General features: G+C 44.0%; 38 protein-coding genes and 4 pseudogenes. 26 read left to right on the top strand and 16 right to left on the bottom strand.

From position 1 onward, the window contains the following. Nucleotides 1-593: 593 nt before the first annotated feature. Nucleotides 594-732: pseudogene (locus AK966_RS18740) on the bottom strand (IS110 family transposase); the annotation flags it as partial. 164 nt (nt 733-896) lie between these two features. Further along, nucleotides 897-1,985 carry a glycosyltransferase family 9 protein gene (locus AK966_RS18735; protein ID WP_182852753.1) on the bottom strand — a complete coding sequence of 363 codons (1,089 nt, stop codon included), beginning with the start codon at nt 1,983-1,985 and terminating at the stop codon, nt 897-899. 198 nt (nt 1,986-2,183) lie between these two features. Here AK966_RS18735 and AK966_RS20365 point away from each other — a divergent pair. The 6 genes and pseudogenes from AK966_RS20365 to AK966_RS18705 form a co-directional block, all read left to right on the top strand. Continuing rightward, nucleotides 2,184-2,446: pseudogene (locus AK966_RS20365) on the top strand (dihydroorotate dehydrogenase); the annotation flags it as partial. Between the two features lie 138 nt (nt 2,447-2,584). Further along, nucleotides 2,585-2,827 (top strand): annotated as a pseudogene (locus tag AK966_RS18725) (response regulator); the annotation flags it as partial. 613 nt (nt 2,828-3,440) lie between these two features. After that, nucleotides 3,441-4,652 (top strand): HD-GYP domain-containing protein, encoded by a 1,212-nt coding sequence (locus AK966_RS18720; RefSeq protein ID WP_119464692.1) that lies wholly within the window; start codon nt 3,441-3,443, stop codon nt 4,650-4,652. Between the two features lie 221 nt (nt 4,653-4,873). After that, entirely contained in the window at nt 4,874-5,500 is a 627-nt protein-coding gene (locus tag AK966_RS18715; RefSeq protein WP_099078146.1) for a LysE family translocator, read from the top strand. A 190-nt stretch (nt 5,501-5,690) separates the two neighbouring features. Beyond that, on the top strand, nt 5,691-7,235 hold the full coding sequence (locus tag AK966_RS18710; RefSeq protein ID WP_099078134.1) for a YjjI family glycine radical enzyme: 1,545 nt from the start codon (nt 5,691-5,693) through the stop codon (nt 7,233-7,235). 21 nt (nt 7,236-7,256) lie between these two features. After that, nucleotides 7,257-8,162, top strand: coding sequence for a YjjW family glycine radical enzyme activase (locus tag AK966_RS18705; RefSeq protein ID WP_119464691.1), 906 nt, complete (start codon nt 7,257-7,259; stop codon nt 8,160-8,162). A 3-nt stretch (nt 8,163-8,165) separates the two neighbouring features. Here AK966_RS18705 and AK966_RS18700 read toward each other — a convergent pair whose 3' ends face one another. Then, nucleotides 8,166-9,116 (bottom strand): LysR family transcriptional regulator, encoded by a 951-nt coding sequence (locus tag AK966_RS18700; RefSeq protein ID WP_119464690.1) that lies wholly within the window; start codon nt 9,114-9,116, stop codon nt 8,166-8,168. A gap of 156 nt (nt 9,117-9,272) precedes the next feature. Between AK966_RS18700 and AK966_RS18695 the strand changes: the two are divergent. The 4 genes and pseudogenes from AK966_RS18695 to AK966_RS18680 form a co-directional block, all read left to right on the top strand. Further along, a pseudogene (locus AK966_RS18695) lies at nt 9,273-9,557 on the top strand (iron-containing alcohol dehydrogenase); the annotation flags it as partial. Nucleotides 9,558-9,786: 229 nt separating this feature from the next. After that, the gene (locus AK966_RS18690) at nt 9,787-10,992 is read left to right on the top strand and encodes an aromatic amino acid transport family protein (protein ID WP_119464689.1); all 1,206 of its coding nucleotides are present in this window, start codon (nt 9,787-9,789) and stop codon (nt 10,990-10,992) included. 240 nt (nt 10,993-11,232) lie between these two features. Beyond that, nucleotides 11,233-12,357, top strand: coding sequence for an HD-GYP domain-containing protein (locus AK966_RS18685; RefSeq protein WP_099078130.1), 1,125 nt, complete (start codon nt 11,233-11,235; stop codon nt 12,355-12,357). 88 nt (nt 12,358-12,445) lie between these two features. Next, nucleotides 12,446-12,655: a hypothetical protein gene (locus AK966_RS18680; protein ID WP_119464688.1), complete on the top strand. Its 210-nt coding sequence runs from the start codon at nt 12,446-12,448 to the stop codon at nt 12,653-12,655. A gap of 97 nt (nt 12,656-12,752) precedes the next feature. Here AK966_RS18680 and AK966_RS18675 read toward each other — a convergent pair whose 3' ends face one another. The 4 genes from AK966_RS18675 to AK966_RS18660 all read right to left on the bottom strand — a co-directional run bounded on the left by AK966_RS18675 (nt 12,753) and on the right by AK966_RS18660 (nt 18,044). Next, complete coding sequence (locus tag AK966_RS18675; RefSeq protein ID WP_099078128.1) at nt 12,753-13,301, bottom strand: hypothetical protein; 549 nt, start codon at nt 13,299-13,301, stop codon at nt 12,753-12,755. 246 nt (nt 13,302-13,547) lie between these two features. Beyond that, the gene (locus tag AK966_RS18670) at nt 13,548-15,326 is read right to left on the bottom strand and encodes an ABC transporter transmembrane domain-containing protein (RefSeq protein ID WP_119464687.1); all 1,779 of its coding nucleotides are present in this window, start codon (nt 15,324-15,326) and stop codon (nt 13,548-13,550) included. Nucleotides 15,327-15,329: 3 nt separating this feature from the next. Continuing rightward, a complete protein-coding gene (locus AK966_RS18665; RefSeq protein ID WP_119464686.1) occupies nt 15,330-17,069 on the bottom strand; it encodes an ABC transporter transmembrane domain-containing protein in 1,740 nt (579 codons plus the stop codon). Between the two features lie 288 nt (nt 17,070-17,357). Next, the gene (locus tag AK966_RS18660; protein ID WP_119464685.1) at nt 17,358-18,044 is read right to left on the bottom strand and encodes a DNA-3-methyladenine glycosylase I; all 687 of its coding nucleotides are present in this window, start codon (nt 18,042-18,044) and stop codon (nt 17,358-17,360) included. A gap of 79 nt (nt 18,045-18,123) precedes the next feature. Between AK966_RS18660 and AK966_RS18655 the strand changes: the two genes are divergently transcribed. Then, nucleotides 18,124-18,318 (top strand): hypothetical protein, encoded by a 195-nt coding sequence (locus AK966_RS18655; RefSeq protein ID WP_172438045.1) that lies wholly within the window; start codon nt 18,124-18,126, stop codon nt 18,316-18,318. Nucleotides 18,319-18,391: 73 nt separating this feature from the next. Here the strand turns inward: AK966_RS18655 and AK966_RS18650 are convergent, their stop codons facing one another. Genes AK966_RS18650 through AK966_RS18640 form a run of 3 tightly spaced genes read right to left on the bottom strand, consistent with a single transcriptional unit; the run spans nt 18,392 to nt 23,857 of the window. Then, on the bottom strand, nt 18,392-21,202 hold the full coding sequence (locus tag AK966_RS18650; protein ID WP_119464684.1) for an Hsp70 family protein: 2,811 nt from the start codon (nt 21,200-21,202) through the stop codon (nt 18,392-18,394). 55 nt (nt 21,203-21,257) lie between these two features. Then, nucleotides 21,258-23,225, bottom strand: coding sequence for an Hsp70 family protein (locus tag AK966_RS18645; RefSeq protein ID WP_172438044.1), 1,968 nt, complete (start codon nt 23,223-23,225; stop codon nt 21,258-21,260). Then, nucleotides 23,225-23,857: a DUF2760 domain-containing protein gene (locus tag AK966_RS18640; RefSeq protein WP_099078122.1), complete on the bottom strand. Its 633-nt coding sequence runs from the start codon at nt 23,855-23,857 to the stop codon at nt 23,225-23,227. Before AK966_RS18640 ends, AK966_RS18645 begins: the two co-directional genes overlap by 1 nt. Nucleotides 23,858-24,377: 520 nt before the next feature. Between AK966_RS18640 and AK966_RS18635 the strand changes: the two genes are divergently transcribed. Together AK966_RS18635 and ihfA are read left to right on the top strand one after the other, a co-directional pair. Then, nucleotides 24,378-24,908, top strand: coding sequence for a 3'-5' exonuclease (locus AK966_RS18635; protein WP_119464683.1), 531 nt, complete (start codon nt 24,378-24,380; stop codon nt 24,906-24,908). A 414-nt stretch (nt 24,909-25,322) separates the two neighbouring features. After that, nucleotides 25,323-25,619, top strand: a complete 297-nt coding sequence (gene ihfA / locus AK966_RS18630; protein ID WP_099078120.1) for an integration host factor subunit alpha — start codon at nt 25,323-25,325, stop codon at nt 25,617-25,619. A 91-nt stretch (nt 25,620-25,710) separates the two neighbouring features. Here ihfA and AK966_RS18625 read toward each other — a convergent pair whose 3' ends face one another. Further along, nucleotides 25,711-26,484 carry a phosphoribosylglycinamide formyltransferase gene (locus AK966_RS18625; protein ID WP_099078119.1) on the bottom strand — a complete coding sequence of 258 codons (774 nt, stop codon included), beginning with the start codon at nt 26,482-26,484 and terminating at the stop codon, nt 25,711-25,713. Nucleotides 26,485-26,827: 343 nt separating this feature from the next. On the opposite strand from AK966_RS18625, the gene AK966_RS18620 reads away from it, so the two are divergent. Further along, a complete protein-coding gene (locus AK966_RS18620) occupies nt 26,828-27,478 on the top strand; it encodes a thiopurine S-methyltransferase (protein ID WP_099078118.1) in 651 nt (216 codons plus the stop codon). Nucleotides 27,479-27,553: 75 nt separating this feature from the next. Here the strand turns inward: AK966_RS18620 and purT are convergent, their stop codons facing one another. The 5 genes from purT to sbcB all read right to left on the bottom strand — a co-directional run bounded on the left by purT (nt 27,554) and on the right by sbcB (nt 32,544). Further along, nucleotides 27,554-28,729: a formate-dependent phosphoribosylglycinamide formyltransferase gene (gene purT / locus AK966_RS18615; RefSeq protein WP_119464682.1), complete on the bottom strand. Its 1,176-nt coding sequence runs from the start codon at nt 28,727-28,729 to the stop codon at nt 27,554-27,556. Between the two features lie 145 nt (nt 28,730-28,874). Continuing rightward, the gene (cdd, locus tag AK966_RS18610; protein WP_099078116.1) at nt 28,875-29,762 is read right to left on the bottom strand and encodes a cytidine deaminase; all 888 of its coding nucleotides are present in this window, start codon (nt 29,760-29,762) and stop codon (nt 28,875-28,877) included. Nucleotides 29,763-30,010: 248 nt separating this feature from the next. Next, the gene (locus AK966_RS18605) at nt 30,011-30,688 is read right to left on the bottom strand and encodes an LrgB family protein (RefSeq protein WP_099078115.1); all 678 of its coding nucleotides are present in this window, start codon (nt 30,686-30,688) and stop codon (nt 30,011-30,013) included. 1 nt (nt 30,689) lies between these two features. After that, nucleotides 30,690-31,064 (bottom strand): CidA/LrgA family protein, encoded by a 375-nt coding sequence (locus AK966_RS18600; protein WP_099078114.1) that lies wholly within the window; start codon nt 31,062-31,064, stop codon nt 30,690-30,692. A gap of 58 nt (nt 31,065-31,122) precedes the next feature. Beyond that, nucleotides 31,123-32,544, bottom strand: a complete 1,422-nt coding sequence (gene sbcB / locus AK966_RS18595; RefSeq protein ID WP_099078113.1) for an exodeoxyribonuclease I — start codon at nt 32,542-32,544, stop codon at nt 31,123-31,125. Between the two features lie 179 nt (nt 32,545-32,723). On the opposite strand from sbcB, the gene AK966_RS20240 reads away from it, so the two are divergent. From AK966_RS20240 to AK966_RS18535, 12 genes are all read left to right on the top strand, one after another. Then, on the top strand, nt 32,724-32,936 hold the full coding sequence (locus tag AK966_RS20240; protein ID WP_253252649.1) for a hypothetical protein: 213 nt from the start codon (nt 32,724-32,726) through the stop codon (nt 32,934-32,936). 947 nt (nt 32,937-33,883) lie between these two features. Further along, nucleotides 33,884-34,885, top strand: a complete 1,002-nt coding sequence (gene yiaK, locus AK966_RS18585) for a 3-dehydro-L-gulonate 2-dehydrogenase (protein ID WP_099078112.1) — start codon at nt 33,884-33,886, stop codon at nt 34,883-34,885. A 24-nt stretch (nt 34,886-34,909) separates the two neighbouring features. Then, complete coding sequence (locus AK966_RS18580) at nt 34,910-35,398, top strand: TRAP transporter small permease (RefSeq protein WP_099078111.1); 489 nt, start codon at nt 34,910-34,912, stop codon at nt 35,396-35,398. Beyond that, nucleotides 35,398-36,678, top strand: coding sequence for a TRAP transporter large permease subunit (locus tag AK966_RS18575; protein WP_119464681.1), 1,281 nt, complete (start codon nt 35,398-35,400; stop codon nt 36,676-36,678). The genes AK966_RS18580 and AK966_RS18575 overlap by 1 nt, the downstream gene beginning before the upstream one ends. A gap of 21 nt (nt 36,679-36,699) precedes the next feature. After that, the gene (locus tag AK966_RS18570) at nt 36,700-37,674 is read left to right on the top strand and encodes a DctP family TRAP transporter solute-binding subunit (protein WP_099078109.1); all 975 of its coding nucleotides are present in this window, start codon (nt 36,700-36,702) and stop codon (nt 37,672-37,674) included. 91 nt (nt 37,675-37,765) lie between these two features. Then, nucleotides 37,766-38,458, top strand: coding sequence for an L-ribulose-5-phosphate 4-epimerase (locus AK966_RS18565; RefSeq protein WP_099078108.1), 693 nt, complete (start codon nt 37,766-37,768; stop codon nt 38,456-38,458). Between the two features lie 11 nt (nt 38,459-38,469). Next, nucleotides 38,470-39,285 (top strand): Cof-type HAD-IIB family hydrolase, encoded by an 816-nt coding sequence (locus AK966_RS18560; RefSeq protein WP_099078107.1) that lies wholly within the window; start codon nt 38,470-38,472, stop codon nt 39,283-39,285. 23 nt (nt 39,286-39,308) lie between these two features. Beyond that, nucleotides 39,309-39,797: a YhcH/YjgK/YiaL family protein gene (locus AK966_RS18555; protein ID WP_119464680.1), complete on the top strand. Its 489-nt coding sequence runs from the start codon at nt 39,309-39,311 to the stop codon at nt 39,795-39,797. Next, nucleotides 39,797-41,290 (top strand): FGGY-family carbohydrate kinase, encoded by a 1,494-nt coding sequence (locus AK966_RS18550; RefSeq protein WP_119464679.1) that lies wholly within the window; start codon nt 39,797-39,799, stop codon nt 41,288-41,290. The genes AK966_RS18555 and AK966_RS18550 overlap by 1 nt, the downstream gene beginning before the upstream one ends. Further along, nucleotides 41,283-41,927 carry a 3-keto-L-gulonate-6-phosphate decarboxylase UlaD gene (locus AK966_RS18545; protein ID WP_119464678.1) on the top strand — a complete coding sequence of 215 codons (645 nt, stop codon included), beginning with the start codon at nt 41,283-41,285 and terminating at the stop codon, nt 41,925-41,927. The genes AK966_RS18550 and AK966_RS18545 overlap by 8 nt, the downstream gene beginning before the upstream one ends. A 7-nt stretch (nt 41,928-41,934) precedes the next feature. Then, nucleotides 41,935-42,693 (top strand): IclR family transcriptional regulator, encoded by a 759-nt coding sequence (locus AK966_RS18540; RefSeq protein ID WP_099078103.1) that lies wholly within the window; start codon nt 41,935-41,937, stop codon nt 42,691-42,693. 9 nt (nt 42,694-42,702) lie between these two features. Further along, nucleotides 42,703-43,572: an L-ribulose-5-phosphate 3-epimerase gene (locus AK966_RS18535; protein ID WP_099078102.1), complete on the top strand. Its 870-nt coding sequence runs from the start codon at nt 42,703-42,705 to the stop codon at nt 43,570-43,572. Nucleotides 43,573-44,417: the final 845 nt, after the last annotated feature.

The raw sequence follows: 44,417 nt of genomic DNA, 5'->3' as shown, positions 1-44,417 counted from the left end.
CCAGCGTTTAAACGAACTACTACATGGAAAGCTTTAGTTGCAGCTAAAGCCTGGGTCTCACATTACCCGAAACTGGTCGATTTAGAGGGATAATTTCCCATACAAGCATTTAAGAGTGACTCTCAATGCTTGGCGTTTTCGGCTTATTTTAAGTTAAATATTTATGTAACAATGACTTAGATAGGATGATTGGCGTTGCTCACTACTTAACAAGGCGTTATTACGATATTGGAAAAGTGAACTACATATAGAGTATTTGGACGATTGGTTTGGCTTAGGGAAGGGAATATGTATGAATGATAAGTATTTTACGTACTGGAGCAAGGTTAGAAAACAGGGCTTTCTCGTCTGGGCTATAAAAAGTACTGCGGTAATGGCAGTTGCCTTTATAGTGTTTAACATCTTGATTAACTACCCGTCATCAGATGTAGAAAGCGTGTTAATGTACGTAAAAGCTAATGTCGTACAATACTCGCTCTTTCCTTGTTTAATGTTTTTCGTTAACTGGGGTATTTGGTTACATAGAGAAAGCAAGTTTAAGGCTGAGTTACAGCGAAGGAATGTCGAATAACAAGAGACTATGGCGTCAATAGTTAATTTTTGGCGCTATCTTTATCCCACATTACACCGTCTCTTAACATTGAATTTAGTATCACAACCATCTTTCTCATGCAGGCAACGATAGCCACTTTTTAGGTTTCCTACCGCAAGTAATCGTTCATATGTGGCTTTGATTGCTAGAAGAAATGATCTTGTGAAGTTTAAGGTGCTAGAGAGTTTGAATCAGCCTCAAAATGAGGCTGAAAACTGTCAAGGATATTGGGGGCAGTCCACTTAGAACTTGAATCCAAGATGGCTAATTGTCCAGGCCCAAGTGCGCACAAGGTAGCATTACGTTATATTCTCACATCGCTGGCTATATAATCATCGTTCGTCATACCTAACGCTTGTGTTACATCAAATCCGTCGATGTCAGTTATGCAAACACTCTGCTTATTTAATAAGCCAAATGTTATCGTATCCGTTTTATTATAAAGTCCAATGCACCGAGCATTAGCTGCATCAGCAAGATGAAGCGGCCCTGTATCACAGCAAATAAAGGCATCCACATTAGTTAAAAAACTAGCAAGATGTCGTATATTAGGTGAATAAAACGTATTTACCTTGTTAATTAAAGGCTCTGGTATGTCTGGACTTAAAACTTCCACCCATTCAATGCTTTCAACAACCTCAGATTCAATACGTTCAATTAACTTACGCCAGTAAGATTCAGGGAGTAATTTATCTCCTCTAGCCCCACGAAAATAAGCGATATGTACAGTTTTTTCTGAAGACTTAATTTGATTAAACTCATTCTTACCAGCGATCAGTTCTTCTGAACTCAACTCAATAGTATGATTAACAGGATGCAATGCAAAACCAGCTTTTGGTAACAAGTAGAGGCTCGTTAGGGCAGAATGTTTCTTTTCATCTGAACCCTCAAATGTATGAGTAAAAGCATTGCTTTTCGTTTTACTTGCCCTACCAATTTTGTTGATAGCTGGAACTATAGCGCAAATGGCAGCATCTTCTGACGAACTATACGGGGAAAAAATAATATCAAACGTTGTTTTTTTTAACTTTCGAATCAAACTGAGGCTTTGGATACTATGCTTAAAACTCAATCGGCTATAACAAATCTCATCAACATCTAAGTTGGTGAATATCTGCCCTAAGAATTCATTGTGTAGCATTAATGTAATATGTGCATCAGGAAAGATTTCTCTTACTTGGCGAACAAAAGGGACTAGAAATAATGCATTACCAATTCGAGTGTTATTGCGCAAAATCAAAATACGTTTGACTTCTGATACTGGTAATAGCTCAGACTGACAATAGCGGTTATTTCTAATAAGCTTATGAAAGAACCCCTCCAGCTTTTCCATTTTTGATTTGCGGTATTTATCAAATCTTCGTAAAAAATTTTTTATAGTAACGCCCTTCACAAGCAACTCCATTTACCATTTAAAAATAATCAGATGATACAATGCTGATCTAAACCTTCAAAGACTTTCTCAAAAAAAATGGCGTTCATTAATCCCTTTATGGTCAATCAGTCAGTTAGCTATCAAAATAAACAGCACAAACAGCACAAAAAAACCATCAAAGGATCATGGTCGTTATTTGAACACTTGTCTAAGCTTAACCCAAAATACGTCATGTTAGGCTTAATGCTGATCACTGCGATTTTCTCGATGTTCATGTCTTACATGGCAACAATAGCGATGATGCGTTCGATCTTAACGCCTATTATCGCGGTTTTTGGCGTGCCATTTGTGGTCGTGATCATAACATTAATTTGGTTATTAATCGGCTCGCTTTACAAAGCAGAACAAACCAAAGTTGATCCACATTAAGATTAAATTACTGAAAAAACAAAGAAATCATTGTGAATATTACGTTTGCTGATGGCTAATGTTATGTCTCAGACTGCGACAGCAAACTTGCTGATGCCAATCATGGCGGCACTGGGTACGTCAATGGCACACTGTCTCTTTTGGGCTAGGGCTGTCAATAGTGAAGCGGATTGCTGAACGAGATATCCCAAGACAGCCGCTTTCTACGTACTAGCAAAGTTCTGTTCACTGGACAGGCCATTCATACTGATATCATAAATCCTATCGACTTAGCGGGCATTGATCGATATGTTGAAAAGCCTTGGCAGGCTGGCCAATTAGTAGAGTGGGTGCGGAATTTGGTGACGAAATACATATTTGAGATGGGGTTGGATTACACTCAATATCATGCTCACCTCGAGCAAAATGTCGTGTTTGATCATCTTCGCTAATGTGCGCTTCCTTGGCAACGGTTCGTAATATGCCTTTTGCCGAGGGAGATGTTGATTGAACAGCTTAATGTATAACAACTGGCACTTATCATTGAACGTGATTTAGAGAACCGAGTTTAGCCATTGTTTTAGGTTTACTTCGAGAACCGGAAGAGACTCATGATTATACTCGGAGACAGCTACATTCACCTTGATGGTCTAGATATTTCTCCACATCGTAATCTCCTTGAGGAACGAATAACATAATCGATCCAAGCGTAAATGACATATTTATACAGTGTGCCATTGGGTACGGTCTATTATGAGATTCACGTTTTCAAGTGTTATAAATAGTTGTTATAGCGCAATGGATTTGATTTTCTGCGTTTTTAAGTGCATTCAGCATTAGATACTATTTATTCAAAGTTGTTGTTGATTTGTGCCACAAAATTTTGAAAATTCATGCGGGTTAATGTGTGCTGAGTCTAAGTCCTTAAGAATAAAAGGGACAAGTGGTACGTAATTTGCCCAATATTTGATTGAAGGCGCATAAATTTCAAATTTTTGTAACAGTGAATAGTCTTATCTCTTATAATCCATTTTTATTATTTTAGCGTTTAATGAAAATGCCGGCATGCAGTACAAAACAGAAGAATCGATAAAAATAGCGATCGCAGATTTGAGTATTGGCATGTTCGTCACCTCGATCCAACAGAGCAAGCGAGTCAACTTAGCGAATGCTGGCCGCGTCTCCTCATTACAAGGTATTCAAAAGTTAAAATCGGGCGGCATTAAGTACGTTTGGGTTGATCAAAAACTCTCTGCCCAAGGGTGCGTGTTTAAACCCGTCGAAGAAGAGCACGATGTGATACTGGGTGCATCAGAAGTCATCGCCACCTCAAAAATTAAGCGTGCGTTTCGTTCTCGTGAAGCTCAGCATAAGCGTGCCAAAAAACTCATTGCAGAGGCTAAGGGGTTAGCACAAAAACTGCTCAATCAGACGTTTGAAGGCAAGCTTATTGAAGTCGATGAGATTGAATCGTGGGCTGACGACATGATTGACAGCGTGTTTATCGATTCGGATGCACTTCAATGTGTTTCCGCACTGCGCAAAAAAGATTCTTACTTGCTTGAGCACTCAGTGAATGTGGCTTGTCTGCTGGTTACATTTGGTAAGCATCTAGGATTGGATAAAGATACCTTAAAACAGCTGGCCGTTGGTGGGATTATTCATGATATCGGCAAGATAAAAATTGATGATGAGATTTTGCATAAACCTGCTCGGTTAACGCCAGAAGAATTTGAGCACATGAAGCTGCACCAGGTGTATGCGAGAAAAATAATACTTGGGGTTAAAGGGGTGAGCGAAATCAGTCGTGATGTTTGCTTAATGCACCATGAAAAACTGGATGGCAAAGGTTATCCACGTGGCCTAGCTGGTGAGCAAATCCCTGTTCATGGGCGAATGAGTTGTATTGTCGATATTTACGATGCATTAACAGCGGAGCGAGTTTACAAGAAAGGGATGAGTTCTGCGGAAGCGTTCAAAATCCTGTTAAGTCTTACGCCATTTCATCTCGATGCGGATCTTGTCTATAAGTTTATTAATTGTATTGGTATGTATCCCGTCGGCTCCATTGTCCAACTTAACGATGGTCGAGTGGGTATCGTCTGGACGTCAAATTCATTACAGCCACTAAAGCCAATTATTAAGTGTTTCTATTCTCGCAAGTTTAACCGTTATATTGATGTTGCGATGGTGGATTTGAAAAACAGTGCCTATGCGATCGAAAAAGCAATCGCCCCATCCACGTTAGAAGTTGATCCCCAACCTTTTTATGATTGAGTTATGAAGGGCTAACTTATCTCTTTACATGGTTGCATAATGTCAGTATTTTTAGTGCATAACTAATCGCATTGTAACTGCACTGGTTAGGCGCGATTACTCCAGATTACTAGCGTTAAGTTTGTTGATTGCTCTGCGTTTAAGGACAGAAAAATGGTCGTACTTAGAGGTTAGTAACCGTAACTTGAGTACAGTACATAACGGATTGGAAGGGAATGCCAATGCAACTGGATACATGGATTTATTACACGCTAGCCATATTGGTTCTTACTGCCTCTCCGGGTCCTAGTTCACTACTTTGTCTGAGCAAAGGGGTCAGTAGCGGATTTCGCTATGCTTTTGCGACCGCTCTTGGCAGTTTGATCGCAATTACTATCATCCTTACCTTATCTTTTACTGGCCTCGGCGTCGTAATCGCTTCTTCGGAGTTGGCCTTTAACATCATCAAATGGTGTGGCGCTGCGTATCTTATTTGGCTTGGTATCCAAGCACTGCGCTCAAAACAAACTGACTTCTCGCAAGCGCAACCTGAGCGATCTTCTTCAAATTACTTAAGCGCGTTTACCAGTGGTTTTATTGTTGGTTCGAGTAACCCAAAAGCCATCGTTTTTTTCACTGCGCTGTTTCCTCAGTTCATCGACCCTTCTGCATCGTTAATCACACAGTACATTGTCTTTGCCAGTACCTTTGTAGTGTTCGAACTGAGTTGGTTGACCTTCTATGGTTTGCTAGGGGTGAGAACATCGGATTGGCTATTTGCGAAAGGACGAGCGAAGTTATTCAATCGCCTGACGGGGGGTGTCTTCATCAGTGCGGGCGTGATGCTGTCGACAGCGCATCGAAGCTAAAAGAAGTATAATTTAGCTAACGCATTCAGTCTTAGCCAAATTAGGAAGTTGTTATTTCCAAAATGGAAATTACCCGTTTTGTTTTTTTCATTAGTGGCAAAGACTTCTCAAGCGTAGAATACAAGTCACTCTTTCGAGGTATAGACTTGAAAGGGGGGCATTCGTTGTATTTTCTCCAGGAACATCTTAGATGACTCAAAGCCTTTCCGATCTTCAGCAGCGTTTCCTAGCTATCGCGACAGATAGCAACTTATCTCCAAAACAGAAATCGAACTTTCTTGCTTTGGAAGCTGAAGCGACTATTCCATATATGACTGTCTCTGACGAGGTAAGCCAAGCAATGCAGCAAGGCGTCATATGTGACATGTTTGAAGGTCATGCGCCGTTTAAGCCGCGTTATGTTTTGCCAGATTACGCAAAATTTCTTTCTCAAGGCTCTGAATACTTGGAGTTAGATCCAGCAGAAGATTTTGATGATGCAATCAACATGTTGACCATCATTTACCATCATGTGCCTTCGGTAACTAACATCCCAGTGTACCTTGGTCAACTTGATGATGTGCTTATGCCTTACGTCGGTGGCCTTACTGACGAGCAAGTCTACAAAAAGCTAAAACACTTTTGGGTCATGCTTGATCGCACATTGCCCGATGCGTTTATGCACGTGAACATTGGTCCGACGGACAACATTATTTGTCGTACGATTTTGAAAGTAGACGCTGAGCTAAAACAGATCGCGCCAAACTTAACGTTCATGTACGACGAAGGAGTAACACCAGACGATCTGCTAAAACAAGCAACACAAAACATTTGTGAGTGCAGCAAGCCACACATCGCGAATTACCCAATGCATGCAAACGCGTACGAAGGTGGTCGCTTTGGTATCGTGAGCTGCTACAACTCTCTGCCATTGGCTGGTGGTTCAAACACACTTGTGCGTATGAATCTTAAAGAAGCGGCGAATCGTTCAGACAACTGTGACGATTTCTTCAACAACGTGCTGCCGGAATACCACGGTTTGATGGTTGAGCTCATGGATGCCCGTGCTTCACACCTGCATGAGAAATCTGAGTTCTTTAAAGGCTTCCTAACACAAGAAGGTTTGATTGAAGAGTCTCGTTTTGCGCCAATGTATGGTATTTACGGCATGGCAGAAGCGGTAAACGTATTGCTACAGAAAGAGGGCAATACGAGCCGTTACGGTCAAGATGCAACAGCGAACGAATTGGGCCACGCAATCTCAGCTAAATTGTCGGAGCTAGTAGAAAGTACGCCTGTGAAGTTTGGTTTAGACGGCAAAGCGCTACTGCATGCACAGGGCGGCATTAGCCTTGATTTGGATGTTACTCCGGGCGTTCGTATTCCTTACGGCAACGAGCCGGATCCTGTCTCTTACGTGCAAGCAACGGCAGGGCATCACCAGTACTACCGTTCTGGCATCAGCGACATTTTGACCATCGACGAAACGGTGAAATCAAACCCGGAAGCGATGTTCAACCTTTGTAAAGGCGCGCTCAACGCAGGTTACCGTGAGTTCACGGCAAACGTTGCGTCAAATGACTTGGTTCGCGTAACAGGTTACATGGTGAAGTTGTCTGATATCGCCAAATACGATGCACAAGGTTCACGTACCAATACCACATTCCTAGGTGCAGAAGCGGCGAAGAATACGGGTATTTTAGAACGTTCACCACGTGTGGTGAGCCATGAAATGTCACCGCCTTACGTTAAGTAACGAGTGACAAACAAGAATAAGATGACTAGACGATCGGTAAATCCCTTGGCTAAGGTCACTCGAATCCTTCCGTTTTCTTGTGTTGATGGACCGGGAAACCGTCTAGTCATCTTTCTACAGGGTTGTAACTATCAGTGCATCAACTGCCACAATCCGCACACCATCAATCACTGTGATCATTGTGGTGATTGTGTAAGCGTGTGTCCGGTTGGCGCGCTGAAGTTCGACGAAAGCAACAACGTTGTTTGGCTTAAAGAGGAGTGCACCCACTGCGATCGTTGCACAGAGATATGTCAGCACCAATCAAATCCAAAAATTACTGACTACTCTGTGGAGGCAATGCTCGATTTGATACGCAAACAGCGCTTTTTTATTAGCGGTGTTACTGTATCCGGTGGGGAATCTACCTTACAGCTTCCTTTCATTATTGCGCTGTTTAAAGGGATCAAGCAGGATCCTGAATTGCAGCATCTTACTTGCTTCATCGATAGCAATGGGTCTTTATCAACCTCAGGTTGGGAAAGAGTGTTGCCGTATATGGATGGCGCAATGATTGATCTTAAATCGTGGCAAAGTGAAACGCATCACTGGCTTGTCGGGCGAGATAACCACCGCGTATTCCAGACGATTCAGTATTTAGCAAACGCTGACATGCTGTATGAAGTGCGCTTGCTTCATATACCGGGTAAAAGTGATCTAGATACAGAAATAGCCACTGTTGGGCACTATCTGCAATCGTTGCCGAAATCAGTCAACATTCGTTTGAACGCGTTTCAACATCATGGTGTGACAGGCGAAGCGCTAGAATGGGAGAAATGCTCTAAGGATGAAATGGAACGCTTTCACGCTCAATTAAGTCAGTTTGTCAGCAGACCAATGACTATGCCATCGGTCTACGTGTATCGCAGTAAAGGCAAACAAGTTTAGAACTTAATTCACTCTCGGTTTGCTGCATCCTCCCAAGGTTTCACACGCTTTAAGCACTTGCTGTTGTAGCCACCTCAAAGCGGGATCGTTCAGACTCGCTTTATTCCACACCAAACTGTACGCCACTTGCCCGTACTCGAATGGCAAAGGTCTTTCTACCAAGCTATTCGCTTGCAGTGCCATTTGCGCCCAAAGTTTTGAACAAGTGAATAGATAATCGGAGTGGTGACACATCACTGCTGCGGATCCAAAGTCTGCCACGTGCATCGCGACACTGCGTTTGGCATAGCACTGGGTTAAGTTCTGTTCAAAGTAGGGCTGGGATAAGTCTTTATCGTGAATGCCTATGTGTCTTGCACACAGATAGTTTTCTATCGAAAGCTCTTCTTTTGTCAACGGGTTATTTCTGCCCATCAAACAGATCATTTCATCCTCTAGAATCGTCTGCCATACCAAGTCTTTGCTGTGGGTTGGCGGCTGGCTGATGTCATGCGGCAGAATCAAAAAGTCGACCTGTCCGCGGATCAGAGAATCGAAACTCATTTGCTCTTTCGCATAGACGTTCAATTGCGCTCGGCTGCCCATCTGTTTAGATAGGTTCTGTAGCATAGGCGCGAAGATCTCAAAGGTGCTTTCACGCATTGCCAATGAGAATCGACCTTCATAATAGGTGGGATTAAACGAACCTTGGTAAAGCAAACCGTTCATGCTGGAAAGAATGCCGTGCACCGAAGGGCCTATATTCAAAGCAAACGGAGTCGGGACTAAACGAGTGCCATCGCGGTAAAAAAGGTCGTCTTTCAGAATGTCACGCAATTGACTGAGCGTTTTACTCACGCTAGAAGGGGTCACGCAAAGTTGTTCCGCCGCTTGAGTCACGCTGTGTGTCATGAGTAGCATGTGCAGTACCGTTAGGTGTTTAAGGCTAATGCGTGAGAGTGTTATGTAATCCATTCGCAAGACTAATTCGTGTGATTTTGTTCAGTATATCAGTATGTAATATTTTTTTACTAATCCAGCAGCACGGAAAATCAGGTGTTTCTTTTCGTGTTCTATCTAAAGGTTTGGCTCAACTCGACATACCAACGGATTGAAAGTTGCTGCGTCGGTGGTACCTTTTCCGAAGTAACCATTGCAGCAGTCGTGTCTGACCCTATTACACATCTGAAAACACCCTTAATTGATCCCAAGCTCGTACCTAAGATGGCGGCATTGGATGCAAATCTTCTCATTAGTTTACCGGCTAAGGTCACCGCCGATACTGGTATCGATGCTTTAACTCATGCCTTAGAAGCCTATATTTCACGTAATGCAACGCAAGAAACCCAAGCCTATTCTATCGCTGCTATTAAGCTAATTTTTAAGTACCTGCCATTAGCTGTTGTATCAAGCAGTTGGTATTGAGCAAACAACCGATGCGCTTAATTACTTGCCCAAATCCGGACTTAAAGTAGAGGTGTAAAATTAAATGTACACCACTGCATCTTAATCCTTACACTTTACTTGATCTTATTTGAGAGATCCGACAGAATCAAACTGTATTCCAATAGTGGTATTGGGTTTGGTAGACGGTTTCCTGACCTCATGCTGATTAATCTTATTAGGCTGTAAAGATAAATATACAATGAGTCAATCTAAAGTGTTTGGTAGTGCCCTGATTATTGCTGGGACTACAATTGGTGCTGGAATGCTAGCGCTACCTCTTGCCTCTGCAGGCATTGGTTTTTCCACCTCCCTTATTATTATGTTGAGTTTGTGGGCATTGATGGCGTTTACTGCGCTACTCATGTTGGAATTGCACCAATATGCTGATAGCAATGCGACGTTGCACACGCTGGCAAGAAAAATTCTTGGACAGAAAGGCAAGTGGATTGCGAGTTTCTCGATGTTGTTTTTGTTCTATTCACTGTGCGCCGCTTACATTGCTGGTGGTGGGGCTCAGTTTGGTGACCGACTCACTGATTGGTTTGACTTAGAACTTTCTGGCTCGGCATCAACCATTATTTTTACGCTTATCGTGACGCTTGTAGTGACGGTTGGAACGAGCACGGTTGATAAGGTAAACCGCGTGTTGTTTGGTTTGAAGATGGTAGCCATGATCGCCGTATTGTTTTTCCTTGCCCCAAACGTTACTCAATCGTACCTGCTCAGTATGCCAGTTGAACAAGGTCTTATTGTTGCCGCTATTCCGGTTATCTTTACTTCATTTGGTTTTCACGGAAGTATTCCTGCGATTGTAAATTACCTTGATGGGGATACATCATCACTGCGTAAAGCAATCATGGTTGGTTCAACGATTCCGTTAGTGATTTACATTTTCTGGCAGATTGTGACGCTTGGTGTCGTTAGCCAAAACACGTTGATTGACAATGGTGGATTAAGTGCGCTTATCGGCCAACTATCGCAAACCGTACAACAATCAAATCTAGGCAATGTCGTCGGTGTATTCGCAGACCTTGCATTGTTAACGTCTTTCCTCGGTGTAAGCTTAGGACTGTTTGAGTTCTTGGGGGATACCATTAAAGGCAATAACGAAAAACCTAACCGATTGTTAGCGGCCCTAGTAACATTTACCCCACCACTTGGTTTTGCATTGTTTTATCCGCAAGGCTTCATTATGGCGTTGGGTTACGCTGCAATTGCACTCGCTATCTTAGCGATTTTCTTACCACTAGTGATGGTGATAAAAGTGCGTCGCTCAGATGAATTTAAGGGTGAATACCGCGTTGCGGGTGGCCAAGGAACCTTGGTTGTGACGGGGATTGCAGGTACGGCGATTGTTCTGGCACAAGTTCTTATTACGGTTGGCGTGCTTCCTGCTCTAGGTTAATCATTGGTTGTGATACAAAGTGACGGTCAGTGGGTGAAGGCGCACTGGCCTTTTTAATCTTGATCAAATTATCGTTGAATATTCGGTGAAATAATTGGCGGTGACCTGTTTCTATTTCGTACACTTAAGTTGTGGTATGTCGATAATTTAGGTGGAGAAAAGTCGCTTTAATTACATTTAATCTTCTGAGTTTCATTAGGCTTTTCTTCTAGTTTCTATGCTTGGGTGTGGAGGTGAAGTATGGCACACCGGAGTTTTTACCCGTTTGCAAAACCGCTTAATGAGCAAATGCAAACGTTGAAGATTAGGATGCAGGCACACTTATCCTCTGTTGATAGAGTGTCGTTTGTCAAATACTATCCGCAACACGGTATACTCAAGTCTTTCGCTGAAAGTGAATTCGGCACTTGGCGTTTAGCGCATCATGAAGCGCCACTACGCAAACTTCATCACCTCAGCATTGCTGCTAGTAGCGCGACTCCACGTATTGTCGATGATCTTCATGACATTAACCATTGTCAACGTATTCAAACGCTTCTAAAACGAGGCTATCAATCGTCAGTGGCGATCCCTTGCTATGACCATCAAACTTTTACGGGTTTTGTCTTTCTTAACTCCGTTAAAACCCATGCATTCAGTTTGAATGCGCTCAATAGCCTTAAACCATATTTTGAAATGATTCAGTTTGCGGTGGGATCGGAAGATCATGTGGTGAACAGTATTGAACTTATGGCCGAGCGAATGCAGTGCTTAATGCCCGGTTATTCGCGTGAAGTGTATTCTCATAGTAAGAGGGTGGGCATTTACAGTCAGTTAATTGCCAAATACTTAGCTGATGCCCATGAGTTCAGCGATGAGTTGGTGGAGCAAATCAGCGTATTTGCCCGCTACCATAATTTGAGTGCGATACCGCTTTCTGCTGAAATTGATCATGACCGTTGCCACTTTTCGGATGAACAAGAAGCTTTGTTGCTTGAGCATATTGATCAGTGTATCAAATCTGCAGACAACATCGTTGCACGTATCGGTAATCCTGTTCACCCCGGTGTGAATGTCTTTCGCCAAATAATCACTTATCAATATGAGAACTTAAATGGGTCTGGCTACCCATTTGGGTTGAAAGGTTCAAGCATTCCAATCGCTGCACAAATAGTGGCGGTCGCTAATGCGTTTGATGTGATGACTACCCACCATCCGTATCGGCAAGCTTGGTCAGTGACTTATGCGCTGCTAGAGTTAGAGAAGCAAGTTTATCAGGGCCTATTCTCGAGAGAGTGCGTAAATGCTTTAAGAGAGCATCAAAACTACATAAAACAAGTCATCAACAAATACCCGGAGCATTGTACGGGGATAGGTTTGATGTAAAAGCAACGATTAGACGTTAAACCTTGACGTGGAGGAAATGATAAATAATACTGTTTTTATATACAGTAATTAGGTTTGGAGGTGAAGTATGCTGTGGGAAACCCTTGAACGAGTAAACCGCCTGCGCCAACAAGCATTGGCAAACTCTGATTTCGTCGAGTCTGCAAAGGAGCACGAAGAAGCTTTGCATGACCAAGAGTATCATTATCAGCCGAAGAAAAAGCGTTCAGTTAAAGGCAAGCAGTCGTTAGCTGATATCTATAAAGAAGTCGATTTTAGTGGAGATGCGCGTCATTAAGCCTTCGAATTCGCTGCGGCTAGTTTATTCTTTAATGCCACAGCTTCACTTATTTATACCCAAGCATCTTGAGGTTACTTGGGTATAAGATGCAATATCAGAAGTTCGCTTTTCGAACATAGTGCGGATTTTTGTATTTCTTTTCTGGACCAAAGGCAGAGATAACGAGTTTGTTCCAGAGTGCCTTATCGAATTTTCCTTTTTCTATCGAAGGGTAAAGCGTTTCTTCTTCTTCCCTTGCTAAGCTCATGTACTGTTTTTTCTTGATTTGATTATATTTTTTTGCGATTTGATTGTGTTTGCGTAACCACTCAAGTTTATATTCACGCAGTACTTTTTCGCCAGCTTCTGCATCCATACGAGAAAGGAACAATCGTTTGTATGAGACCTTTCTGTCCAACATGGTACGCATTACCGTCTGAATATATTTACCATGGTGTGTGATGGTGATGTCGCTTTCATCAACAGGCGTAATACACCAGCCTTTTGGTAAAAAGGTGGGTTGCTTAAACTGCTTATTACGTTCCATGAGCACCTGATGAAGAACCAAATCAGATGTGCCGCGGAAAGTTTTTTGCCATTTACCGATTCGAATCTGCAGCGAACCGGGCAAGCGATAGATATTTGTAAATTTATCTTGGTCCATGGACTCTAATCATGAAATTACTTAGTAACATTGGGAATGTGCAGACGCCAACCGAACAACATCGTGCTGTGACAATACTGTTTATAAAGGGTTAGGTTGCTGTATTTGACGATTTTACAACGACCTCGCAAAGAATAGCGAGGGTTTATGTCAATATTAACCAAGAAATATAAGAAATGTGTAAATTATGAAGATAGTTGGTGCACATGAGATGATGTGCACCATAACGCTGCCTAACCGTTGAGATCAAATGGCCTCTTCAAACTGTTTCTCTTCCAGTTCCTCAATTTCTTGGATGTGTCGATTCGCCTGCTGAAGTTGATACATTCTTGCATAACGCCCATTTTGTTTAAGAAGTGCGCTGTGTGTGCCGCTTTCTACTAGATCACCATGATGCAGTACGATGATTTGGTCTGCGTTCAAAATGGTCGAGAGGCGATGCGCAATGACGACCAGAGTCATGTCTTTACGCAGTACTTCTAAGCTTTTTTGGATCAGAGCCTCTGTACCAGAATCTATGTTTGCCGTAGCCTCGTCTAAGATGAGTATTTTTGGCTTTGCCACTAATACGCGTGCGAGGGCGAGCAGCTGTTTTTGACCAGCAGATAAGTTGGTTTCACCTTGGCCAAGTTGAGTATCTAACCCACGCGGGTAGCGGTGAATTTGTTCGGCTAGACCGACCTTCTCTAATGCATCCCAAACTTGTTCGTCCGTAACACTTCGGCCTAAGCAGATATTTTCTTTTACACATGCAGGCAGAATATGTGGGTCTTGTTGAACCATGGCGATATCTTTTCTGAGCACCTCTTTACCTAATGACTTCAACGGACGGCCATCGACTAACAGTGCTCCAATCTCTGTTGGATAAAACCCCATTAACAGAGAAGCGAGGGTACTTTTCCCGCTGCCAGTATGACCCACTAGGGCGACGAAGTCCTGATGTTCCGCCTGCAACGAAATTTTATTGAGCACATTTTGCTGTCCATCGTAGCTAAATGTGAGCTGCTCAAGCTTAATCGACCCCGTTTTTAGCGGAGCATGATCCGCGCCATAAGTTTGCTCTTTGGCGTCCATTAACTCAAATACGCGTTCACTCGAAACGAGCGCTTGCTGCAACAGAGCCAGTTGTTGAGTCATCTCGATGAGGGGTTCAGTTACCCTTGCAAGATAGCTAATAAAGGCATAAAGAACACCAACCCCGATCACTTCAACACCGTTGAAACCGAAGATGGCGACAAGCGACAGCAGGGCGATACCAGCGAGCATATCCATAAGTGGACGCAGTAAGTACCCATTTAAGCGAATGACTCTTTTTGACGCAACCAAGTGTTCAGCGGTTAACTCGTTAAACTGTTTGTTAAAACGGTCTTCTTGCTGCATAAGCTGAATGACACTCATCCCTTGAATCGATTCGCTAAGGTTAGCGTTGATGTCAGACAGCAAGTCACGCATGCAACGATACGTCTCTGTGCTAAGACGTTTAAATAGATACATGAAACCGACAACAATCGGCAGTAATAGGACGACGACCAACGCCAACTTCCAGCTCATGTAAAACATGACGCCCAACATGGCCATGATCATGACCAAGTTCTTGATCACGGTTGCTATGAGTAACTCATAAAATTGCTGTAATGATTCCGTATCGTTAGTAATACGGGAGACCAGCTTCCCTGCTGGTGTGTAGTCAAATTCGGAAAGGGGTTGGTTGATAACACCAAAAAACACTTGCTTACGAATCGTTTTGATGGTGTTAGTCGCAACGATACTAAATTGCAGCGATTGCAGATATTGGAACGTGGCTGAGATAAGCTGTAATGAGATATAGCCCACCGCTAAAGGTATCAGCACGTTGGTCGAGTAGTCGCCCTTAGTAATGTGTTCATCAATAAAATATTGAATTAGCCATGGGCCACCAGCATTTGCTATTGCTGCAATAAACAGCAGTGCAAGACCTTGTATCATTGGTTTCGGCTGTGACAGCGGGTAAGACAATAACCGCTTGAAAATCGTACTCTGTTTCAAAAGTTAGTCCTCCATTGCTTGTTCAAGTTTCTGATATCGATACATTTCTGAATACCAGCCATACTGTTGCAGCAATGCATGATGCTGACCCCGTTCGGCGATGTGTCCATGATTGAGGACAATGATTTCTTCGGCAGCTTCGAGCGCAGTAAGGCGATGAGCAATGACTATCAACGCTTGTTCCCGATAGTGCGTTTCTAGATTTTTGAGGATTTGGTGCTCTGTTCGTCCATCAACAGCAGACAAGGCATCATCTAAAACCAGCACTTGAGCATTGAGTAGCATTGCACGTGCAATGGCAATTCGTTGCTTTTGGCCGCCTGAGAGTGTGATGCCTTTTTCACCTACCTCAGTTTGGTAGCCCTGCGGGAATTTTTCGATATCATCATGGATACAGGCCAGTTTGGCAGCGCGATACACGTCGGCCTGCGAAGCCGATGGATCACCTAACGCGATATTGTCGTAGATTGATTTTGAAAATAGAAATGGGCTTTGATTCACGACGGCAAAACGGTTGCGCCATTGTGGCAGAATCGCGTTTTTAATGTCGATGTCGCCAAATAAAATGGTACCATTTTCTAGCTCGTGTTGGCGGAGGAGTAAGGCGAGCAAAGTTGACTTACCGCTTCCTACTGGCCCAGCGACACCCAGCATGTGTCCTGGTTGAAGTGTAACGTGAACATCACTGAGAGCTGGGGGTAAATCCGTTGACCAGTGATAGTCGTCAATTTGGATATTTAAAGGCAGAGGTCGGTCTGATAAGGGGATATCGCCACTGACGATGTCGGGCTTTTCATCGAAAACTTCTTGTAAACGATTCCAGGCTGCTGAGCCTCGTTCAAGGATATTAAATAGGAATGCAAACGCGAGCATTGGCCAGATCATCATACCAAGGTACATGGTAAAAGCGGTCAGGTCGCCTAGGGTGATTTCACCTTGTTCGACCAAGTACGCACCCGATGCAATACTTAGAAGAAAGGAGAGCCCAATGGTCAGTTGGATCGCAGGATCAAAGCGTGCATCTGCTCTTGCCACGGCAATATTTTTATCTCCTGTGTCATCAACAACGTCTTCAAAACGTTGTTGTTCGCGAGCTTCCAAACCAAACGCACGCAGCATTCTCACGCCATTTAATGACTCTTGAGTCATATCTGACATGGAAGAAAATGCCTCCTGAGCAACACGGAATCGTTGGTGAAGAATACGAACGATAAAGAAAATAGTGAGCGCTAGAAATGGCATAGGCAACAGCGCCATTAATGTGAGCTTCCAACTTATTTGTGTCACCATTACGATCAAAACGGCAATACCGGTAATCAACGAATCCGCGGCGGTTAGTACGCCTTCTCCTGCAGTCATCACAATATTACGGACATCGTTGGTGCCACGAGCCATAAGGTCGCCGGTTTTAAAACGCTCAAAAAAGCGAGGGGGTTGTGTGGATATATGACGATATAGGCGGTTACGCAAAATGGTACCTAACTCCGAGCTGGCACCAAATAACCAGATTCGCCAAAGAATACGACAGCCATAAACAGTGAAAAATAACACCACCAGACCAAACAACCACAGCAGCAAGGTTGTGGTGTCTAAGGTGTTATCGACAACGCCATCTACGATGATGCCTACGGCTTTCGGGGGGACGAGCTGAAGGGCTGAGATAACAGCGAGTAGAAGAATTGAACCGACATAATGTTTCCATTTAAGTTGGAAATACCAACGAAGCTGCCAGAATATTCTCATAGCGCCTCCTGCGTTAAAGTATTGAATTATAATGGATCTATTATTTATTCTTATGATGACTTTACAAGCGTATTTTTTGTGCAAATTTGAAAACAACAGATTGTGTTGCATTTGTCGCTGTATTGTCGACATGAGAGTTATCTATTGCTGCAACGTATGCATGCAACAATATTATGTGAACGCATTGTTAATGTGTGGAAGGAGGGGGGATGTGATGACAGAGAACACTAAGAAAACTTCAATATGACTTAAAGATTTTCTTAGTGTCAGCTCATGATCGAGGTGTGCTTATACCCGGTTGTCGCCTGTACTAAACGCTATAATTTGGCTGATCTCTGTGAGACTTCTGCCACTTTCTTGTTGCCACTGAACAAACGCTTTGTTAGTCGCATCGAGTGATTTCTTAGTCTCTTTGCCACCTTCAATGATCTTGCAATTACGCAGATAAGCTTCAACGTCGCTAGACAGGATAAAGGTGTCGACGCCCATTTGGCGCAGCGTGTAAGGACCGGTATTGCCACCCAAGCGATTACCGTGTTTCTTCAAATACGTCCACAAGTCGGTTATCTTCTCTTGCGGCCAATCGGACACCATTTTACTGAATGAACCATGCTCGATTCTTGCTTCGTGGATCATACGTGCATTGGCAGGGATTGACATTACTTTGGTCAGATGGCGGATAATGCGTTTGTCCGTTGCTTTGGTTTCCCACTGATCGTCAGACAGCATCAATAGCGGCTCAATTTTAAAGCCGAAAAAGACGTCCTCGAAGTTCTGCCATTTGTTACGAACCACACTCCACGAGATCCCACTTTGGAATACTTTCATCGAAAATGCGGCTAGCCAACGGTCATCTTGAATGGTTGCTAATTCTTCTTTGCTCAGTGGGTGAGACAAAAGCGCTTCAAGTTGGTCTTTACCGCCTTTGCGCTCGGCTGCGCGTTGATAAATGGCGTCAAATTTTTCGATACTCATAAACAAATTCAGTCCATACGATGTTTGCCAAACATACTACGCTTAAGTAGCTGAATCGTAAATTAATGGAGTGTCACAAATGAAGAAGGTCACATTAACGTTTGTTGGAGAAGGTTCGGAGCGCGTGGCGGAGAAATTCTACTCTTGGTTAGCCGATGGCGGCTTGGAAGATAGCTTGATTGAAAACTTGTCGGACCGTGAAGTGTCTGTTGTTGGGATCAGCGATATGGACAACGAAACGCGAGATGTGGTGATTACCACAGAGATGAACTGAATCCATTTATACCGAACAATAAAAATTAAGCCCTTCAATGGAAGGGCTTGTGATGCTTAAGGTGCTTGTGGGTTTAGTGGCTGACTAGGGTTAAACCGCTTGGTAGTGCGTCACCAAACACACGTTTCGACTCGCTCTCAGACAGCTCTTTGACTTCTTCAACCAGTGATACCCAAGATTCTGGGACTTTGTTCAGTTTCAGCTTAGCCAGAACCTGCCCGCGATAGTCATCTGAAATGTCAAACAGGCGGTCACCTGTCTTACGACAAATCATCACTGCTGCGAATGCAATCATTGGCTCTTTCTGCCAGTTTTGTTCGAGCAATTTAGGTAACCATTGTTCCGCTTGTTCACGAGGAATCACGTTGTGCTGACTGCCGTACAAAGGTGTACGCGATGCCAAGCGACCCATTGCCCACCAGTGTGCTTGCTCAAACTGGTTGTGGTTGATGGCTTTGCTCAGGAACCATGTTGCAAGTAGCACTTTGTCTTCCACTTCGAGGTGCTCAAGCGATGCCGCTAAACGAACCATCGACTCATAACCCATCTCTTGCGCCGCTTTTGCCGATTGCGGGTTTTTCATTGCACCTGGGTGTAGGTATTTCGCGATGTCTGCCAAGATGGTCTCTTGCTGATCCTGGCTCAAGCCACCTGCGACACGACGCCAGAATACCCACCAGTCAGTCCAACCTTGATGGTTCTTGAACTGAATGTTTTGTTGGTATAGACCCCAAACTTGTTCAATGCGCCATGAGTCGGTTGGATCGCCAAAGCCTGGACGCAATGCAAAGCCAGCTAAACGAAGCCAGTTTTTCTCATGCTGTTCAGAGCGACGGCGACGCTTACGACCTTGTGCAAAGGTATCGAACAGTTGGCGTAGGGTCGTGAAATCCCACTCATCGCGCTTGCCAAGTTTCTTCTCAAGATCTTTGGCTAAGGTTTTGATCTCTTTGCTTTCCGCGCTTTTCTTATTACCGCTGTAAAGGCGAGCAATCAGCTCCTTACATTCGTTCAACTTAGGGTGAAGCTTAACTTGTTCACTGTCGTCGGCTTGCTTGTTACGAACCTCGAACTCCAGCTCCCAGCGTTTGTTGTCGTCTTCCGCGCTGACACATTCCATCTTAAGCGTGCCGACTTCGGTCAACTGACACGCAAGTTGTACTTCTACACGCTCTTTCTGGTTGGCTTGCAGTTCGGCACCTTCACCTTCAAGGGTGGTGATATAAGGTGGTAGAGGAGCAAATAAGTCGGGATCAACGTCAACCATCACACCGTTTTGAATGGCGGTGTTATTGGTTAAGGTGTCGTGGGTAGAAGTCAGCAGGTTAAAGCGAACTGGTTCACCTAGGGTAAGCGAGAAGCGACGACCACTTAAGCGGATCTCGTGACCTTCTTCTGTACCTTTAGCAAGCAAACAGAGCGCTTTGCCCATCTTGTTCTTTTCTTGAAGATGCAAGAAGTAAGAACGCGCTGCGCCACCACCAATTTTTAGTTGTGCACCACGACGTGCTTTACCAAATGCAACAGCACCTAGTGCAACAGACCAATCTGGATGTGGGTTATCTAATACCGTAACCGGCGCACCGCGCCAATCGGAAAGTAGGGTAGTGACACGTTCCGTCACAAGTTCACTGTTGAACACACCACCGTTGAGTAGCAAACCGACTGGAATTGCATTTTGTGTGTCGTCTTCAATGCCGAGAGCGGTACGAGACACTTGCTGATGCGTCGTTAAGAACTCGGCAACATGTTTGCTCACTGCTGGATCAGCAACGTATGGAAGACCAAACTCGACAACGGCGCTGCGGCGTTTGTCTGGTACTTCACTGAAATCAGAAAGTGGGAAGAAGCCATCCAAAGCGATTTGGTGCACTTCTTGTTTGCTCAGCCCAATACTCTTTGTTCCGCCAAGAAGTTTAGAGCCGCTGCCCAGCATGGTGATTTTCACTTCTTCTGGTGCATTCGCTGAAAGCAGGTTTTCTTTCGCCTTGCGAGTTTGCTGAATCAGCTTCGTCAGGCTTGCTGCAGTGAGCTTCTTACTTTGATTGAAGCGGCTTTCTGCAAGGTGTGCTAATGCTAAGTCGAGGTTATCACCACCAAGCATCAAGTGCTCGCCAACGCCAATACGATCAAGGGTTAGCTCATCTTGAGAAGAGAAACTTGCTTCAATCAAGCTCAAGTCGGTGGTACCACCGCCCACATCGCACACCAGAATCAGTGGCAGTTCTTTAAGTTCATCGGCTGCGGTTTGCTGGTGGCGTGCGTACCAGTCGTAACATACGGCTTGTGGCTCTTCAAGCAGGACGATTTTCTTTAAACCAGCCAGCTGCGCAGCTTCAAGCGTGAGCTTACGAGCGGTTTCATCGAACGATGCTGGAACGGTCACAACCACATCTTGCTCTTCTAGCTTGTTGCTAGGGTGACGGTAGTTCCATGCTTGACGAATGTGGTTGAGGTAGCTTGCACTGGCAACGACAGGTGAGACTTTATCTACGTCTTGCGCGCCAGCCCAAGGAAGAATGTCTGAACGACGATCCACCGCTTGGTGCGATAGCCAGCTTTTTGCACTGGATACCTGACGTCCTTCCACCTTCGCGCCTAATTCACGAGCCCATTCACCAACAACCACATTGCTAATGTCGCCAGATACAGGTTCGTTTTCCCAAGGAAGTGTTAGGTCAGAAGGGGAGATTTGACCAACTGCAGGGTGATAGCGGAAAGAGGGCAGCAGTGGCTTACGAACCACTTCACCCGGACCAATCAATTGGTCGATGTCGAATAGGGATACTTCGGATTGTTCAAGCTTGTCGGTGATTTCACAGTACGCCACCACAGTGTTTGTGGTGCCAAGGTCAATACCAACAAGAAAACGAGGAGATGCCATACAAACCTTCGTGTATTTAAAAACGGCACCCGATTGGATGCCGTTTGATTTCTATTTATTCTTCTTCGTTTGAGTTGCTTTTCGCGTCTTCGCGCACATCGAACTCAACATGCCATTTTTGACCGTTATCAGCCGCAATGGCTTCTAAGTAAAGCGTACCAAGCTCTGTGACGCGAGAGGCGAGGGTTACCGGAACCACTTCACCTTCACGACGACCTTCAGATACTGGCAGCGTTACTTGAATTTCTGGTAGCTCTTCAAGCTCTTCTGGTGCCCAGTAGTCTAGGTGAGTACCCGCTAGGTCATCACGACGAACGGTTGAGCCAAAGAATTGGAAGTTCACTGGCTGACCGATGATCAAACCAAACTCTTGGCTTGGTACGTCAACGCTTGAGCCTTCTTCCATACCAAATGGGGCTACACATAATGCTTCCATTGGAGGCGCCATGCCCGGAATCGCTGGCATCGCACTTTCGATACCCACGTAGTATGCCGAAGCAATACCACCGCGGATACGAACGCCTTGACCACGACGCACAGAGCCGTAGTAAGCCGCACCGCTAGCAACCGCAAGGTCTAGGTCCACACCTGTCAGGCGCTTCGCCATTTCAGCATCTGCTTCAATTAGCCATTCGTTGATCGTGTCTTCTAAACGAGTCGCTAGAAGTTTCGATTTCAGCACACCACCGTTGAATAGGATTGCCGTTGGCTTGATGAAGTCAGCCGATTGCGCTGCATCCGCACCTGGCATACCCGGCATGTTAGCGAATGGATTAAAGTCTTGAGCTGCTGCTTCTGCGTCGCCATTTCCTGAAGCAGAAAGGGCATTGGCTTGCTTAGACAAGAACGCTGCAATGTGACGAGTAATGCCCGCATCTTGTGCGTAAGGCAGACCCATTTGCGTTAGTGCACCACGGTTACGTTGAACAGGGTGGTCCGTAATCGCAACTTGAGGGAAGAAACCGTCAACCAGTGTTTGTTGTACTTCTTCTTGAGTCAGTTCTGTTTTCAGCGTTGCGCCAAGCAGTTTAGAACCGCGGCTTGGTACCACGATTGGCACTGACTGAAGTTCGCTGTCGTTCAATAGCGCTTCTTTCGCATCACGACATGCGTGCGTCATCGCCTGAACTTGCCATGGCTGTAGCTCTTTACCTTCTTGCGCTAGCTTCATCTTCAAGCGGTACGCAAGTGCAAGGTCCATGTTGTCACCGCCAAGTAGGATATGTTCACCTACCGCGATGCGGTTCAGAGTTAGGTTACCGTCGTCTTCAGTTACTTCAACCAAAGAAAGGTCGGTTGTACCCCCACCGATATCGACCACCAGCACGATGTCGCCAACTTCGACTTCGTCGCGCCATTTGTCGTCGCTGTTATCAATCCAGTTGTAAAGCGCAGCTTGCGGCTCTTCTAGAAGCGTGAGATGCACAAAACCGACGTTGCGCGCAGCTTCGGCTGTTAGATCACGAGCAGCAGGATCAAAAGAAGCCGGAACCGTAATGGTGACGTCTTGATCGGCAAGGTTGTGGTTTGGATTCGCGTGATTCCAAGCGTCTTTTAGGTGCTCTAGGTAAAGCTCCGTTGCGCGAAGAGGGGATACTTTTTCCACTTCTTCTGGGCTACCCGCTGGCAGAAATGCTTCACGACGGTTCACACCTGCGTGGCAAAGCCAAGATTTCGCACTTGCAACAAGACGGATTGGTGTCTTTGAGCCTAAGTTACGTGCAATCGCACCAACGAGAGCTTTTGGCTCGCTCGACCAAGGAAGAACGCGAGATTGTGGGTCCATTTCGTGTTCGTGCGGCTGGTATAGGAAAGAGCCTAATTGGTTTCGCGTTTCCACAGTGCCTGGTGCAGTGAGCTGCGGGATAGGCATCACTTCTACGCGCGCGTCTTCGTCGTGCGTGTCGACAAAAGACATAACACAGTGCGTAGTACCTAAGTCGATACCGACACTAAATTTAGGCGTTTGTTGTGTTTCAACAGACGCTTCTTGAGAATGGTTTTCTTGATTCATGTGTTCCATTACAGCTCAACCTCTGCTGGAGCGATCACTGATGCATCGTAGTTTTCGGCCAGTTTAGGCAGGTTCATAGACGTTGCCTTCCAACCTTTATGAACAAGCGTACCGTGGAATGGCGCGCTACCTGTTACGTTACCTGTCAGACGAATTTCTTGTGGGTTAAAGCCTTCTTCTACCGTAATGCGAGTTTCTTCATCTTCGTTACGAACGTGCGCTAGCGTCACGTAGTCGTTCAGTACTTTCTGACCACCGGTGTGAATTACGCGAGCAGCCGCACCAACATCTTCATCAGAGAATGATCTCAGATCTTCTTTTAAGAAGTCGATCAGACGAGCTTCTTGCTGCATGATCGACAGGAGTTGCATCGCAGAGTCAGTAGAAGCAGTCGCAAGCTTCGATTCTACTTCGACTACTTTTTCGATAATTTTCTCTACTTCAACCACTTTCTCTACTTCGACGATCTTCTCAACCGGCTTTTCAACCTCGACGATTTTCTCGACAGGCTTTTCGACCACTTTCTCAACCACTTTAGATTTGCGTGATACCGCAATCAGAAGAAGTAAAACGCTCGAAGCCAGAAGGCCTGCGTGCAACATATCGAACGTTTGAGGAATTAGGTTCAAATCAATGTTCATGACATTTTTCTCTTTCTATTGATTTATTGGTGCGAGTATTGGCTCATATCTCTTTGCAAAAAAGATCCGCATTGCGGTCTGCACCAAGTTTAGACATTAAAATGATGGTGGATGGTAGCATATTCAAGGCTTAAGGCTGCAATAATTCGTGATTTTAGCCCTCGATTAGCATAAGAATGCAACGATTAGACCTCGCAGTAGACACCGTTACTTTGGTTTATCCGTAATTCGTGTTCTTTTTGGTTGCCCTGATATTCGAAATGTCAGCAATTTTACCATCTAGCGACCATCTCACTTTAATTTTCTGCCTGTTTGGAGCGATATCAGTGCTCAGTTGATGTTAAGTCTAATGCAAACTGAGCTTGCTGGATTTGCGCTTTTCTAAAGACAATCAGTATAAATAAAAAATAGCACTTAACCGCGTGCGAATGGTGATTAATTCAGCGAGCAAATTCGAGTTTTTATCTTGGTTGGGGTAGAATCTCTCGCTCTCAAATTTGTGTAGGAATCAAGACAGACTATGAATCATAACCGTGTCGTTTGCTTCGATTTGGAGATGTGCTGTTGGAACGAAAATGGTGTTGGCCGCACAGGGGAGATCATTGAAGTAGGCCTGGCTGAAATAGATTTGTCTAAAGGCGAAATCGTGAAACGTGCACAGTATTATGTAAAGCCTGAGCACGATGAAGTATCGCTATTTTGTGTAGAGCTAACCGGCATTACTCCGCGTAAAATCGAAAAGCAGGGACGTCCTCTCGCCGAGGTGATCAAATCAATGATTAAGAACTTTGGTGGACGTAATAAAATATATGCGGCTTGGGGTCGGGATGACATTATTTTACTGCAAGAATGCGAGGCAAAAGGCATCGATGCGCCCTTTACGGAGTTCATCAATCTAGCGACGCTATATCGTATTCAAAATCGCCTTAAAGACAAACGTATTGGACATAAAGCGGCTCAAGAAGCGAAAGACATTGAATGGGAAGGGCGCCAGCATTCGGGCTATGTGGATGCTTACAATTTAGCGAAACTCGCATTGTATATGCTCTAACCAGTTATAAATCAAGATGTAAGTACGGCTAAAGCTTTATCTCCGCTAACTCGATAGCTGTTAACACAAGCTACTGAAATTACGATATGTTTATGTCAATTGTTCGAAAATCATACCATCGCTGATGTTTTTATTAAATAGTGCTTAATACTGAGGTTTGATTTTAGACTAGTATTAATGACCAATATATTTCTGATATTCGGTGCATGCTAAACTAAAACTCGAAATTTGAAGTGCCTCGCAAGTATGAGCTTTGAGAGATTTTTTATATTCGCCAAGAAAAAGTTGGCGAAAATCATAAGCTTGTCATACACTTGCTGATATACGCCCGATATGTTGTTGAATTGGTAGGGTAAAACTGCTCTGGCGCTACATATAGGTAGCATTGTTTAACATAGCTTTGAGGAAAGTTTTATGGCGCTCACAAAAGCCGAACTTGCAGAAAACCTGTTTGATAATTTGGGATTTAGTAAGCGGGACGCCAAGGAGACGGTGGAGGTGTTTTTCGAAGAAATTCGTAAGGCACTTGAAAGTGGCGAACAGGTAAAGCTATCAGGCTTCGGTAATTTTGATCTTCGTGACAAAAACGAACGACCTGGTCGTAACCCGAAAACCGGTGAAGATATTCCTATTACTGCTCGACGTGTTGTCACGTTTCGTCCGGGTCAAAAGTTAAAGGCTCGTGTCGAGAATCTGAAAAAAGAACAGTAAACCAAGCGATTAAATCCTGATTGAAGGATTATATTGTGCTTAAACAAAACCACCCTAAGAGGTGGTTTTGTTGTTTCTAATGCTTAATATATTAGGCTGCTTCCAAGTGTGTGGTTAAGTAAGGCTGCCAAGCTTCCAGGTACCAGTTTTTTGATTGGCTCTTCATTTGTGTGATGGATGCGAGTTCCCACTCGCTTAGGTCTCGACCTTCTATCAAGGCTTGACGCTCAACCTTCTGAATCTTCTCATAAAGGTCATGCTCTGGACCATTTTTTACATCGGCAATGGCTTTTAAGTGCAGCTGAATTTCGGCAATCAGGTTGGTTTTTGGTAGGCGAACGAGAAGGTTTAAATCACGGTAACCAGAGGCAACGGGTTTCTTAAAGCGGTTTTTTACTTTGACGATGGTTATTTCACGTTCCAGAGTTTCGTAAATTGAAACGAGACTAGCCACATCATTTGCAACGATAGTAGCTCGTGCAAGGTCAGTAATTCGTTCTACCTGACCATCTAATTCATGAGCGATCTTTTCTTCGGCTCTATGTTTGGATTTTACACCTACAAAATAAGGTTGGGCATCGGTCAGTAGGGCGGTACTTTTACAGATGGTTTCTAGCTCGAACTGGGCTTGATGAGCTTTGGTGTAAAGAATATCGAAATCTGAATACGGTTGGGTTGGTTTGGCATCGATAGATTGAATACCATAAAGACCGCTAAGGCTGTGTTTGAATAATTTGGAGCAAACCTCGTTTTGACTTTCAGAACGGTTTTGCTCGTTGCTCGGGGCATTTGGAAGTGCGGCGAACGCCGGCGCACGGCTTAGTACTAAAAGCATCAATGCTGTAGTACGTAAAAATAAGCTCATTCACTCTCCTTAACTTGCTTGCACTTAGAAAAAAGGGAACTAAAAAGTCACTAAGATTTGCAAATCAGGTACTACCATAATAAATGGGGCTCTACAAAAGACTCCAAGGTTCGTTTCTACCCATTTAGGGAAATCGTGTTTTAGATCACCATTTTTCTTTCTTTCATTCTGACAAGCAGAAAATGAAAGCGTGCAATCCAGAACGGACACTATCTTACCATCGCTTGATTGACAAAATATGAACAGCATAGACAAATTTGAAAAAATCATTAGTCTTATCCCACTAAAATAGAGCGTATCGCTCGTGATAATTATCAATCAGCCGACCAAAAGTAGAAGTAAAATGAGAGATCAGGAATTTTGGCATAACAAGTGGGCCAGTAACCAAATTGGTTTCCACCTTGATGATGTGAACCCACTATTGCCTGCATTTTGGCAATATACGAACCCAAAGCGCGAAGACACCGTATTGGCTCCTTTATGTGGTAAGTCAGAAGACCTAATTTGGCTTGCTTCGAAACATAACGACGTTCAAGGTGTGGAGCTAAGCCAAATCGCAGTACGCGCATTTTTTGCGGAACATTTCTATACACCGACGGTAACCCCAGTGAATGGGATGCACGAACTGTATCAGTTTGATGAACTGTCTATTTACACTGGGGACTTCTTTACCGCACCTGTGTCTAAAGCCGACATCATTTACGACCGTGCCGCGCTCATTGCCCTACCTCAGGAAATGCGAGAAGAATACGCAGGCCGAGTGAAGCAACTTTTAAAACCTGGCGGACGAATTTTGCTGGTGACATTGAACTACGTGCAAGAAGAAATGGCAGGCCCTCCTTTCAGTGTGCCAGCCGAAGAGATACAAACGCTGTTTAATGGATACAAGGTAGCTTGTTTAAATGTGGATCAAGCTGATGAGAATCATCCTAAAATCATCAAGAAAGGTTTAAGTCGTTTTTCTGAAGAAGTGTACTTAATCGAGAGCGAGTAGGGCGAAATAACCTTAAACAAAGAAGAAGCGCAGCAAATTTAGCTGCGCTTTTGTTTATCAACTTTATCAATAAGGTTAGTAAACGATATTTACTTTTGAAGCAGACTCTATCGCATCTTGAAGCGAGTCATCGATGGTCTTGCGTCGAGTTAACACCACGCCTAAGCGGCGTCTTCCATCGATTTCTGGCTTACCAAACAAACGCACTTGGGTTTGTGGCTGCGCCAATGCTTTTTCTAAGTTGTTGAAACGGATATTCGTCGATGTGCCTTGGCCAAGAATAACGGCCGATGCAGAGGGACCATATTGAATGATGCTGTTGACTGGCATGCCGGTAAATGCACGAACATGTAACGCAAACTCCGACATCTCTTGCGAAATCATTGTCACCATACCAGTGTCATGTGGACGAGGGGACACTTCGTTGAAGATCACTTTATCGCCTTTAACAAACAGTTCTACACCGAAGATGCCGTAACCACCAAGCGCGTTAACCACTTTTTCAGCGGTGTATTCTGCAGCTTTGATTGCGTTGTCAGACATGGCTTGAGGCTGCCATGATTCACGGTAGTCACCGTCTTCCTGGCGATGGCCAATCGGAGCACAGAAATGCACGCCATCAACCGCGCGTACGGTTAGAAGAGTGATTTCGTAGTCGAAGTCAATAAAGCCTTCAACAATCACACGGCCTGCGCCTGTACGACCACCTTCTTGCGCGTAATCCCAAGCGATTTGGACGTCTTCTTCCGTTTTGATAACGCTTTGACCTTTACCTGATGAGCTCATTACAGGCTTCACAACACAAGGAATGCCAACGTGTTCAACTGCCGCTTTGAAGTCTTCAAAGTTATCGGCAAATTGGTAAGGGGAGGTCGTCAAGCCAAGCTCTTCCGCCGCCAGACGACGAATGCCTTCGCGGTTCATGGTCAGTTTGGTTGCTTTTGCTGTAGGGACAACATTCAAGCCTTTCTCTTCGAGTTCGACCAATTTATCTGTTGCGATGGCTTCAATTTCTGGAACGACGTAAGCCGGTTGCTCCTTATTGATGATCTCTTCTAGTGCGTGTCCATCTAGCATATCGATAACGTAACTACGATGAGCGACTTGCATCGCTGGCGCATTTGCGTAACGGTCACAGGCGATGACTTCTAAGCCAAGTCGTTGGCATTCAATCGCCACTTCTTTACCAAGCTCGCCTGAGCCTAAAAGCAATACACGGGTAGCATGTGTGCTAGTTGCAGTACCGAACATAGTGTTCCCTTACAAAATAAAGTGATGAAACAGAAATTGCAGGGGATCATACTGAATTTTTACGGCCAAGCAAACGTTTGCGTGTGATTTTTTACAATAAAAAAAGCTCTACGGTTGTAGAGCTTTCCTGATGCACTCAATGTAATTACAGGTTTACGAAACTGACAGGAATATCAGGGTTAATCGCTTCTAGCGTTGATTGTGTACAAGCGAGGTGACTAATCTTACCTTGTGAGTTTTCTACTAATGCGGCGGCTTTAATATTCTCGAATTCTCCACCGGCCAGCAATATTTGGATAAGAGCCACTTGTAACGGTGGGAGGCTTGGGTTGAAGGCGGCATTCTCTGCGTATGAACCTTGGAACACGCGTCCATCGGTCATTTCTAGAGCTAAACCACTGAGATTGTTTGTGTATGGTGCGTGGCTCATGTTCATTGCATTAACGGCTTTTTGAATCAGTGCATCGTCTTCATCACAAGCGAACTGATGTTTCATCTCTGCCATTAAGCCAGACTCGACGCCTAGGTCTGCTGGGCCAAATGCTTCTGGTAAATACTCATGCAGTGACTTTTCTTCACGTTCAGGTAGCTGAACTTTTAGTTCACTAGCGGTCGATAGTTCATTCATGAACTGGCGACAATGACCACAAGGACTGAAGTTAATGGTGATGTCTTTCACGCCACGTTCGCCCTTCATCCAAGCATGGCTGATTGCCGATTGCTCGGCATGAACGGTTTGACCTAGCTGAACACCAAAGAATTCCATGTTTGCGCCGAAGTACAAGCGACCGGAAAGACCACGAACGATTGCACCTACATAGAATTCAGAAATTGGAGCATAAGAGTATGCGGCGGCAAAAGGAAGCAGAGCAACACGAAGCTCTTTATCTGCTAGACCTGTAGCGGTAAGCAGCTGTTCAAATTGCTGTTCAGAAAGAGTGGCATCAAAATCGTCAGCTTGGACGATAGGAGCAAGATGTTTTGAAAGTGCTTCGGGAGCGCTTGCTAGCGCCTGTTCAATGCGACTTTTCATGTTGAATCCTTGTTATTGCATGGACAGTTATTCTATGCGAAATAGGGAAACAATCCGTGCTCCAGATCATGTTCGTGTGTGCAATAACCCATTTCATTTCATTGCTTGGGTGAGCTCACACATGTATTCGATTGCATTAAGTGATAATGTTACCTTTGCCTCATAAATAACTATATCAACGCTTTTTCATATTGCGAGTTTGATACGCGAGTAAAAAGGCTTGCCCTTCGTTGGCAAGCCTCGGAGGGTTATTGATACAACCAAACCGCGAGAGCAAAGAAGCTTGGTGCTAATATTGAAGTAATAATGCCGCACAGCACTAACGCTAAAGAAGAAAATGCTGCATCGCCAGGTTGTTTCTCCGCACATGTTGCCGTACCTAAAGCATGGGAAACGGTACCCATTGTTAACCCACGTGCGATGGGGTGCTTAATGCCGATGATGTTGAAGATAGGGTAAGCCAAAATAGCCCCAAACAAGCCAACAATCAGAACCAGAATTGCCGCGACTGCCGCTTCTCCGCCAAGGGAGCTGGAGATCTCCATTGCAATCGGTGTCGTAACGGACTTGCCTATCAGGCTTGCGATGAGACTGATGTCGGCTTTGAAAGCGACCGCGATAAGCGTTGCTGTAAGCATCGACATGACGCTGCCTAAAGTGCAAGCCAAGGCAATAATGCGCCAATTGGCTTTGATCTGTGGTAGCTGCTCATACAGAGGATAGGCAAGCGCAACGACTGCCGGTTGAAGTAAAAAGCTGAGCCATTGATTATCAGCATAGTAAGTTTCAAATGGCACTTTTAAGTAAGTTAACAGTGGAATCAGTACGGAAATACTGATCAAAAGCGGGTTTGCTATTGGGTTGTTCAGCTTAATCGAAATTTGGCGAGCGGCGAGAAACACAACAATCGTGACAATTAACCACATATCAGTTTTTCTCCTTGAGCAGGTAATTAAGGAACCATGCAAGGCTAACTAATACGATCAGTGATCCCCCGACGGCACTTGCCAAAACAGGTAGAGCGTTTGCAATGAGCATGTCGAAGTGCTGCATAAGACCCACACTGATTGGAACAAATAGTAAGATCATGTAGCGAATAAAGAGTGTCGCCCCTAGCTTAACCCATTCCACTTTTATGATACCCAAGACCATAGACAGAAACAGCACAAGCATGCCAATCACGCTGCCAGGAACTGAGATGGCTGTGTATTTTTGAATCGTGTTACCGATACCGAGTGCACCCATGATCAATGCGAGGGAAATAAAAACATGGACCAGTTGTAATAATCGTTCTTTTTTCATTTTGTTGGCATATAAAACAACAAGCACACCCGAAGGTGCGCTGGAATTAAGGAGAAAGTTATGAGGCTAAACTCTCTATATAGCGATACACAGATTTTAGTATCGCTATCTTTTTTTCATCACTTTCATGTTCGTGAACTAAGTTTTCTAAATTCAGCATGTACTCTTCAATTTGACTTTCAAACACCTCACGGCAATGTTGTGCCCAGCATCTTTGCTCTTGTTCATCTAGCGTGTTTGAGTAATGGCGTGCACGATAGCGGAATAACAGCGGCTTGATGCGTTTATCGTCAAACTCGATATTCAACGCGGCAAGGTTATTTGGATCGGTTTCGCGAATAATGTCCATGGCCGCGCGATCTGCAGGGGAGAAGAATCCATCGTACAACTGCGTATCCACGTCATCGCTCTTATCGAATGCACGTTCAGTCGCAAATAGACTAATGAGTTTTTCACGAATTTCTGGGTGCTGACGAAGCAGTGCAAGATTGTTTAAACACTGCTGACGATCAATACCGATCGATTCTGCATTTTCCGCGGTTAACGTCTTGGCTGGAGCAAGGATCGGGCATTTATTCAGGTGCACAAGTTTGACCGGTACCGGCAGCAAATCACCTAACTCACTGCGTTTGGTGTAAAGACGTTCGTGTAACTCTTCGGCCGAAAGCTCAAGTATTGGCTGTGGATCTTTCGCGAGGTCGATGGTAATCACAGCGTTGTTGTTGGTTGGGTGCCAAGCCACCGGAACAATCCAACTGGTGTACTGACACTCGCGTCCAAGCATGCCTGAAACGTGCATCAATGGCGTCATGTTTACGATGTCGACCAACTCATTCAGTTTACGTTTATTACGCATAGAGAGGAAGTAATCAAACAGCTTAGGTTGTGCCGCTTTGATCTTCTTGGTCATTTCAATCGTCGCAATCACGTCTGCCATTGCATCGTGAGCGTTGCTGTGTTCAATGCCATTGGCTACAGATAGGTGCTCAAGTTTAAAACTAATGAACCCTTCATCGTTTTCCGGCCACTCAATACCTTCAGGGCGTAATGCATGACATGCACGCATCACATCAAGCATATCCCAACGAGAGTTACCGTTTTGCCAACTCCATGCATACGGATCAATAAAATTGCGGTAACAGGTATAGCGAGTCACCTCATCATCGAAGCGGATACTGTTATAGCCCAGACTGGTCGTATTCGGCTTTGCAAGTTCTGCGTGAATTTTGGCAATAAACTCAGGCTCGGGAAGGCCTTCTTGCATGGCTTTTTGTGGTGTAATTCCCGTAATTAGCGCTGCTTCTGGTGAAGGGAGATAATCAGCAGGTGGTCGACAATACATCACGAGCGGTTCGCCGATGATATTAAAGTTTTCGTCGGTACGAACGCCAGCGAACTGACTTGGACGATCTTTGGCAGGGTTGGTTCCCCAAGTCTCATAGTCAAAGAAGAAGAATGTCGGTTGTTCTGAATTGTTCATAGTTTTCACTTTTTGTTCGTTATTCTTCAAAATAGTCCTTTTTTATCAGTATATTAGCGTTGCCTTATGTACTGTTTTTTTACTGGGCTTTTATTGTTTTGAAGTGTTTTACATTTTCATTTGCGTCCAAATGTGCGTCCGATTTTTGTGAATGCTGCGTCCAAATCTAAGGGGGTACCTTGAGTATCACAGACAACCAGTTAAAAGCTATTGCGAAGTTAAGTGAATATGACGGCCCAGCAGAACTGAATGACGGTGAGGGACTGATTGCGAAAATATCGCCAAAGCAAACATCACATTTCAATATCGTTGCAGATTTAACGGCAAAAAAAACGTATTCGTATTGGCAAGTATCCGATAATCACTCTTTAAAATGCAAGGCAAATCCATAAAAGGATGCTTGAGTTGAGAGAAGAGGGAAGATATCCCGAGATTGCACTTTCGGGGGGGAATCAATTTTAAGAACTCCGTACGTCTAAACGAAGACATTTCGATGTGGCCAATGATATCTAGACAGTTGAACCAGAACTTAGCAAAACAGCCAATCCTATCCGCAGGCCCATTCCTAAACATATAAAACCAATGTTGGAAAGGTTGATGAATATCTATGATGATCACCTATTTCCGGGGGCATCAATTCTCAAACCAATCACAATATCGGCAGTAAATCAGTATAGCAAAAATAAAGGACTGTCGATTAAGCGAGAAACGTTTACGTTCTGGTACGCATGACACTCACCACGTGAAGCGTTCTAAACGCAGGCCCTCACGACCCTGTAGCCCGCGTAAAATGCGCTCAAGAACGTTATGGGCGGCCATCATGGCAGGAAACTAAGCGGTTGCGATTGGGGCAGCGTCGCTTTATCAGGACGATGCCCCAGCACTGTGGTGCTCCACTGACCCGCAGCCATAAGCGCGTAACCAACGGGTCATGGTGTGACGAATGAAAAACAGCGGAAATGACTAATCGGTCTGATCCGAAGTATACGATAGGTTTTTTAAGTCTTTTAAATTAGTAATTACGAAATTTTTGTTCCGTATTGCGAATTAAGATCTCAATTATATTTCGTATTACGGAATCTCTCTGGGCTCAAATACAAAGTTTCCAATATTATATCTGTGAATTTGTTCAAAAATCGTGCTTATTTTGTTTCGCATTATAATAACTTTGCGGTTGTGGTCGCAATTTGTACTTTCTCTAAAAATGCTATTAAAAACATACATTTATGATTAAAGTTTGTATGGTGTCAAACTTCTTGGTAAGAAATAATGACAAAAAATGGAATTGAAGCAATTATTAATTCCGTATGGCGGAATTAATAATCTTTGGAGAAAGGCAATGCCTCTAGTATCAATTGAAAAACTACAACAAGAATACGAACGCATCTTACTAGCCCGTGAAATGAAAGCTGAAATGGCAACTAAACTTGCTGCTGGCTTTGTAGAGATGGCGAATGAAGGTACTTATTCACATGGCATTAATCGCTTTCCTGTTTTCATAGATCAAGTCGATAAGGGGCAAATCAAACTTAATGCGGAACCTGAGTGTGTGAACCGCATGGGCGCACTTGAACAGTGGGACTGCAACTTTGGGCCAGGTGTTCTAAATGGTCTTATCTGTGCTGAGCGTGCAATGGAGCTAGCAAGTGACTACGGCATCGGCATGGTGGGTATGCGTAACTCAAACCACTGGATGCGAGGTGGGGCTTATGTCCTAAAAATGGCACGTGAAGGTTTTGCTGGTATTGCATCTACTAACTCAATTGCAGTTATGCCTGCGTGGGGTGGCAAGGATCACCGCATTGGCTCAAACCCGCTAATTATGGCAATTGCAGGCGAGCCACCAGTAGTTGTTGACTGCTCAATGAGCCAGTTCTCATACGGGCAACTACAAAACTTTGTATTAGCAGATAAAGAGCTTCCGGTTGTTGGTGGTTTTGACAACAACGGTGAGCTAACCAAAGACCCACATGTTCTATGGGAAAACAAGCGTCTACTGCCTATGGGGTTCTGGAAAGGTTCTTCGATGGCAATCGTACTCGACATGATGCTTACAGCCATCACTGGTGGTAACTCAGTACCCGCTCTCACTGAAGATATGGGTGGTGAGTTTGGTGTATCTCAATTCCTAATCGCTATCGACCTAAGCAAGACAATGGATGAAGGCCAATACGCAAAAGAGATGAAGCGCATTCGTGATTACGTACTTGCTTCTGAGCCTGCTGAATCAGGTTCAGTAATGATTGCAGGTTCTGAAATCCAAAACTTCATTGATAAACATGAAGCAGCCGGTGGTATCGAAATTAATGACGGTATCTGGGAACAAATTACGTCTCTGTAATTTACCATAGGTGGGGAAAGCTTTATGCAAAGTGTGCTAAAGAGTATTTGGAAAAGCATAGATGTGATGATGGCAATCATTTTGACTTGCATGATCGTGCTGGTGTTCACCAACGTGGTGTTGCGCTATGGCTTTTCTTCTGGCCTTCGTCCCTCAGTAGAACTATCTCGCCTTGGTCTTGTATGGGTTGTAATGCTCGGTGCAGCAGTGGTGCTGCGCCGTGGTGAACACCTTGCTGTGTCGGAGTTTTCTGAACGATTATTCCCGAAAGCAGTACCTGTACTAAGACGTATTTGTTGGGTGGTTGTACTGATTTCTGTTGGCATGCTCTATGTAGGTTCTTACCGTCAAATGATGTCTAACTGGTCAGATATTTCTCAACTTACAGGGCTTCCTTCAGCATTATTTTATCTAGCTGGTGTTGTTTCTGGTGCATTGATGGGGGTGATTGCTTTTGTGCGCATCTTCAAGCCGGATTGGCAGTTAGATAGTCTAGAAGAGGAGAACGAATAATGACGTTGGCCATTTTCTTATCGGTATTGATTGTCTCAATCTTACTTGGTCTTCCTGTTGCGTTTGCGTTGCTATTGTCTTCAATGGCGCTCATGGTTCAGATGGATTTCTTTAGTGCAGACATTCTTGCGCAGTCTTTAATTAATGGTGTAGACAGCTTTACATTGCTTGCGATTCCATTCTTCCTAATCGCGGGTGAAGTAATGGCGTCGGGCGGTTTATCTCAACGTATTGTTCGACTAGCAACAACTTACGTTGGTCACCGTCAGGGTGGATTAGGCTATGTGGCTATCATGACTTCGGTACTGCTTGCCGGTCTATCAGGCTCTGCAGTGGCGGACGCAGCAGCACTGGTTAGTATCCTTTACCCTATGATGAAAGCGGCAAAATACCCGGAAGCTCCTTCAATGGGTCTACTAGCGTCAGGCGGTATCATTGCACCCGTTATTCCACCATCAATTCCACTGATTTTAGTTGGTGTTGCTGGCGGTATTTCAATTAAAAACCTATTCCTTGGCGGTATCGTCCCCGGCGTGTTGATGGGGGTAACGTTGATGTTTGTTTGGCGTATGACGGTTCGAAAAGAGAATCTAGATACATCGCCAAAAGCGACCAAAATAGAGAAACGTGCAGCACTGAAAGATGGTGTTTGGGCACTATTGCTACCGATTATCATCATTGTTGGTATTCGATTCGGTATCTTTACACCAACAGAAGCAGCAGTTGTTGCAGCGGTATACGCAATCTTTATTTCGACGTTTGTTTACCGCGAGCTAACCATTAAGAAATTCTATGAAATAGTAATCAACGCTGGCAGATCGACCGCAATGGTTATGTTCTTGGTTGGTTGTGCAATGGTAGCAGCTTGGCTAATTACCGTCGCCCAGCTTCCTCAACAACTTGCAGAAATGTTAGGCCCACTGGTTGATAGCCCACGTCTACTTATGGCAGTGATCATGCTACTGGTATTGTGTGTTGGCATGGTAATGGATTTAAGCCCAACAATCCTAATTCTTGTTCCTTTATTGATGCCTGTTATCAAAATGGCCGGCATCGACCCTACGTATTTTGGCCTGCTGTTTGTAATTAACTGTTCAATTGGCCTAATTACGCCTCCTGTAGGCACGGTACTCAATGTGGTGTGTGGTGTCGCTAAAGTTCCAATGTCAACGGCGGTGAAAGGAGTACTTCCATTCATTGGTGCCTACATAGCTCTGCTCACGTTGTTTATCATCTTTCCGAGCATCATCACTATACCAATGTCATTTGTCATTGGTTAACCCTCGATGGAGAAAATAAAAATGAAAACCCTACTAAAACTCACTGTAATAGCATCAACAATCGCAATGGGCTCAAACGCTTTTGCTGCAACGACTTTGAAACTGGCTCATGCGGCACCAGAATCAGACCTTCAACAGGATCTGTCTCTGTTCTTTAAAAAAGAAGTTGAAGCTCGTACAAACGGCGATATTAAGATCAATATCTATCCTCAAGGCCAGCTTGGCAATGATAAGCAAATGATCGATGGCAGTCGTGCAGGTATCGTTGACTTTGCGATGGTTGGTCTAAATAACTACAACGGTATGATGCCTGAGTCTGCTGCCTTCACATTACCGTTCATGTTCCCTAATCGTGAAACGGCTTATAAGGTCCTTGATGGCGAACCAGGTAAAGAGGTTTTGAAAAACTTTGAGAAGTTTGGCTTAAAAGGGCTTGGTTACCCAGAAAATGGCTACCGTAACATGACGAACAACGAAAAACCAATTCGTGTTCCGGCTGATGTGAAAGGTTTACAAATGCGCGTGAATGGCTCGAAAGCACTAAACGATATGTTTAATGAACTTGGTGCTAACCCTCAACAGCTTCCAGTTGCTGAACTATACACTGCTCTAGAGACAGGGGTTGTTGACTCTCAAGATCACCCAATTTCAGTTACGTTGTCATTTAAGTTTGATGAAGTACAGAAGTATCTGAGCCTTACCCAGCATGCATATTCTCCACTAGTTCTAACGATGAACTTACGTAAGTTCAATAATCTAAGCGCTGAAGAGCAAAAAGTTATTGAAGAAGTAGCAACTGAAGCAGTAGCAATGCAACGTAAGCTAAGCATCGAAAAAGAAGATGAGATGATCGCTAAACTAGAAGCGAACGGTATGAAAGTTAACCGTGACGTAGATGGTGCCGCATTCCAAAAGGCTATCCAACCAGTATGGAGTGCATATATTGAGAAGAATGGTGACACTATGATCAACAAGATCAAAGTTGCAGCTAAATAGTTCCGGACTAGGTCACCCTGTATCTTCTACGGGGTAGCCTAATTTCTACCCGACTTCATGAATAAAATTATCAAAATATCGGCAGGCATTTATGTACCAAGAACTCAAAGAGCGAGTGCTAAAAGCAAACTTGCAACTACCTAAGTATGGCCTAGTTACGTTTACCTGGGGTAATGTTTCTGAAATTGACCGAGAACGCGGTGTAATCGCTATAAAGCCTTCTGGTGTTGAATATGATGTTATGACAACAGACGACATTGTAGTTATTGATCTCGAGGGTAATCATGTTGAAGGCCACTTAAATCCATCAAGCGATACTGCGACACATATCGAACTCTATAAGGCATTCCCAAGTATTGGTGGCATCGTACATACGCACTCTCGCAACGCGACCATTTGGGCCCAAGCAGGTAAAGATATCCCGGCCTTAGGTACTACTCATGCTGATTATTTTTATGGGGACGTACCATGTACCCGGCAGTTAACAATTGAAGAGATTAGTAACGATTACGAAAAAAATACTGGTCTTGTAATTATAGAAGAGTTTAGTAAACGCGATATCGATCCTACTGCCATGCCTGGTGCAATTATTTGTGGTCATGCCCCTTTTACTTGGGGTAAAGACGGAACAGATGCAGTACACAATGCAGTCGTAATGGAAGAAATTGCTGCAATGGCAACCGCGACTCGTGCCATTAACCCTGAAATTGCTATTCAACGAGAGCTACTGGATAAGCACTATAGTCGTAAGCACGGTGCTAATTCTTACTATGGTCAGAAATAAAGGCAGCAACTATGCATAAATTATTGGCGTTAGATCTTGATGGAACAGTATTGAACTCAGCACATTCCATCGGCCCAACTTTGGTGGAAGTCATTGAGGAAATTTCGCGGCAGACACACGTCGTGATTGTCACGGGTCGTCATCATATTGCGGCAAAACCTTACTACGACATGCTGGGGCTGACAACGCCAATAATCTGCTGTAACGGCACTTATGTTTTTGATTACGCAACAGACTCTGTTGTAAATGAAAATTCAATCTCAAAACAGAATGCCGCTGAGTTTATTTCTATCTCTGAAGCGCATGGTATGAAAATGGTGATGTATGCTCGTGATGCAATGCTCTATTCAGTAAAGCGTCCAATTGCCTATATGGATTCGCTGCTAGAATGGTCCCAAACATTCCCTGTAGAGAAGCGCCCAAATATTCAGAAAGTGGAGGACTTCCACCATGAGGTGCAACAAACAGAATTTGTTTGGAAGTTTGTTGTTGAGGGAAGAGACATTGATAGTTTTGCCAATCTTCCATTTGTAAAACAAAACTTTAATGGTGAACGATCTTGGGTTGATCGTGTTGACTTCTCAGCCGCTGGTAATACAAAAGGCAATGCACTTAGTGATTATATTCAACCTCTAGGCATCTCATTAGGGGAGTGTATTGCAGTGGGAGATAACCATAATGATATTTCGATGCTTAGCGCAGCTGGCCTTGGTATTGCGATGCAAAACGCCGATGAAACGGTGAAAGCGAATGCCAATCTTGTAACAGAAAAATCAAATGATGATGAAACGAGCCTAGCTAACTTACTGCGTGAGTTGCTGCTGTAGAAGTTCGTGAAAAGAGAATTTATATGTTAGTTGGAAATACTCAGCCAACACTGATGACTAAGTCATACCCGGTTGTTGTGCAAAATGTCCTTGAATACCTCAATAGCTTAGATACTCAATCTTTGGGGCTGGGTCGTCATGAGTTGCCGAGCTTTGAGTCGAATCGAGTGTGGTTTGTGGTTCTAGAATACGAAAAAGAGCCTTTAGAAAACTTTCAGCCAGAAGTACATAAGTACCACTCAGATCTACAGATTGTTCTGCGTGGCTCAGAAACGATGGCTTGGTCCTTCGACACTGGCGAGCACATTGATGCGGAGCCATACCTAGAACACCGTGACTTACAGTTTTACAAGGCTGAAGGTGTTGAGCTTAACTTTATTAAAGCGACACCGAACCAGTTCTACCTATTCACTCCGAATATCGTCCACGTCACCAACATCGAAGATGGCAACAGTGAGCCAGTCCGAAAGTTAGTGGTGAAGATTCACAACGATTTACTGGAAGCGAAATAATGAATTACTACATTGGTATTGATTCAGGCGGTACGTTTATGAAGGCCGCACTGTTCAACGCAAAGGGTGAGCAACAAGGTTTAGCGCGTGTTTCAGCAAGCGTCATTAATGACAAACAAGGTTGGGTTGAGCGAGACTTAGACGCACTTTGGTCAAATGCGGTGACGGTGATTAAACAGCTCATTGGCACAACACAGGTTGACCCAACAGCAATCAAAGGGCTTAGCATTTCAGCTCAAGGTAAGGGAGTTTATCTACTTGATAAGCAAGGGAAGAACCTAGGCTATGGCATTATGTCTTCGGACTCGCGTGCATTGCCAATAGTTAAACAGTGGCTAGCGGAAGGTAAGGCACAAGAGATCTATCCAACCACTCTGCAAACGCTTTGGACCGGGCATCCAGTCTCTATTATCCGTTGGATTAAAGAGAACGACTTCGAGCGCTATAACCAAATTGGTGCGGTACTGATGTCTCATGACTACCTACGTTATCGCCTAACGGGTGAGGTTGCGGCAGAGTTAACCAATATTTCGGAGAGTAACTTCTTCAATTCAATTACTGGGCAATATGACAAATCTTTGCTTGAGACTTTTGGCATTGAAGAGATCTGGAACGCATTGCCTCCTGTTGTGACACCACAGCAGCAAGCTGGCAAAGTCACAGCACAAGTTGCAGCAGAAACAGGGTTAAGTGAGGGCACACCAGTGTTTGGTGGTCTGTTTGATGTTGTTTCAACTGCAGTCTGCTCTGGAATCAATTCCTCAGAGGAGACACTGAACTATGTAATGGGCACTTGGGCGGTAACCTCTGGTATCTCCAAGCAGGTAACAGAGGAATCACATAACTTTGTCTATGGCCACTACGCGGTTGATGGTGAGTATATCATTCATGAAGCTAGTCCCACTTCAGCAGGAAACTATGAGTGGTTTGCTGACTATCTAGGTGAAGACGGTGAACTAAACCATGCTGAAAACCAAGCCTTAGTCGAAGCCCTAGAGCCAGCAAGCAGTAGTATCTACTTTATACCATTCCTATATGGCTCAAATGCAGGTCTTGGTCTTAAGTCCGGCTTCTATGGTTTGCAGTCTCACCACACCAAGGGCCATACGATTCAAGCGATCTGGGAAGGTATTCTATTCTGCCATAACGTTCATTTGGAGCGTATGCGTCAGCGTTTCCCTAAGGCGGATGTACTTAAAGTTACTGGTGGTCCATCATCAAGCCCAGTATGGATGCAGATGCTTGCGGACCTAACTGGATTGACTGTTGAAGTTTCAAGTCTTGATGAAACCGGCTCTTTGGGAGCGGCAATGGTGGCTATGGTTGGTGCAGGTGAGTTTACTTCACTAAAAGAGTGTAGCGACACACTAGCGACTGGCAGTAAGCGAATTTATCCAAACAGAGACAACTACCAACGCTATCAGAAAAAATTCAAAAATTATCAGCGACTGGTAGAGCTATTCAAACAATTTGAGGAAGAGAGTGATGTCTAGACCATTACTACAAATGGCACTTGATGCAACCGATATTCAAACTGCACTCGTATCAGTTGAAAAGGTAGCAGACAAATTAGATGTGATTGAAGTCGGTACAATTTTGGCGTTTGCCCATGGGGTAGACAGTGTGCGGGTTGTGCGTGAGAAGTACCCGAATCATACTATTGTATGCGATATGAAAATTACCGATGCCAGTGCTATCTTGACTCGCCTTGCAATGGAGGCTGGGGCGAACTGGGTAACAGTGAGTGCAGCAGCACATATTGAGACTATCCGCTCGGCGAAAAAAGTGACCGATGAGTTTGGTGGTGAAGTTCAAATCGAGCTTTATGGTCACTGGACATTAGAAGATGCGAAGGCGTGGATTGATATGGGCATTACTCAAGCAATTTACCACCGTTCACGTGATGCTGAGCTTGCTGGTGTAAGTTGGACCAAGGAAGATTTAGCCAAAATGAAAAATTTATCTGAACTGGGAATTGAACTATCTATAACAGGTGGTATTGTTCCAGAAGATCTGCATTTATTTAAGAACCTTACTGCAAAATCTTTCATAGCTGGCCGAGCATTGGCTGGTGAAAATGGATGTGAGATCGCGGATAACTTCCACAGAGAAATAGGAAAACACTGGTAGTACTTATATGAGTGAACAAATTAAATCGCTGTCTAAAGCCTTAACTGTATTGGAATTCCTCGGGGATTACCCTAATGGTGTTTCGCTGCAAAAAATTTCTGAGGGGACTGGATTTAATAAGTCATCAATTCATCGCATCTTATCAACGTTTGAAGCTTCTGGTTACGTGGCTCAAATGCTATCAGGTAAGGAGTACCGATTGACGATGAAACTCGTTCACCTCGGTCACACAGCATTAAACTCTGATGTGACAGGAGCGGTTAAACCTCACCTTGAAGGTCTGTTACTTGATGTAAAACAGACGGTGAACTTCCTCTCTTTTGATGCTGACAACATTATCTTTAAGGATAAATTTGAGCCAGCAGATGCATCATTTAGAACCCGAACTTATGTTGGTTTGCATTCACCAATGTATTGCTCGGCAGCGGGTAAGTGCTACTTGGCGTTTAGTCCAGAGACAGTACGTGAGGCATACTGGCAACGTAACGCAAGCACGATGAAGCCATTAACCGAAAATACCATCTTGGATAAAGGAGACTTTTTCAAGGTTCTTGAGCAGATTAAAGAGCAAGGTTATGCCCTTGATGATGAAGAGAATGAAGCGGGTATTTCATGCGTGGCTGTGCCTATTTTCGATAAAAATAAATTTCCGGTATATGCAGTAAGTGTTTCTTCGCTAACACCAAAAATGAAAGCACTAGGCTACGAAGAGTTAGCAAGGAAAATTAAAAAAGTTACTGAAAGTATCGAACAACAACTCTTTTAAGGAATAAAGATGTTTGATTCAAAAAACAAATTCAGATTAGGTATTTACGAGAAGGCAATGCCAACTTCTCTGACGTGGGAAGAACGTTTCATTTATGCGAAAGAACTAGGCTTTGACTTTGTTGAAATTTCAGTCGATGAAACTGAAGAACGTCGAGCGCGATTGGATTGGTCTGACGCAGAGATTTATGAATTGCGCAGACTTTGTGAAAAGTACGAGATGCCTTTTCAATCGATGTGTTTGAGTGCCCACCGTAAGTTCCCTTTTGGTTCAATGGATGAAGCCGTGCGCAAGGAATCTTTTGTCATCATGGATAAGGCCATCGCTCTTGCTTATAAGCTAGGTATTCGCTGTATTCAAATGGCAGGCTACGACGTTTACTATGAATCACAATCAGCTGAGACTCATACTCGCTTTATTGAAGGCATGAAAGAAGCTACGAAGATGGCAGAGCGTGCAGGTATTATGTTAGGTGTTGAGATAATGGATACGCCTTACCTTAACTCATTGAGTAAGTTTGAAGTACTTAAGCGTGAGATTCCATCACCATACTTTATGGCTTACCCAGATGTAGGCAACATCTCAGGGTGGAATTACGATGTATGTACCGAGTTAAAACTGAGTCGTGATCATCTAGTTCAAGTCCACTTGAAGGACACTCTGCGAGTGTCGGAAACGTGTCAAGGGCAGTTCCGTGATCTGGTTATTGGTGAAGGTCAGGTAGATTTCGCAGCCATTTTTAAGACATTAGCAGAGATAGACTACAGTTCTCCGCTGGTGATTGAGATGTGGGCGCAGAATGACAATTGGCTAGAAGATATCAAACAGGCAAAATCAACCCTTAAACGTATTGCTAATAAATCTGGTTTAGATCTTTAACGCTAAGACAAACACCATTACTTGTTGAGAGGAAGAGCAGGAGGTAACTTCTGCTTTTTATTTTCTCATTTATTTTTCGCTAGGTAGAGAAATATCTCTAAAGATGTGTTCTATAAATGACACACCTCTGCTGTTTTCGTTGATATTCTTTATTAGGGGCATAATCATTGTTTGTAGTCACTCTTTGATACCACGATACAAAGAAGTCTTTGAACTTGATTATAAAATGGTGATGTTCTTCCCAATGGCCTACTTGGTATATTACTTATGTCTCTTTACTCTCAACGGCAGATAAGAGAACGGGTCGTCAATCTATAATCTATTGCAATGGCATCTTTTTAGGAAGGTAGTATGTATAAGAGGCTCAATTGACACCGCCCTACACACTTTCTATCGGGCTTAAATTCTAAAAGATTAGAACCAAGCTGATGAAACTAGTATTACGATTGCAGTCATGGCAAGAGTTAGTTTAGCGAAAAATTGCATCTCGCCTAGAAGAGAAGGTTTTACTAGAGTCTCGTTGTTTTTTTCCGTCATTACTTTAGAGTTCATGTATTTTCTTATCTTAGTGTGTGATATGTGGCTAATTTGCACCTAAGTGTGATGGCTGTCAACAAGATGTGTGGTTTTATTACGAAAATTCAGTGTGGTTTTTCTGTGTGACCAAACGTCAGATTCGGCACCTAGTGATATTGGCGGCATCTTAACCAAGACGAACAAGAGTGGAAGAAAGTATAGAGTGAATAGCCACCAAATCAGTAGACACTCTTTAACTTGATTTCATATTGCTTTTCATACTCTACTGGCGACAACTGATTATTGGAACCATGTCGGCGTTTAATGTT

It is taken from the genome of Vibrio sp. PID23_8, from assembly GCF_003584965.1.
Classification (GTDB): Bacteria; Pseudomonadota; Gammaproteobacteria; order Enterobacterales; family Vibrionaceae; genus Vibrio.
This window is presented reverse-complemented; position numbering and strand designations above follow the sequence as displayed.

What these genes read in the sequence shown, in the direction of transcription:
- AK966_RS18720 (WP_119464692.1), top strand. Translation starts at nt 3,441, where the DNA reads ATGCAGTACAAAACAGAAGAATCGATAAAAATAGCGATCGCAGATTTG.
- AK966_RS18715 (WP_099078146.1), top strand. Translation starts at nt 4,874, where the DNA reads ATGCAACTGGATACATGGATTTATTACACGCTAGCCATATTGGTTCTT.
- AK966_RS18710 (WP_099078134.1), top strand. Translation starts at nt 5,691, where the DNA reads ATGACTCAAAGCCTTTCCGATCTTCAGCAGCGTTTCCTAGCTATCGCG.
- AK966_RS18705 (WP_119464691.1), top strand. Translation starts at nt 7,257, where the DNA reads ATGACTAGACGATCGGTAAATCCCTTGGCTAAGGTCACTCGAATCCTT.
- AK966_RS18700 (WP_119464690.1), bottom strand. Translation starts at nt 9,116, where the DNA reads ATGGATTACATAACACTCTCACGCATTAGCCTTAAACACCTAACGGTA.
- AK966_RS18690 (WP_119464689.1), top strand. Translation starts at nt 9,787, where the DNA reads ATGAGTCAATCTAAAGTGTTTGGTAGTGCCCTGATTATTGCTGGGACT.
- AK966_RS18685 (WP_099078130.1), top strand. Translation starts at nt 11,233, where the DNA reads ATGGCACACCGGAGTTTTTACCCGTTTGCAAAACCGCTTAATGAGCAA.
- AK966_RS18680 (WP_119464688.1), top strand. Translation starts at nt 12,446, where the DNA reads ATGCTGTGGGAAACCCTTGAACGAGTAAACCGCCTGCGCCAACAAGCA.
- AK966_RS18675 (WP_099078128.1), bottom strand. Translation starts at nt 13,301, where the DNA reads ATGGACCAAGATAAATTTACAAATATCTATCGCTTGCCCGGTTCGCTG.
- AK966_RS18665 (WP_119464686.1), bottom strand. Translation starts at nt 17,069, where the DNA reads ATGAGAATATTCTGGCAGCTTCGTTGGTATTTCCAACTTAAATGGAAA.
- AK966_RS18660 (WP_119464685.1), bottom strand. Translation starts at nt 18,044, where the DNA reads ATGAGTATCGAAAAATTTGACGCCATTTATCAACGCGCAGCCGAGCGC.
- AK966_RS18655 (WP_172438045.1), top strand. Translation starts at nt 18,124, where the DNA reads ATGAAGAAGGTCACATTAACGTTTGTTGGAGAAGGTTCGGAGCGCGTG.
- AK966_RS18650 (WP_119464684.1), bottom strand. Translation starts at nt 21,202, where the DNA reads ATGGCATCTCCTCGTTTTCTTGTTGGTATTGACCTTGGCACCACAAAC.
- AK966_RS18645 (WP_172438044.1), bottom strand. Translation starts at nt 23,225, where the DNA reads ATGGAACACATGAATCAAGAAAACCATTCTCAAGAAGCGTCTGTTGAA.
- AK966_RS18640 (WP_099078122.1), bottom strand. Translation starts at nt 23,857, where the DNA reads ATGAACATTGATTTGAACCTAATTCCTCAAACGTTCGATATGTTGCAC.
- AK966_RS18635 (WP_119464683.1), top strand. Translation starts at nt 24,378, where the DNA reads ATGAATCATAACCGTGTCGTTTGCTTCGATTTGGAGATGTGCTGTTGG.
- ihfA (WP_099078120.1), top strand. Translation starts at nt 25,323, where the DNA reads ATGGCGCTCACAAAAGCCGAACTTGCAGAAAACCTGTTTGATAATTTG.
- AK966_RS18625 (WP_099078119.1), bottom strand. Translation starts at nt 26,484, where the DNA reads ATGAGCTTATTTTTACGTACTACAGCATTGATGCTTTTAGTACTAAGC.
- AK966_RS18620 (WP_099078118.1), top strand. Translation starts at nt 26,828, where the DNA reads ATGAGAGATCAGGAATTTTGGCATAACAAGTGGGCCAGTAACCAAATT.
- purT (WP_119464682.1), bottom strand. Translation starts at nt 28,729, where the DNA reads ATGTTCGGTACTGCAACTAGCACACATGCTACCCGTGTATTGCTTTTA.
- cdd (WP_099078116.1), bottom strand. Translation starts at nt 29,762, where the DNA reads ATGAAAAGTCGCATTGAACAGGCGCTAGCAAGCGCTCCCGAAGCACTT.
- AK966_RS18605 (WP_099078115.1), bottom strand. Translation starts at nt 30,688, where the DNA reads ATGTGGTTAATTGTCACGATTGTTGTGTTTCTCGCCGCTCGCCAAATT.
- AK966_RS18600 (WP_099078114.1), bottom strand. Translation starts at nt 31,064, where the DNA reads ATGAAAAAAGAACGATTATTACAACTGGTCCATGTTTTTATTTCCCTC.
- sbcB (WP_099078113.1), bottom strand. Translation starts at nt 32,544, where the DNA reads ATGAACAATTCAGAACAACCGACATTCTTCTTCTTTGACTATGAGACT.
- yiaK (WP_099078112.1), top strand. Translation starts at nt 33,884, where the DNA reads ATGCCTCTAGTATCAATTGAAAAACTACAACAAGAATACGAACGCATC.
- AK966_RS18580 (WP_099078111.1), top strand. Translation starts at nt 34,910, where the DNA reads ATGCAAAGTGTGCTAAAGAGTATTTGGAAAAGCATAGATGTGATGATG.
- AK966_RS18575 (WP_119464681.1), top strand. Translation starts at nt 35,398, where the DNA reads ATGACGTTGGCCATTTTCTTATCGGTATTGATTGTCTCAATCTTACTT.
- AK966_RS18570 (WP_099078109.1), top strand. Translation starts at nt 36,700, where the DNA reads ATGAAAACCCTACTAAAACTCACTGTAATAGCATCAACAATCGCAATG.
- AK966_RS18565 (WP_099078108.1), top strand. Translation starts at nt 37,766, where the DNA reads ATGTACCAAGAACTCAAAGAGCGAGTGCTAAAAGCAAACTTGCAACTA.
- AK966_RS18560 (WP_099078107.1), top strand. Translation starts at nt 38,470, where the DNA reads ATGCATAAATTATTGGCGTTAGATCTTGATGGAACAGTATTGAACTCA.
- AK966_RS18555 (WP_119464680.1), top strand. Translation starts at nt 39,309, where the DNA reads ATGTTAGTTGGAAATACTCAGCCAACACTGATGACTAAGTCATACCCG.
- AK966_RS18550 (WP_119464679.1), top strand. Translation starts at nt 39,797, where the DNA reads ATGAATTACTACATTGGTATTGATTCAGGCGGTACGTTTATGAAGGCC.
- AK966_RS18545 (WP_119464678.1), top strand. Translation starts at nt 41,283, where the DNA reads ATGTCTAGACCATTACTACAAATGGCACTTGATGCAACCGATATTCAA.
- AK966_RS18540 (WP_099078103.1), top strand. Translation starts at nt 41,935, where the DNA reads ATGAGTGAACAAATTAAATCGCTGTCTAAAGCCTTAACTGTATTGGAA.
- AK966_RS18535 (WP_099078102.1), top strand. Translation starts at nt 42,703, where the DNA reads ATGTTTGATTCAAAAAACAAATTCAGATTAGGTATTTACGAGAAGGCA.